42 protein-coding genes and 2 pseudogenes are annotated in these 42,888 nt (G+C 74.7%); 23 read left to right on the top strand and 21 right to left on the bottom strand.

The window, feature by feature from the left end:
- Positions 1 to 119: 119 nt before the first annotated feature.
- From ABZ495_RS30960 to ABZ495_RS30975, 4 genes are all read right to left on the bottom strand, one after another.
- A complete protein-coding gene (locus ABZ495_RS30960; protein WP_359839187.1) occupies positions 120 to 1,013 on the bottom strand; it encodes a hypothetical protein in 894 nt (297 codons plus the stop codon).
- A gap of 36 nt (positions 1,014 to 1,049) precedes the next feature.
- Positions 1,050 to 1,334, bottom strand: a complete 285-nt coding sequence (locus ABZ495_RS30965; RefSeq protein WP_359809900.1) for a DUF427 domain-containing protein — start codon at positions 1,332 to 1,334, stop codon at positions 1,050 to 1,052.
- 103 nt (positions 1,335 to 1,437) lie between these two features.
- Positions 1,438 to 1,674 carry a DUF6296 family protein gene (locus ABZ495_RS30970; protein WP_329485972.1) on the bottom strand — a complete coding sequence of 79 codons (237 nt, stop codon included), beginning with the start codon at positions 1,672 to 1,674 and terminating at the stop codon, positions 1,438 to 1,440.
- Positions 1,675 to 1,772: 98 nt separating this feature from the next.
- Positions 1,773 to 2,009 (bottom strand): DUF2277 domain-containing protein, encoded by a 237-nt coding sequence (locus tag ABZ495_RS30975; RefSeq protein WP_359839189.1) that lies wholly within the window; start codon positions 2,007 to 2,009, stop codon positions 1,773 to 1,775.
- A 242-nt stretch (positions 2,010 to 2,251) separates the two neighbouring features.
- Between ABZ495_RS30975 and ABZ495_RS30980 the strand changes: the two genes are divergently transcribed.
- Entirely contained in the window at positions 2,252 to 3,472 is a 1,221-nt protein-coding gene (locus ABZ495_RS30980) for an MFS transporter (RefSeq protein ID WP_359809898.1), read from the top strand.
- Between the two features lie 64 nt (positions 3,473 to 3,536).
- Here the strand turns inward: ABZ495_RS30980 and ABZ495_RS30985 are convergent, their stop codons facing one another.
- The 3 genes from ABZ495_RS30985 to ABZ495_RS30995 all read right to left on the bottom strand — a co-directional run bounded on the left by ABZ495_RS30985 (position 3,537) and on the right by ABZ495_RS30995 (position 6,317).
- Positions 3,537 to 4,079, bottom strand: a complete 543-nt coding sequence (locus ABZ495_RS30985; RefSeq protein ID WP_359809896.1) for a gamma carbonic anhydrase family protein — start codon at positions 4,077 to 4,079, stop codon at positions 3,537 to 3,539.
- A 98-nt stretch (positions 4,080 to 4,177) separates the two neighbouring features.
- Positions 4,178 to 5,512, bottom strand: coding sequence for a serine hydrolase domain-containing protein (locus ABZ495_RS30990; RefSeq protein WP_359839191.1), 1,335 nt, complete (start codon positions 5,510 to 5,512; stop codon positions 4,178 to 4,180).
- Positions 5,513 to 5,750: 238 nt separating this feature from the next.
- Positions 5,751 to 6,317 carry a DJ-1/PfpI family protein gene (locus ABZ495_RS30995; RefSeq protein WP_359839193.1) on the bottom strand — a complete coding sequence of 189 codons (567 nt, stop codon included), beginning with the start codon at positions 6,315 to 6,317 and terminating at the stop codon, positions 5,751 to 5,753.
- A gap of 257 nt (positions 6,318 to 6,574) precedes the next feature.
- Between ABZ495_RS30995 and ABZ495_RS31000 the strand changes: the two genes are divergently transcribed.
- The 3 genes from ABZ495_RS31000 to ABZ495_RS31010 all read left to right on the top strand — a co-directional run bounded on the left by ABZ495_RS31000 (position 6,575) and on the right by ABZ495_RS31010 (position 8,982).
- A complete protein-coding gene (locus tag ABZ495_RS31000) occupies positions 6,575 to 7,123 on the top strand; it encodes an alpha/beta fold hydrolase (RefSeq protein WP_359839195.1) in 549 nt (182 codons plus the stop codon).
- A gap of 125 nt (positions 7,124 to 7,248) precedes the next feature.
- The gene (locus tag ABZ495_RS31005) at positions 7,249 to 7,524 is read left to right on the top strand and encodes a hypothetical protein (RefSeq protein ID WP_352295360.1); all 276 of its coding nucleotides are present in this window, start codon (positions 7,249 to 7,251) and stop codon (positions 7,522 to 7,524) included.
- A gap of 186 nt (positions 7,525 to 7,710) precedes the next feature.
- The gene (locus ABZ495_RS31010) at positions 7,711 to 8,982 is read left to right on the top strand and encodes a glycerophosphodiester phosphodiesterase (protein WP_359809881.1); all 1,272 of its coding nucleotides are present in this window, start codon (positions 7,711 to 7,713) and stop codon (positions 8,980 to 8,982) included.
- 71 nt (positions 8,983 to 9,053) lie between these two features.
- Here the strand turns inward: ABZ495_RS31010 and ABZ495_RS31015 are convergent, their stop codons facing one another.
- Positions 9,054 to 11,438, bottom strand: coding sequence for a transglycosylase domain-containing protein (locus ABZ495_RS31015; RefSeq protein WP_359809879.1), 2,385 nt, complete (start codon positions 11,436 to 11,438; stop codon positions 9,054 to 9,056).
- A 216-nt stretch (positions 11,439 to 11,654) separates the two neighbouring features.
- Positions 11,655 to 12,650, bottom strand: coding sequence for a hypothetical protein (locus ABZ495_RS31020; protein WP_359839219.1), 996 nt, complete (start codon positions 12,648 to 12,650; stop codon positions 11,655 to 11,657).
- Positions 12,651 to 12,876: 226 nt separating this feature from the next.
- On the opposite strand from ABZ495_RS31020, the gene ABZ495_RS31025 reads away from it, so the two are divergent.
- Together ABZ495_RS31025 and ABZ495_RS31030 are read left to right on the top strand one after the other, a co-directional pair.
- Positions 12,877 to 13,884 (top strand): SPFH domain-containing protein, encoded by a 1,008-nt coding sequence (locus tag ABZ495_RS31025; protein ID WP_329485983.1) that lies wholly within the window; start codon positions 12,877 to 12,879, stop codon positions 13,882 to 13,884.
- Positions 13,881 to 14,897 (top strand): hypothetical protein, encoded by a 1,017-nt coding sequence (locus tag ABZ495_RS31030; RefSeq protein WP_359809877.1) that lies wholly within the window; start codon positions 13,881 to 13,883, stop codon positions 14,895 to 14,897. Before ABZ495_RS31025 ends, ABZ495_RS31030 begins: the two co-directional genes overlap by 4 nt.
- Before the next feature lie 33 nt (positions 14,898 to 14,930).
- Here ABZ495_RS31030 and map read toward each other — a convergent pair whose 3' ends face one another.
- Complete coding sequence (gene map / locus ABZ495_RS31035) at positions 14,931 to 15,698, bottom strand: type I methionyl aminopeptidase (protein WP_359809906.1); 768 nt, start codon at positions 15,696 to 15,698, stop codon at positions 14,931 to 14,933.
- Positions 15,699 to 15,776: 78 nt separating this feature from the next.
- Here map and ABZ495_RS31040 point away from each other — a divergent pair, with 78 nt between their 5' ends.
- A complete protein-coding gene (locus ABZ495_RS31040) occupies positions 15,777 to 16,046 on the top strand; it encodes a helix-turn-helix transcriptional regulator (RefSeq protein ID WP_352295350.1) in 270 nt (89 codons plus the stop codon).
- A gap of 93 nt (positions 16,047 to 16,139) precedes the next feature.
- Here the strand turns inward: ABZ495_RS31040 and ABZ495_RS31045 are convergent, their stop codons facing one another.
- Entirely contained in the window at positions 16,140 to 16,901 is a 762-nt protein-coding gene (locus tag ABZ495_RS31045; RefSeq protein ID WP_352295348.1) for a glucose 1-dehydrogenase, read from the bottom strand.
- Complete coding sequence (locus ABZ495_RS31050) at positions 16,898 to 18,223, bottom strand: MFS transporter (RefSeq protein WP_359809875.1); 1,326 nt, start codon at positions 18,221 to 18,223, stop codon at positions 16,898 to 16,900. Before ABZ495_RS31050 ends, ABZ495_RS31045 begins: the two co-directional genes overlap by 4 nt.
- Here ABZ495_RS31050 and ABZ495_RS31055 point away from each other — a divergent pair.
- Positions 18,222 to 18,413 carry a hypothetical protein gene (locus ABZ495_RS31055; RefSeq protein WP_359809873.1) on the top strand — a complete coding sequence of 64 codons (192 nt, stop codon included), beginning with the start codon at positions 18,222 to 18,224 and terminating at the stop codon, positions 18,411 to 18,413. The genes ABZ495_RS31050 and ABZ495_RS31055 overlap by 2 nt on opposite strands.
- 104 nt (positions 18,414 to 18,517) lie before the next feature.
- On the opposite strand, the gene ABZ495_RS31060 is transcribed toward ABZ495_RS31055, so the two are convergent.
- Positions 18,518 to 19,108 carry a helix-turn-helix domain-containing protein gene (locus ABZ495_RS31060; RefSeq protein ID WP_359809871.1) on the bottom strand — a complete coding sequence of 197 codons (591 nt, stop codon included), beginning with the start codon at positions 19,106 to 19,108 and terminating at the stop codon, positions 18,518 to 18,520.
- 242 nt (positions 19,109 to 19,350) lie between these two features.
- Between ABZ495_RS31060 and ABZ495_RS31065 the strand changes: the two genes are divergently transcribed.
- Positions 19,351 to 19,827 (top strand): DoxX family protein, encoded by a 477-nt coding sequence (locus tag ABZ495_RS31065; protein WP_359809869.1) that lies wholly within the window; start codon positions 19,351 to 19,353, stop codon positions 19,825 to 19,827.
- 66 nt (positions 19,828 to 19,893) lie between these two features.
- On the opposite strand, the gene ABZ495_RS31070 is transcribed toward ABZ495_RS31065, so the two are convergent.
- Together ABZ495_RS31070 and ABZ495_RS31075 are read right to left on the bottom strand one after the other, a co-directional pair.
- Positions 19,894 to 20,190 (bottom strand): MTH1187 family thiamine-binding protein, encoded by a 297-nt coding sequence (locus ABZ495_RS31070; protein ID WP_329485991.1) that lies wholly within the window; start codon positions 20,188 to 20,190, stop codon positions 19,894 to 19,896.
- Positions 20,191 to 20,358: 168 nt separating this feature from the next.
- A complete protein-coding gene (locus ABZ495_RS31075) occupies positions 20,359 to 21,981 on the bottom strand; it encodes a SulP family inorganic anion transporter (RefSeq protein WP_359839197.1) in 1,623 nt (540 codons plus the stop codon).
- Between the two features lie 1,062 nt (positions 21,982 to 23,043).
- Between ABZ495_RS31075 and gcl the strand changes: the two genes are divergently transcribed.
- The 3 genes from gcl to ABZ495_RS31090 all read left to right on the top strand — a co-directional run bounded on the left by gcl (position 23,044) and on the right by ABZ495_RS31090 (position 26,171).
- Positions 23,044 to 24,822, top strand: a complete 1,779-nt coding sequence (gcl, locus tag ABZ495_RS31080) for a glyoxylate carboligase (protein WP_329492016.1) — start codon at positions 23,044 to 23,046, stop codon at positions 24,820 to 24,822.
- A 221-nt stretch (positions 24,823 to 25,043) separates the two neighbouring features.
- Positions 25,044 to 25,613 carry a pyridoxamine 5'-phosphate oxidase family protein gene (locus tag ABZ495_RS31085; protein WP_359809865.1) on the top strand — a complete coding sequence of 190 codons (570 nt, stop codon included), beginning with the start codon at positions 25,044 to 25,046 and terminating at the stop codon, positions 25,611 to 25,613.
- Between the two features lie 69 nt (positions 25,614 to 25,682).
- Positions 25,683 to 26,171 carry a glutathione peroxidase gene (locus ABZ495_RS31090; RefSeq protein WP_359839199.1) on the top strand — a complete coding sequence of 163 codons (489 nt, stop codon included), beginning with the start codon at positions 25,683 to 25,685 and terminating at the stop codon, positions 26,169 to 26,171.
- Positions 26,172 to 26,237: 66 nt separating this feature from the next.
- On the opposite strand, the gene sigJ is transcribed toward ABZ495_RS31090, so the two are convergent.
- Positions 26,238 to 27,173 carry an RNA polymerase sigma factor SigJ gene (gene sigJ, locus ABZ495_RS31095; protein WP_359839200.1) on the bottom strand — a complete coding sequence of 312 codons (936 nt, stop codon included), beginning with the start codon at positions 27,171 to 27,173 and terminating at the stop codon, positions 26,238 to 26,240.
- A gap of 187 nt (positions 27,174 to 27,360) precedes the next feature.
- Between sigJ and ABZ495_RS31100 the strand changes: the two are divergent.
- Positions 27,361 to 27,717 (top strand): annotated as a pseudogene (locus tag ABZ495_RS31100) (hypothetical protein); the annotation flags it as partial.
- On the opposite strand, the gene ABZ495_RS31105 reads toward ABZ495_RS31100, so the two are convergent.
- The gene (locus ABZ495_RS31105) at positions 27,717 to 28,523 is read right to left on the bottom strand and encodes a DUF4386 domain-containing protein (protein ID WP_359809862.1); all 807 of its coding nucleotides are present in this window, start codon (positions 28,521 to 28,523) and stop codon (positions 27,717 to 27,719) included. The pseudogene ABZ495_RS31100 and the gene ABZ495_RS31105 sit on opposite strands and share 1 nt — an antisense overlap.
- Positions 28,524 to 28,604: 81 nt before the next feature.
- Between ABZ495_RS31105 and ABZ495_RS31110 the strand changes: the two genes are divergently transcribed.
- Positions 28,605 to 29,282, top strand: coding sequence for a TetR/AcrR family transcriptional regulator C-terminal domain-containing protein (locus ABZ495_RS31110; protein WP_359839202.1), 678 nt, complete (start codon positions 28,605 to 28,607; stop codon positions 29,280 to 29,282).
- A gap of 21 nt (positions 29,283 to 29,303) precedes the next feature.
- Here the strand turns inward: ABZ495_RS31110 and ABZ495_RS31115 are convergent, their stop codons facing one another.
- From ABZ495_RS31115 to ABZ495_RS31125, 3 genes are all read right to left on the bottom strand, one after another.
- Positions 29,304 to 30,218: a hypothetical protein gene (locus ABZ495_RS31115; protein WP_359839204.1), complete on the bottom strand. Its 915-nt coding sequence runs from the start codon at positions 30,216 to 30,218 to the stop codon at positions 29,304 to 29,306.
- A gap of 95 nt (positions 30,219 to 30,313) precedes the next feature.
- Positions 30,314 to 32,116: a protein kinase gene (locus tag ABZ495_RS31120; protein WP_359839206.1), complete on the bottom strand. Its 1,803-nt coding sequence runs from the start codon at positions 32,114 to 32,116 to the stop codon at positions 30,314 to 30,316.
- 330 nt (positions 32,117 to 32,446) lie between these two features.
- Positions 32,447 to 33,379: a LysR substrate-binding domain-containing protein gene (locus ABZ495_RS31125; protein ID WP_329486001.1), complete on the bottom strand. Its 933-nt coding sequence runs from the start codon at positions 33,377 to 33,379 to the stop codon at positions 32,447 to 32,449.
- Positions 33,380 to 33,486: 107 nt separating this feature from the next.
- Between ABZ495_RS31125 and ABZ495_RS31130 the strand changes: the two genes are divergently transcribed.
- The 5 genes from ABZ495_RS31130 (at position 33,487) to ABZ495_RS31150 (ending at position 37,495) form a co-directional block, all read left to right on the top strand.
- Positions 33,487 to 34,191, top strand: coding sequence for a succinate dehydrogenase cytochrome b subunit (locus ABZ495_RS31130; RefSeq protein ID WP_359839208.1), 705 nt, complete (start codon positions 33,487 to 33,489; stop codon positions 34,189 to 34,191).
- Complete coding sequence (locus ABZ495_RS31135; protein WP_359839210.1) at positions 34,188 to 36,134, top strand: fumarate reductase/succinate dehydrogenase flavoprotein subunit; 1,947 nt, start codon at positions 34,188 to 34,190, stop codon at positions 36,132 to 36,134. The genes ABZ495_RS31130 and ABZ495_RS31135 overlap by 4 nt, the downstream gene beginning before the upstream one ends.
- Positions 36,131 to 36,868 carry a succinate dehydrogenase/fumarate reductase iron-sulfur subunit gene (locus ABZ495_RS31140; protein ID WP_329486004.1) on the top strand — a complete coding sequence of 246 codons (738 nt, stop codon included), beginning with the start codon at positions 36,131 to 36,133 and terminating at the stop codon, positions 36,866 to 36,868. Before ABZ495_RS31135 ends, ABZ495_RS31140 begins: the two co-directional genes overlap by 4 nt.
- Positions 36,869 to 37,031: 163 nt before the next feature.
- Entirely contained in the window at positions 37,032 to 37,196 is a 165-nt protein-coding gene (locus tag ABZ495_RS31145; protein WP_359809849.1) for a hypothetical protein, read from the top strand.
- Positions 37,193 to 37,495: a hypothetical protein gene (locus tag ABZ495_RS31150; RefSeq protein ID WP_352295314.1), complete on the top strand. Its 303-nt coding sequence runs from the start codon at positions 37,193 to 37,195 to the stop codon at positions 37,493 to 37,495. Before ABZ495_RS31145 ends, ABZ495_RS31150 begins: the two co-directional genes overlap by 4 nt.
- Positions 37,496 to 37,623: 128 nt before the next feature.
- Here the strand turns inward: ABZ495_RS31150 and ABZ495_RS31155 are convergent, their stop codons facing one another.
- The gene (locus ABZ495_RS31155) at positions 37,624 to 38,550 is read right to left on the bottom strand and encodes a DUF2797 domain-containing protein (protein ID WP_359839212.1); all 927 of its coding nucleotides are present in this window, start codon (positions 38,548 to 38,550) and stop codon (positions 37,624 to 37,626) included.
- Positions 38,551 to 38,806: 256 nt separating this feature from the next.
- Here ABZ495_RS31155 and ABZ495_RS31160 point away from each other — a divergent pair, with 256 nt between their 5' ends.
- The 4 genes and pseudogenes from ABZ495_RS31160 to ABZ495_RS31175 form a co-directional block, all read left to right on the top strand.
- Positions 38,807 to 39,025 (top strand): hypothetical protein, encoded by a 219-nt coding sequence (locus tag ABZ495_RS31160; RefSeq protein ID WP_359839214.1) that lies wholly within the window; start codon positions 38,807 to 38,809, stop codon positions 39,023 to 39,025.
- A 65-nt stretch (positions 39,026 to 39,090) separates the two neighbouring features.
- Positions 39,091 to 39,777, top strand: coding sequence for a hypothetical protein (locus ABZ495_RS31165; RefSeq protein ID WP_359839216.1), 687 nt, complete (start codon positions 39,091 to 39,093; stop codon positions 39,775 to 39,777).
- Between the two features lie 593 nt (positions 39,778 to 40,370).
- Positions 40,371 to 42,596 carry a restriction endonuclease gene (locus tag ABZ495_RS31170; RefSeq protein WP_359839217.1) on the top strand — a complete coding sequence of 742 codons (2,226 nt, stop codon included), beginning with the start codon at positions 40,371 to 40,373 and terminating at the stop codon, positions 42,594 to 42,596.
- Positions 42,597 to 42,783: 187 nt separating this feature from the next.
- Positions 42,784 to 42,888, top strand: a pseudogene (locus tag ABZ495_RS31175) (ABC transporter ATP-binding protein); the annotation flags it as partial.

A 42,888-nucleotide genomic window follows, 5' to 3' on the forward strand; every position in this document is an offset into this window, starting at 1 on the left:
CCTCGACGCCGCGAAGTAGCGAGCAGCGGATAGTCGTCGACCGGGGGAGGAGCGGCGAACGGGGTGGCAGCCCTCAGCGCCGCCACCACCCCCGTGTGGCGTTCCCCGACGCGAGTCGCTCAGGGCCGCGGCTCGCCCCGCTCGCCCCTCAGCGGCGGGGCCGCGGCGGCCCAGTACGCGCGGTCCGTCGTGCTGCGCCGGTGCCTGAGGTCCTCCCGGACCTCCTTGGCGAGCTTGCGGGTGTCACGCCGGTTGACGGTGGCGCCGATGCCTGCCCCCACCAGCAGGGGGATCAGCGAGGGCAGGCGGCGCAGCGTACTGCGGGTGAGCCGTTTGCGGACCTGCTGACGGACCTCGGAGCCGAGCGCCATCGCGGCGAACCCGGCCGGCTTCACCAGCAGCGTCGCGTCGATGCCCCGGCGGTTGGCCCAGGCCGCCACGTAGGCGGAGGCCCGCTGGGTGGCCGTGCCCTGGGCCGCGAGGCCGTACACCTCGTGCAGTTCGGCGATCAGCTTGATCTCGACGGCCGCCACGGCGAGCGTCTCGGCGGCGATCTCCAGCGCCATCGCCGGTGGCACGGGCAGCATCGCCGCGGCCCCGACGCCCGCGCCGAGCGCGCCTGAGGCGCGGCTGGCGCCGCTGACCAGCAGGTCGGCCAGCCGCTCGGGGTCGGCCGCGTCCGGGTGCTGGGCGCGCAGGGTGGTCAGGCTCCGGACCGGGATGCGCGGCGCGGCCTGCATCAGCTGGTCGGCGAGGGCCCGGCCGCCGTAGGCGGCACCCTTCGCGGCGGCCAGGCCGCCGCTGCCGAGCCGCCGGGAGACGGACCCGAGCAGGGCCGTGGCCCGGCGCTTGTCGCGCTCCGCGCGGTACTCGGCGAGTTGCCCGGCGGGCCCGCCCTCGACGCCGGGGGCGGGCCGTTCCAGCTGTTCGACGAGGTCCGCCAGTTCCTCGGCGACCTGTTCGGGGGCGGGCTCCGGCTGCCGGGAGCGTCCCGGTCTCCTGAAGATTGCCATGCTCTGCGGTTACCCGGTGAACCGCGGAGGTACGCGCTATTCGGTGATCTCCACCCCGCGCCAGAAGGCCACCCGGCCGCGGACGTGCTCGGCGTCCGGCAGCGGGTCGCGGTAGTACCAGGCCGCGTCGGGATTGAGCTGGCCGCCGATGTCCAGCGTGTAGTACTCGGCGGTGCCCTTCCAGCCGCAGACGGTGGTGGTGTCGGACGGGCGCAGGTACTCCGCGCGCACGGATTCGGCCGGGAAGTAGTGGTTGCCCTCGACCACGGTGGTGTCGTCGCTCTCGGCGACGACCGTGCCCTGCCAACTCGCTGTAGTCATGAGCCGATTCTGCCCGAGGCCGCGAGCGGACAACCGGCCGGGCGTGACCCGGCCCGCCGCCGGCGCGGTCCGGTGGGCCGCGCCGGCGGCGGAGGGCTGCCCGCTACGGCAGTGGTTCGGCGTGCACCGGGAAGTGCGGGGACTGGTGCCCCCCGCTGGCGAGCATCCGGACCTCGCCCGAGTCGCTGATCTCGGCCCGGACGATGCCGGTGGCGTCCTCGTAGACGGGGTGGCCGCCGGGACCGGTCGTACTGGTGCGGGAGACCACGACGACGTCCTGCGGGGCCTGGGTGCCGGGCGTGCCCGGGAAGGTCAGTACGTAACGGTTCGCGGGGTTCATCGCCGATCTCCTCGGTCCACCTGGTCCCAGCTGTCCCTGGTGCCCATGCTGCCCCTACAGGTCTGCGCCGGGCCGGCCGGCGGCTTCCCGCCGTCGGATCAGGCGGCGGCCCCCGTGGTCCGGGCGGGAGCGCCGCGGACCTCCAACTCGTCGAGCAATCGGGCGGTGGCCTCGGCGACGGCTTCCACGGCGCGGTCGAAGGCCTCCTGGTTGTGCGCCGCCGGGGCGCGGAACCCCGACACCTTCCGCACGTACTGGAGGGCGGCCGCGTGGAAGTCCTCATCGGAGGCGTCCGGCGTCACGGGCGGTGTCAACGTCTTGATACTGCGGCACATGACCCCAGTCTCGCGCGCGGGGGCGCCGCTGGCGACCCCCATGTGTCACCGTCCGGCCATGGGCGGCACCTGGTGGGGTCATCCGATCGGATTAGGATTTCGCCCAGACGAATTGCCCGTCATCCCCGCGCCGCCCCGCTCCCCCACCGGGTCGCCCCGCCCGGTCACCTGTCTGCACCGGCCCGACGACCGTGCCGGACCCCCTGCCCGGCTCCCGCCCGGGCGTCACCCCGGAGTCCCCCTTGCCACTCGCGCTGGTCGCCCTGGCCGTCACCGCGTTCGCCATCGGCACCACCGAATTCGCCGCCATGGGGTTGCTGCCCCAGGTCGCCGAGAACCTCCACGTCTCCATCCCCCAGGCGGGGTGGCTGATCTCCGCCTACGCCATCGGCGTGGTGATCGGCGCACCGCTGCTCACCGCGCTCGCCGCCGGACGGCCTCGCAAGCCCGTGCTGGTCGCGCTGGCCGGCCTCTTCGCGACCGGCAACCTGCTCTGCGCGATCGCGCCGGACTTCTGGTCGCTGGCGGCGGCCCGGTTGATCACCGGGCTGCCGCACGGGGCGTTCTTCGGCGCCGGGGCGGTCGCGGCCGCCGAACTGGTCGCCCCGCACCGGCGGGCCCGGGCGGTCGCCGTGATGTTCTCGGGCCTGACCGTCGCCAACATCATCGGGGTCCCGGCCGCGACCCTGCTCGGCCAGCACCTCGGCTGGCGGGCCACCATGCTGGTGGTGGTCGCGATCGGCGCGCTCGGCACCGTCGCCATCGCGCGGCTGGTGCCCCAGCTGCCCACGCCCGCGCAGTCCGGCCTCCGGCACGAGCTGGGGGCGTTCCGCAGCGGACAGCTCTGGCTGGCCCTCGGCACGGTGGTGTTCGGCTGCGGGGGCTTCTTCGCCTGCTACAGCTACATCACCCCCCTGCTCACCGAGGTCTCCGGCTACGCCACCGGATCGGTGACGCTGGTGCTGGCGCTGTTCGGGGTGGGCATGACGATCGGCAACGTGCTGGGCGGCATCGCCGCCGACCGCGCGCTGCGGCCGACCGTCTGCGCCGCCTTCCTGCTGCTCGCCGCCACCCTGGCGCTCTTCGGGGTGACCGCCCGCACCGAGTGGTCGGCCGCCGTCACGGTGGTGCTGGTCGGGCTCTTCGGCTTCGCGATCGTCCCGGCCGTGCAGACCCTGGTGCTGCAGAAGGCCCGCAACGCCCCGACCCTCGCCTCGGCGACCGTGCAGGGCGCGTTCAACCTGGCCAACGCCCAGGGCGCGTACTTCGGCGGCCTGGCCCTGGACGCCGGGCTCGGCTGGACGTCGCCGACCCTGGTCGGCTCGGGCCTCGCCGCCTCGGGTGCGGTGATCGCGGTGATCGCCTGGGCCACCGACCGCCGTCGCCCCGGGACGGCCGCCCCGGTACCGGTCCCGGCCCTCGGTCACCCCCTGCCCACCGCCGAGGCAGGCGCCCGCACCTGACCGGCCGGGCGGGGGCGCGCCGGGCGGGGCGCCCCCGCCCGATGGCCTCGCCCCGTTCGACCGCCTACGCCGTCCGACGCTCCACCGGCTCGATCTTCCGGTGGGCGTCGGCCAGGAGGCGGTAGCCCTCGCCGTTGAAGGTGACGCCCGCCCGCTCCTCCTCGGTCAGCTCGCGCCGGATCCTGGCCGGCACCCCGGCGACCAGGGAGCCCGCCGGCACCTCCATGCCCTGCGGGACCACGGCCCCGGCCGCGACCAGCGAACCGGCCCCGATCCGGGCGCCGTTCAGCACCGTGGAGTTCATCCCGACCAGCACGTCGTCCTCGATCACGCAGCCGTGCAGGACGGCGTTGTGGCCGACCGAGATCCGCTCGCCGATCACCAGCGGGAAGCCCAGGTCCGCGTGCAGCGTGCAGTTGTCCTGGATGTTGCTGCCCGCGCCGACCGTGATCGCCTCGGCGTCGCCGCGGATCACCGCGCCGTACCAGACGCTCGCCCCGGCGCCGACCGTGACCGACCCGACCACGACCGCGTTGGGTGCGACGAAGGCGGTCGGGTCGATGTCGGGCACCCGGCCCCCGACTGCGGCGATCAGCGGCTCTGCCATGTCTCGTCCTCCTGGCGACAATCGACCGTCATGTGCCGGTCATGATGGCACCCCGGTCGTGGACCGCCCCCAGCACCCCGGTGATCGCGCCGGGGAGGTCACCGGACCACGCCGGTGGCCGCGAGGGTGCCGGTCGCCGTGGGCGGGGTGGCCGCGGTGGCCGGGTGGGTGTCGCAGAGGGCGGTGGCGACCAGGGCTTCGACGGTGGCGTTGGCCGCCGGGAGGTCGGAGAGGTCGTACGGGTTGACGGAGGCCGTGAACTGTCGCCGGCCGTCCGGGGCCCCGTACATCAGGGTGGTGTAGCCCGGGATTCCGCCGCTGTGGCCCCAGTACTCGCCGCAGGCCGTCGACGTCCGCTGGAGGCCGAGGCCGTACTCGGCGGGACCGCTCTGCGGGGTGGTCCGCTTCATCTCGGCGAGCTGGGCCGGGGCGAGCAGCCGCCCGCCGAGCAGGGCGGAGACGAACCGGGCGAGGTCGGTGGTGGTGGAGATCCCGGCCCCCGACGCACCGGCCATGCTCGGGTCGAGCAGGGTGACGTCCGCCGGTCCGGAGGCGAGCTTGTAGTAGCCCTGGGCGTGCGGGCCGGGGACGAAGGGCGAGTTGAGCGGCATCGAGGTACCGATCAGGCCGAGCGGGCGGATGATCCGGCGCTGGACCTCGTCGGCCCAGCCGCGGCCGGTGAGGCGCTCGATCAGCATCCCGATCACCACGTAGTTGGTGTTGGAGTAGTGCCAGCCCTGCCCGGGGGCGAAGTACGGGGGGTGCTGGGCGGCGAGGCCGACGAGCTCCCCCGGCGCGTACGGGCGCCAGCGGCCGACGTCGAGCCACTGCTGCAGGGCGGCGGGGTCCTCGTCGAAGGAGAAGGACGGGTCCTCGGTGTAGTTGAACAGGCCGCTGGTGTGGTTCAGCAGTTGGCGGACGGTGATCTGCCCGCCGTTCGGCACCACGCCGGGCAGGCGGCTCTCCACCGGGTCGTCCAGGCCGACCCGGTGCTCCGCCACGAGCTGCAGGACCACCGTCGCCACGAAGGTCTTGGTGACGCTGCCGATCCGGAACCGGCCGTCGGCGGTGGCCGGGGCGCCGGTGGCGAAGTCGGCCGTCCCGGCCGCGCCCTTCCAGACCGTGCGCCCGCGCTCGGCGACCAGCCCCAGTGCGGCGGAGGCGCCGCCCTGGGCCACCGGCCCGCGCACGGCCGCGTCCAGCGCCGCCCGGTCGACCCGGTCGGCGCCGCCGTCGGCCACCGGCCGGCCGGACCCGGGCGCGGCGCCCTGGGCACCCGCGACGGGGGCGAGGGCACCCACCAGACCGGCGCCGGCCAGCGCGACCGCCACCGCCCGTACGGCCAGCCCCCGCCGTCGCCGCCCCCGGTCCCGCCCGCCTTCCGGGCCCGTCCACTCCGCCCGGCCCGCCCGATCCCTCGTCGTTCCCGTCATGCCGCCGCCCTCCGGTGTCCGAACGGGCGGACTTTCCACAACGTCCGCCCCGGTCCTGTCGACTGACACTCTGACAGCGGGGGGCGACGTACACGTCCGACCCAGGTCCCGAGCCTCTCCACCGCTGGTCCGATCTTCCGTCGGCGTGTCGCTCCACCCACCGGCGGACCGGGACCCTGACGGACCCGGGGGCACCCCTCCGCCCCAGGGCGGAGGGGTGCCCCCGGGCCCGTCAGGGTCAGGCCAGCGGGGCCTTGACCCGGAGGACCTCGATGAAGGCGCGGATCCAGGCGGGGTGGTCGGGCCAGGCGCGGGCCGAGACGACCACGCCGTCGACGACCGACTCGCCGTCGACGTACTCGGCGCCCGCGGCGGCCACGTCGGGCTCCAGGGCCGGGTAGGCGGCGCTGCGGCGGCCGGAGAGCACGCCGGCGGCCGCCGTGATCAGCGGGCCGTGGCAGATCTGCGCCACCGGCTTGTCGGCGTCGAAGAAGTGCCGGACGATCCGCTGCACGTCGGCGTTGTTCCGCAGGTACTCGGGGGCACGGCCGCCGGGGATGACCAGGGCGACGTACTCGGCCGGGTCCACGTCCGCGACGGCGAGGTCGGCGGGCCAGGTGTAGCCGGGCTTCTCCGTGTAGGTGTCGTAGCCGTCGACGAAGTCGTGGACCACGAACTGGAGCCGCTTCTTCGTCGGCGCCGCGACGTCGACCTCGTAGCCCTCCTCCAGCAGCCGCTGGTAGGGGTAGAACACCTCCAGCGACTCCGCGGCATCACCGGTGACGAGCAGGACCTTCGATGTCATCGCCGACATCCCTCCATGTGATCGGTCGTCAGACACGGTGCTGGCCCGCGCCGGTGGCGGCCGGGGCGGGCCGGGAACAACCTCCCGCACCCGGCCGCGCCGACGCAACGGGGCACACCGCTCGCACACCCGGCGCGTGATGCGTGGCACGCGCCATGGGCGAGCCGTGTGCGCCGTCGCCAGGGCCTACGCGCCCCTTCCCGGGCGGCCCCTAGACTCCCTGGTGCCCAGGTCAGCCCCCGAAGGGAGTCCGCACGATGTCGGACCGCACCAGCTACCTCGTCCTGCCCGGCTACCAGGGTTCCGGGCCCGCCCACTGGCAGACCCGGTGGGAGGAGGCCGACCCGGCGGCCTTCCGGCGCGTCCAGCAGGAGGACTGGGACTTCCCGGAGCCGGACGCCTGGGTGGCCGCCCTCGATGCCGCGATCGCCACCGCGGCAGCCGACGGGCCGGTCGTCCTGGTGGCACACAGCCTCGGGTGCGTCGCGGTGGCCCGCTGGGCGGCCTCGGCCGCCGCCGGACGGACCGCCGCCGTCCGGGGTGCGTTGCTGGTCGCACCCGCCGACATCGACAACGCCGACGTCCCGGCGCTCGCGGGCTTCCGCCCGGTGACCCTGGAGCGCCTGCCCTTCCCCTCGCTGGTGGTCTCCAGCACCGACGACCCCTGGGTCACGCCGGAGCGTGCCCGCGCCTTCGCCGAGGCGTGGGGCGCCCGGTACGTGGAGCCCGGCGCCCACGGACATCTCAACGCCGACTCCGGGCTCGGTGACTGGCCGGACGGCCGGAAGCTGCTCGCCGAGCTCTGAACAAGGACTGAGGGGCGGGAGGCGGGGGGAGCCGGGCGCTCCCCCCACCGTTCTGGGATAGGACCGTGATCACCCTCCGGAGCAGAATCGGGGCACACCGACTCCTCTGGAAGGACACTCAGTTGATGAACCGCCTGTCCCGCCCGCTCGCAGTCGCCGCGCTCGCCGTCGCCGCCGTTCTGGCCGGCGGGGCCGGGGCCGCCCAGGCCGCCGGCGTCGACCTCTCGGCCCACGGTCCGCTGACGGTGGCCGACCAGCCCGACAGCCAGCTGTCCGCCGCCAACCGGTGTGACGTCGAGTACACCGTCGCGTACTACAGCTACCGCACCCAGGGCTACCCGGAACTCGAGTCGATGCTGCACGCGGAGAAGTCCTACGCCCTCTGCCAGGTCAACGGCTGACTCGGCCCCCGCTCCGTCCGAGGCGCACCCGGCCCGCACCGGGTGCGCCTCGGGTGCGTTCCTGACGGGTGCACGGCGGATCTTCGCCCGCAGTTCGCCCGAACGCCACCCGGCCGGGCGCCGCTGCTCCTAGTCTGCGGGCGACGACCATCAGCGTCCCGCCCCCAGTGCGAGCCAGGAGTTTCAATGACGAACCGTCCGCTCGACGGCAGCAGCTCGACAGATTCCTCCGCACCCGGCACGGCCTCCTCGCGCCGCCGGTTCCTGCGTGCGACCGGTGCCGCAGGCCTCGGTGCGGCCGCGTTCGCGGCGACCGCGGGCGAGGCGTTCGCGGCCCCGGCCGACGAGCAGCCGGACGCCGCCGAGGGGCGCGCGGACGCCGGGGCGGCGGCCGGCACCCGCTCCCCGGTCCGCACCGGTACCGGCCTGGACCGGCTGCCGCACCCGCTGGTCATCGGCCACCGCGGCGCGCCCGGCTACCGCCCCGAGGAGACCCTCGGCTCCTACGAGCTCGCCCTGGAGCTCGGTGCGGACGTCATCGAGCCGGACCTCGTCCCCACCAAGGACGGCCACCTGGTGATCCGGCACGAGAACAACATCGTGGAGACGACGGACGTCGCCGACCACCCCGAGTTCGCGGGCCGGAAGACCACCAAGACCATCGACGGCCTGCCGCAGACCGGCTGGTTCACCGAGGACTTCACGCTCGCCGAGCTGCGCACCCTGCGCGCCAAGGAGCGCCTCCCGCAGCAGCGCCAGCGCAACACCCTGTACGACGGCCGGTGGCCGGTGCTCACCTTCCGCGAGCTGGCGGACTTCGCCAGGAAGCGCGGACGCGAGCTCGGCCGCGAGGTCTGGCTCTACCCGGAGACCAAGCACCCGAGCTACTTCCGCTCGATCGGTCTGCCCCTGGAGGAGCGGCTCGCCGACGAGCTGCGCCGCGCGGGCCTGGCCGGCCGGCGCGGGCGGGCGATCCTGCAGTCCTTCGAGCCGAGCAGCCTTCAGCGGCTGGCCAAGCTGGTCGACAACCCGCGGATCCAGCTGCTGGGCGCCGCGGCCACCCAGCCGTACGACTTCGTGCTGTCCGGGGACCGGCGCACGGTGGCCGACCTGGTGACCCCGGCGGGGCTGCGCTGGATGGCCGGCTTCGCCCACGGCATCGGCCCGACCACCCAGCTGATCGCACCGGTGGACGAGAGCGGCAAGCTCCTGCCGCCGACCACGCTGGTCCGCGACGCGCACGCGGCCAACCTGCTGCTGCACCCGTACACCGTCCGCAACGAGAACGCCTTCCTCCCGCTGGACTACCGCCGCGGCACCGACCCGAACGCCTACGGCGACGCCATCGGGTGGGCGCGCCACCTCTACGAGCTGGGCGTGGACGGCTTCTTCACCGACCAGACCGACACCAGCGTGCTGGCCCGGCAGGACTTCTGGGCCGCGAACGGCGTCCACTGACCGACCGCCCCCGAACCCGGCGGTGCCCCGGACCGTAGGGCGGTCCGGGGCACCGCCGTCGGCCGGTCCGGTCAGCCGTCGTTCTGCGAGCCGTCCGGCCGGTCGGCGTCGCCCCGGCCGGTCTGCTCGGTGTGCTGCTCGGTCTGCTGGTCGGTGTGCTGCTCGGCGGGCTGGGTCGGCTGGGTCGAGCGCGGCCGCCCCGGGTCCGCCGTCCGCCCCGGGTCCGCCGTCCGGCCGCCGGGCGCGCCCGCACCGGTCGGGGCGGTGCCCGGCGAGGCCGTGCCGGAGCCGCTCGGGCTCCCGCTCGGGTTCGGATCACGCTTGGGCGGGTCCGGGATGTACACGGTGTCGAAGGTGTCCCGCGGCATGCCCTTCAGCGCCTGGTTCATCGCCAGCTGCCAGATCGGGCCCGGGCCGGTGGCTCCGAAGATCTCCTGGTAGTACTTGCCCCCGATCCGGATGTTCTTCATCGGCACGCCCTTGGCCGGGCCGCCGAGCCAGACCGAGGCCGCCAGGTTGGCGGTGTAGCCGCTGAACCAGGCCGACTTCTTCTCGTCGGTGGTACCGGTCTTGCCCGCGATCTGCCGGTCGCCGTCCAGCCCGAGCTCGCGCGCGGTGCCCTTCTCCGTCACCCCGAGCAGCACGGTGTTGATGACGTCGGCGGTGTCCTCGGACATCACCCGCTCGCACTTGGCGGGGACGACCGGGACGTCCTTGCCGTCCACCGTGGTGATCCGGTTGATCGCGAGCGGCGCGCAGTAGGTGCCCTCGGCGGCGAAGGTCGCGTAGACGTTGGCCATCACCAGCGGGCTCACCTCCTGGGTGCCGAGCCCCAGCGCGGGCAGTTCCTGGAGCGGATCGCCGCTGGCCTTGGTCGCCACGCCCAGCTTGTTGGCCATCTGCTTGACCGCGCAGAGGCCGATCTCCTGCTCCATCTGGACGAAGTAGGTGTTGACCGAGAGCGCCATCGCCTGCTTCAGGTCGTACGGGCCGGACTCCTTCTCGGACTCGTTGGGGATCGATCCGCCCTTCTTGCCCTTCTCCAGGTTCTTCCAGGTGCCGTCGCAGGTCTTCATCGTCGGCCAGTCCATCCGGTTCGGCGCCGGGTAGATCTGGGTGGCCGGCAGGCCGGCCTCCAGCGCCGCGGCGGCGACGATCGGCTTGAAGTTGGAGCCCGGCTGGAAGCCGTTGCCGCCGCCCATCCCCGCGTCCGCGTTGTAGTTGACGACGGTCTGGTTCTTGTCCGGGTCCAGGCCGTAGGGGCGGGTCTGGGCCATCGCCAGGATCTTGCCGCTGCCCGGTTCGACCATGGTGATCGCCGCCGAGACCGGGTCCGTCACGTAGACCTTCTTGGTGACGGCGTTCTGGGCGGCGGCCTGCTTGTCCGGGTCGAGGGTGGTGAAGATGTTCAGGCCGCCCTGGTCCCACAGCTTCTTGCGCTCGGCGGCGCTCTTGCCGAACACCGGGTCCTGCTTGACCACGTGCCGGACGTAGTCGCAGAAGAAGCCCATCCCGGCGTTGGCGGTGATGCAGCCGTTCTGCGGGTCCTTGTACTTCAGCCCCAGCGGGGTCGCCTTGGCGTCCCGGGCCTGCGCGGCGGTGAGGTGCTTGTTCTCCACCATCTTGTCGATGACGGTGTCGCGGCGCTTCTGGGCGGCGACGGGGTGCAGCTTGGGGTCGTACTGGGACGGGTTCTGCACCAGACCCGCGAGCATCGCGGCCTCGGGGACGGTGAGGTCCTTGGCGTCCTTGCTGAAGTACCGCTGCGAGGCCGCCTGGATGCCGTACGCCTGGTGGCCGTAGAAGGTGATGTTCAGGTAGTTGGTGAGGATCTGGTCCTTGGTCAGGTCCTCCTCCAGCTTGATGGCGTACTTGAGTTCCTGGATCTTGCGGCCGAGGGTCTTGCGCTGGGCCTCCAGGACGGCGGCCTGATCGTCGCCGGCCTTCTCGACGTTGACGTTCTTCACGTACTGCTGGGTCAGCGTCGAGGCGCCCTGGACGGTGGTGCCGCTCTCGGCGTTCTTGGTGGCGGCCCGGAGCACACCCTTGAGGTCGACCGCGCCGTGCTCGTAGAAGCGCGCGTCCTCGATGTCCACCTGGGCCTGCCGTATCAGCGGTGACATCTGGTCGGCGGGTATGACGGTGCGGTCGCGCTCGTACACCTTGGCGATCAGGCCACCCTTCGCGTCGAAGATCTGCGAAGCCTGGCTGAGCGGCGGGGTCTTGAAGTCGTCCGGGATGCTGTCGAAGTTGTCCGCGGTGTTCTTGGCGGTCAGCCCGAGCGCGCCGGCCGCCGGCAGGGCCACGCCCGCCAGCAGGACGCCGGCCAGCGTGCTGTAGCCGAGGAACTTCACCGCGTGACCCGCCATGGCGAGCGGACTCTCGCGGCGCCGGGTGCGCGGGACCCAGGTGTCGCCCGGGTCGGGGGAGGAGATACGGCGACTCTTCCGTGACATAGGCGGAACACTACGTCCACGAAAACCCTGCATGGGACGGGTGTTGGCCAAGCTTTGTCACAAATCGGCGACAGATTCACCCCGTCGGGGCCGGTCGGCCACCCGGCCCCGGCGGCGCCCCGAAACCCGAAGGACCGTTCGTCCACGGTGGTTCCGTCTCGCCGGCCGCACCCGGGGCCCGGACCCGGACCGGGACACACCCGCCGGCTCCGCCCGTCAGCCGCCGCGGCGCTTCTTCCGCAGGCCGAACACGGCCCCCACCACGGCGAGGAGGAACAGGACGCCGAGCGTCCGGTCCGACGGCCCCTCGGACGGGGAGGACGAGGAGGACGAGGACGACGACCCGTCGGCCCCGCCCGCGGCCGCCGACCCGGACGGCGGCGCGGCCGCACCGGAGGAGGGCGCGGCCGAGGGCAGCGGCTGGACGGTGTCCGGGAGTTGGTCGTCGTCGAGCGGCGAGCGCCAGACCGGACTGTCCTTGCCCTCGGTGCCGTAGAGCAGCGCCCGGCCGTCCGGCGTGAAGGTGACCGACTCGCCCTGGCGCTGGAAGGGCGTGGAGAGCGGGCCGAGCTTGACGGGCGCGCCGTCCTTCCAGCGGTAGAGGGTGGCGTCGAAGTAGCCGCGCAGGACGAGCCGGGTGCCGTCCGGGGAGAACGCCCCGTCGGTGATCCAGGGGACGTCGACCATCCTCCGGAAGGTGTTCACCCCGGCGGTGGAGAGCTTCTCGGGCCCCTGGTAGAGGCCGCCGCCGCCCTGCTTCTTGCTGGCGATGTAGGCCCGGCCGGTGACCGGATGGACCATCAGCGCCTCGGCGTCGCGCGGGCCGTCCTCGTAGCGCACCCGGTAGCGGACCGTCTCCACGGTCTGGTCGCGCAGTTCGGCGGGCTCGGCGAAGGCGTAGATCCAGACCTCGGGCCATTTGCCGCCGAGGTTGTCGCCGATGTCCCCGACGTAGATCCGGCCGTCCGGGCCGATCGAGATCGCCTCCACGTCACGCGGCTCGATGCCGCGCAGCGTGACGGTGGCGACGGTGCGCCCCTGCGAGTCCACCGCGTAGACGTAGGGGCCGTCGTCGCTGTCGTTGTGCGTCCAGTAGACGCCGGGGTGGCCGTGGCTGGCGGCGAGGCCGCTGGACTCGGTGATGCGCGGGTCGGAGATGGTGAACGCCTGCCCGGGCCGGTCGGCCGCGCGGGCGGGCGGTGCGGCGACCACGGCGGTCCCGAGGGCGGCGGCGGTCACCAGGGCGGTCGCGAGCAGCGCCGCCGCGGCGCGGGCCGCCCCCCGGCCCGGACCCCGCCGCGTTTTCGTTCGCGTCCTCAGCACCCGGCGATCCTCCCACGACAGTCGGGCCAGGCGCCTTCCCTTCTTTTCGTCATCTTGACGAGATCAACCGCCGCCGAATATCGTCGGAATGACGAAAAGGGGAAAGGAACCTCCCATGGCCGACATCACCAAGCGCTTCGGACTGCGCCACCTGCGCGCCGTCCCCACCGCCCACATCCGGCACCTGAACCGCGGCAAGGTCGTCCACGACGGCCCGGGCCTGGCGTTCTGGTTCCGGCCGCTCACCGCCGCCCTCTCCGAGGTACCGGTGGACGACCGCGAGCTGGCCATGCTGTTCCACGCCCGGACCTCCGACTTCCAGGACGTCACCGTCCAGGCCACCCTCACCTACCGGATCACCGAACCCGCCGTCGCCGCCGCCCGCGTCGACTTCGGCCTCGACCCCGACAGCGGCGCCTGGCGCGCCGCCCCGCTCGACCAGCTCGCCACCCTGCTCACCGAGACCGCCCAGCAGCACGCGCTCGGCCTGCTCGCCCGCACCCCGCTCGCGGCCGCGCTGGCCGACGGCGTCAGCGCCGTCCGCGACCGGATGGCCGAGGGGCTCGCCGCCGAACCGCGGATCACCGAGACCGGGCTCGCCGTGATCGCCGTCCGGGTGGTCGCGCTGCGCCCCGAGCCCGAGGTGGAGCGCGCGCTGCGCACCCCCGCCCGTGAACTCGTCCAGCAGGAGGCCGACCGGGCCACCTTCGAACGGCGCGCGGTCGCCGTCGAGCACGAGCGCGGCATCGCCGAGAACGAGCTGGCCAACCGAATCGAACTGGCCCGGCGGGAGAAGCAGTTGCTGACCCAGCAGGGCGCGAACCGGCGCCTCCAGGCCGAGGACGAGGCGGTCGCCGACCGGGTCCGCGCCGAGGCCGAGGCGGAGCGCCGGACCAGGCTCGCCACCGCCGAGGCGGACGCCGCCCGGGCGCTGGGCGAGGCCCGGGCCGCCGCCGAGGCCGCCTGGCTCACCGCCCACCAGCAGGCCGACCCGGCCGTGCTGCGGGCACTCGCCCTGATGCGGCTGGCCGAGCACCTGCCCCGGATCGAGAACATGACCGTCACACCGGACCTGCTCACCGGGCTGCTCAGCCGGCTCTCCCAGAGCGCGGGCGACCAGTGACCCTCGCCCCCCGGGCCGTCCTGGTGCACCGCCGCACCGAGTACGAGGAGCTCCTGGCCCACCACGGCACACCCGGCCAGGCCTCGTTCTTCCTGGCCGCCCGCGGCCGGTCGATGGCCGAGGCCGAGGAGCGCCACCGCCGGCAGGCCGACGCGCTCGCACGGGCGGCGGCCGCGGTGCCGCTGGAGTGGCGGCGCAGCCGGGTCGAGCGGGCGGACCTGCCGCGCTTCCTGTTCGAGCCCGAGGACGTGGTGGTCGTGGTCGGCCAGGACGGGCTGGTCGCCAACGTCGCCAAGTACCTGGACGGCCAGCCGGTGATCGGCGTGGACGCCGACCCCGGCCGCAACCCCGGCGTCCTGGTCCGCCACCGCGCCGACGCGCTGCCCGCCCTGCTGCCGGCCGCCGTCGCCCGCTCGGGCGCCCGGCACCTGGAGGAGCGCACCATGGTCGAGGCGGTCGCGGACGACACCCAGCGGCTGCTGGCCCTCAACGAGGTGTACGTCGGACAGCCCGGGCACCAGACGGCGCGGTACCGGCTGGCGGTCGAGGGCGAGCCGGGCGGGGGTGGGCCGGGCGAGGGCCAGCCGGGCGGAGGCGGGGGCCGGGATACGACCGGCCGGAGTTCGAGCCGGTCCGTCCCGTCGAGCACGGCCGACCGCCCGCGGTCCGCCCCGCCCGAGCCGCAGGCCTCCTCGGGCGTGCTGGTCGGCACCGGTACGGGCGCCACCGGCTGGTGCCGCTCCGCCTGGCTGGAGCGCGGCGGCCCGCTGACCCTGCCGGAGGCCGCCGCGCCCGCGCTGGCCTGGTTCGTCCGGGAGGCCTGGCCCTCCCCCGCCACCGGCACCAGCCGGGTGCACGGGGTGCTCGACGGCGGCCGGCAGCTGGTGCTGACCGTCGAGTCGGACCGGCTGGTCGCCTTCGGCGACGGCATCGAGACGGACGCGCTGGAGCTGACCTGGGGGCAGAGCATCCGGCTCGGTGTGGCCGCGACCCGCCTACGGCTGCTCGGCTGAGCGGGGCGTGGCGACGACGGCCCCGGGAGGGTGCTACGGCAGGGTCAGGATGCGCGGTCCCTCCTCGGTGATCGCCACGGTGTGCTCGAAGTGCGCGGCCCGGCTGCCGTCGGTGGTCCGCAGGGTCCAGCCGTCCTCGTCGGTCAGGTAGTCGGACCGGCCGCCGCCGGTCAGCATCGGTTCGATGGCGAGCACCAGCCCCGGCTTGAGCGGGTAACCCCGGCCCTGGCGGCCCTCGTTGGGCACCGACGGCTCCTCGTGCATCCGGCGCCCGATGCCGTGCCCGCCGAACCCCTCCGGCACCCCCCGGCGGGCCCGCCGCGCGACCGCGGCGATCGCGTGCCCGATGTCACCGGTCCGGTTGCCGACCACGGCAGCGGCGATCCCGGCTTCGAGCGCCCGCCGGGTGGCGTCGATCAGCGCGGCGTCCTCCGTGCGGGGCGTCCCGACGACGAAGCTGACGGCGGCGTCGCCCGCCCAGCCGTCCAGCACCGCCCCACAGTCGATGCTGACCAGGTCACCGTCGCGCAGCCGGTAGCCGTCCGGGATGCCGTGCACCACGGCGTCGTTGACGGAGGCGCAGATCACCGCCGGGAACGGCACCGGCGCGAAGGACGGCCGGTACCCGAGGAACGGCGACACCGCGCCCGCCCCGCTCAGCACCCCGCGGGCCACCTCGTCCAGCTCCAGCAGGCTCACCCCCACCGCGGCCGCCCGCTCGACGGCGGCCAGCGCCTCGCCGACCACCCGCCCGGCCTCCCGCATCGCCGCCAGCGCCGTGTCGTTCTTGAGTTCCACCATGGCCGTGCCCTCCCGCATCTCTACCCAATTCTTATACCGGTATATCTATCACGGTCCAGTCGGGTCTAGGATCGGCGCATGGTGAGGACTCCGCTGACCCCCTGGGAACGCGAACGCGGCGAGCGCTTCGGCGCCCTGCTGCGCGCGGCCCGCGGCACGCGCAGCATGGTCGAGATCGCGGCGGTGGCGGGGATCTCCTCGGAGACCCTCCGCAAGATCGAGACCGGCCGTGCCCCCACGCCGGCCTTCTTCACGGTCGTGGCACTGGCCTACGCGCTCGACCTCTCCCTCGACGACCTGGCCGCCGCCTGCGCCCTCCCGCACGACGGCGAAGCCCTGTCCGCCTAGGACGGCACACCGGGCGGGGCCGGACGGACGTGAACGGCCGACCGGTAACCGGTCGGCCGTTCACGGGGGGCGAGCAACAGGGCGGGGCGGGTGTCAGGCGGTGATGCCACCGTCGAGGACGAGGTCGGCGCCGACGGTGTAGGCGGACTCGGGCGAGGCGAGGTGGAGGACGGCGGCGGCGATCTCCTCGACGGCGCCCGCCCGGCCGACCGGGACGTCCGACTTCATCCGGTCCGCCTTGTCGGCGGCGCTCTCGCCCGGGCGGCTGGACATCGGGGTCTCCACCGGCCCGGGGCTGACCGAGTTGATCCGCACGCCCTCGGCTATGTGGTCGCGGGCCGCGCTGCGGGTCAGGGCGCTGACGGCGGCCTTGGTGACCGCGTAGGCGCCGAGGCCCGGGAGCCGCATGTGGACGCCGAGGTTGGAGGCGATGTTGACGATGGCCCCGCCGCCCTGGGTCCGCATGTGGGCGATCTCGTGCTTCATGGCGAGCCAGGTGCCGGTCAGGTTGGTGTCGACGACCCGCTGCCAGTCCTCCTCGGCGAGGTCCGCGATCGGTGCCACCGCACCCAGGATGCCGGCGTTGTTGACGGCGATGTCCAGGGCGCCGAGCCGGGCGACGGTCTCCCGGACGAGCCGGGCGGCGTCGGCGGCGTCCGCGACGTCGCCGACGAGGGCGACGGCCTTGCCGCCCTCCTCCTCGATCAGCCGGACGGTCTCGGCCAGCGGGCCCTCGGTGCGGCCGGCGACCGCGACGCGGGCCCCCTCCCGGGCGAACGCGAGGGCGATGCCCCGGCCGATGCCGGTGCCGCCGCCGGTGACCAGGACGGACTTGTCGGCGAAGCGCGTGGTCATGCTGAGTACTCCTCGGTGTGGGTGAACGGGGGTCGTGCGGGTCGGGAGCGGGCCAGCAGGGTGACCGCCGCGGCGGTCAGCGCGAGGCCCGCGGCGGCCGCCGCGAAGGCGGCGGCGTAGCCGCCGACGGCGGTGGGACGGGTGGCGGCGAGCGCCATCAGGGCGGCGACGCCGGCGGTGGGGCCCAGCTCCATCGCGGTGTTCAGGACGCCCGCGGCGAGACCGGCGCGCCCGGGCCGGACGCCCCCGGTGGCGAGGACGGCCGAGCCGGCGAAGGCGGGGCCGGCCCCGGCGGGCAGCAGGAGCAGACCGGGCAGCAGTCCGGTGGCGAAGGGAGTGGCGGGGCCGACGCCGGCCAGCAGCGCCAGGCCTCCGGCGGCCACCGCCAGGCCCCCGGCGGTGACGGCGGCCGGTCCGTGGCGGGCGATCAGCGGCCCGGCCAGCCGGCCGGCGGCCAGCAGGACCGCCGCGTACGGGAGGAAGGCCGCCGAGGTGGCCAGCACGCCCCAGCCGCGGACCTGTTGGAGGTAGAGCGGGAGGATCAGGAAGACCAGCGCGGTGCCCGCGGCGGTCGCCATGACGGCGACCAGGGCGGCGGCCCGGCGGCGGTCGGCGAGGAAGCCGGGCGGCAGCAGCGGGTCGGCGGTGCGCCGTTCGGCGGCGGCGAAGGCGAGCAGCAGGGCGGCGCCGAGCACCAGCGGAAGGAGCACCACGGGTTCGCCCCAAGTGTGCTCCCCGGACCCGACCAGGCCGTAACTGACCGCGGAGACACCGGCGGTGGCGAGCGCCGCACCCCGCAGGTCGAGCGCCGGGGGTGCGCCGGGGGCCGGCTCGGCAGCAGGGAGCAGGCGACCGGAGAGGACGAGCCCGGCCACCGCCACCAGGACCGGCACGGCGAACATCCAGCGCCAGGAGACCCAGGCGGCGACCACCCCGGAGAGCAGGCTGCCACCGGTGGCACCGAGCGCCGAGAGGCCGCCCCAGGTGGCCATCGCCCGGCCGTAGTCGGCGGACCGGGGGAAGAGCGACCGCACCACCGCGACCGCCGCCGGAGCGGCGAGTGCGGCGCCGACGCCCTGGGCGAAGCGCGTCACCAGCAGGACGGCGAAGGTGGGGGCGAGCGCGCCGGCCACCGAGGCGACGGCCAGCAGGACGAGGCTGAACCGCAGCATCCGGCGGCCGCCGTGCCGGTCGGCGAGCCTGCCGCCGAGCAGCAGCAGGGAGCTGAAGGAGAGTCCGTACGCGGCGCTGAGCAGCAGGATGCCGGACGGGCCGAGGCCGAACTCCCGGCCCACCAGGGGCAGCGGGACGGAGAGGATCATGATCGTGAAGATCAGCGTCGCCTGCACGGCACCGAGCAGGGCGAACCCCGACCGCGGTGACGCCGGCGACGGGGCCGACGGAGCCGGCCGCGAAGGCGCCCGCGCGGTGGTGCGGGCGGGCGCGGGCCGAGAAACCGGCGAGTCCACCCGTGCGGGTGTCGAAACCCCCTGTGCCATCGAATCCCCCTAGTTGATAATGACCGTTCGGTCCAGAATTTGGACAGCACAGTGCGCCGGTCGCGAGGCCGTCGGAAGCCCCCGGGCCGGGCCGTGGCGCCGGCCCGGGCGGCGCGCTCAGTCCAGCAGGCCGAGCGCCTGCTCGGCGGCGGCCCGCAGACGGGCCTCGCCGTCACCGGCCTTGCCGATCACCCGCATGCCCTGCATCAGTACCAGCAGCATCCGCGCCAGCGCCACGGGGTCGCGCCCCTCGGGCAGTTCCCGCTGCGCCCCGGCCCGGACCAGCGCGGCCGTGAGCACCGTCTCCAGGTGGTCGAGGCTGGCGGACACCCGCCGGGCCGCGTCCGGGTCGTGCGGAGCGAGCTCGACGGCGGTGTTGGTGACGAAACAGCCGCGCCTGGGGCCGCCCGCGCCGTCCTCGCCGGCCTCCCGCGCGAAGCGCCGGACCAGGCCGCGGACGGCCGGCAGCACCGGACCGGGCTGCGAGAGCTCGGCCAGCAGCACCGGATTGTGCTGCTCGCCGTAGCGCTCCAGCGCCCGCAGGTAGAGCTCGTGCTTACTGCCGAAGGTGGCGTAGATGCTGGCACGGGCGATCCCGAGCTCCTCGACCAGCTCCGCCATCGAGGTGGCCTCGTAGCCGCGCCGCCAGAACAGCTCCAGAGCCGCCTGGAGCGCCGCGTCGGGGTCGAATTCCTTGGTCCGTGCCATGCCTGAACCCTAGTCATATTCAGACCGATCGGTCAAGAAAGAGGAGGGCGACCGCCACGGCGAGTACCGGATACCGGGCACACCGAGCCCAAGGGCGGGCCGACAGCGGACGGTTGACATGCGAACCACGGACGGTGAACAAATTCGAACACGGTGGACTTGACAGAGTGTTGTCAGGCGATTCCAGATAAGGGTACCCTTACCGCCGCCCGTCCCCCACCCCCTCCCCCCAGGAGACGTCCATGCCGGCTACTCCCCAGCAAGCGGTCGACACCGTCCGCCCCCTCGTCCTGACGGTCTTTCGCATCGTCGTCGGGCTGCTCTTCGCCTGCCACGGCGCCGCCTCGCTGTTCGGCGTCTTCGGCGGCGCCAAGGGCGGCGGCTCCGTCCCGGTCGGCCAGTGGCCCGGCTGGTGGGCCGCACTGATCCAGCTCGTCGGCGGTGTCCTGGTCCTGGCCGGACTCGGCACCCGGACCGCCGCCCTGCTCTGCTCCGGCTCGATGGCCTACGCGTACTTCACCGTCCACCAGGAGCACGCCCTGCTGCCGCTGCAGAACGGCGGCGAGGCCTCGGTGCTGTTCTGCTGGGCGTTCCTCGCGATAGCCGCGCTCGGCTCCGGACCGTTCGCGGTGGACCGGCTGCTCCCCCGGTGGACGGCCGATCGGGCCTACGGCTCCGCGCCGGCGGAGCAGAGCACCCAGCCCACCGCGGCACGCTGACCGAAGCCCGGCCCGCCGGCCCGCTCGGGTCGGCGGGCCGGGCCTCACCGCAGGGCCGGCCGGGGCTCACCCCTCGGCGAGGTGGCGTTCCACCGAGGCCACCTTGGCGGTGAGCCCGTCCGTGACCCCGGCCCGGTCATCGATCTTGATGACGGTGCTGACCCGTCCGCTGTAGGCCTTCACGGCCTCGATCGCCGCCCGGATCACCGGCATCACCTCGTCCCACTCCCCCTCGACGCTGGTGAACATCGCGTCCGTGCGGTTCGGCAGCCCGCTCGCGCGGACCACCCGGACGGCGGCGGCGACCGCCTCCCCCACCTCCTCGCCGACCCCCAGCGGGGTGACCGAAAACGCTGCGATCACGGCTCTGCTCCTCCTCCGGCTCGGCGCTGTCCCGGTGCCCGGTCCGTCGGGCGCCCCGGCGCCGCGACCAGGCTAGCCGCCCGGCCCGGCCGGACCGGCCGACGACCCGGCACCCTGCCGAGCCGGTCTGCCCGGCGGGTCGGACGTCCCGTCAGGCCGGACGCCCCGTCAGGCCACCGTCGGCAGCGGCGGTTCCACCGCCAGCGGCGCGGAGCTACGGGCCCGGTGCTGCTCGGCCCAGGTGGTGAGCGCCACCGTGCAGGCGTGGTCCAGGTGGCGCAGCCCCGACCAGTCCAGCTCGACCGGGCGGTCCGCCGGCAGCCGCTCCAGGGCGTCCAGCAGCCGGGGCAGCCGCAGGAAGGTCGCGTTGCCGCTCAGGCGGACCCGCAGCGGTGCCCGGGTGAGCGCCGGGCCGGCGGCCCCGCCGGCGGCGGCAACGGGCTCCGGGGCCTCCGGGGGCGGCAGTTCCTCCACCGCGATCTGCAGGTGCGAGGTCTGCCAGGCCGACTTGACCACGGCCAGGCCGATCCCGATCAGCACGCCCTCGAACAGGTCGGTGGTGATGATCGAGACCGCCGTCACCGCGAGCACCACCGCCTCGCCGCGGTGTTCGCGGCAGAGCCCGACGATCCGCCGGACCGGGACGAGCTTGGCGCCCGCGTGCACCAGCACGGCGGCCAGCGCGGTGAGCGGGACCAGGCCGAGCACCCCCGGCAGCAGCGCGGTGAACAGCAGCAGCCAGAGCCCGTGCAGGACGCGGGAGGCCTTGGTGCGGGCGCCGGCCTGGACGTTCGTCGCGCTGCGGACGATCACCGCCGTCATCGGGAGCGCCCCGAGCAGGCCGCAGAGCGTGTTGCCGACGCCCTGCGCGGTCAGCTCACGGTCGTAGTCGGTCCGCGGGCCGTGGTGCATCCGGTCCACCGCGGCGGCGCTGAACAGCGTCTCGGCCGAGGCGATCAGGGTGAAGGCGAGGACGGTACCGACGCCCGCCGTGCTCGCCAGCCCGCCCAGCGCGTCGCGCTCCGGCAGCCGGACCACGTCCAGCAGGCCGGAGACCCGGATCCGGGCGACCGGCAGGTCGGCGGAGGCCGTGACGGCGGCCGCGAGGCCGACGGCGGCGAGCGGTGCGGGCACCGTCCGGGCCACCCGGGCGGGCAGGTACTTCCAGAAGGCCAGCACCAGCAGGGTGGCGACGCCGAGGGCGACCGCGGCCGGCGTCGCCGCACCGGTGACGGCGTCGCGCAGCAGCGCCGGCAGGCCGGCGATCTTCTCGGGCCCGGTCGAGGGCGCCCTGCGGTCGGCGAGCGCGTAGAGCTGGCCGAACAGCAGGGTCAGGCCGATGCCCGCCAGCATGCCGTGGACCACGGACGCGGACATCGCACGGAACCAGCGGCCCAGCCGCAGGGCGCCCATGGCCAGTTGGAGCAGGCCGGTGGCGAGCACCAGGAGGCCCAGCGCGCCGGCGCCGTACTCCTGGACGGCCTCGTAGACCAGGACGGTGAGCCCGGCGGCCGGGCCGCTGACCTGGAGGCTGCTGCCCGGCAGCGCACCGACCACCAGGCCGCCGACGATCCCGGTGACCAGGCCGAGCTCGGCGGGCACCCCGGAGGCGACGGCCACGCCGACGCAGAGCGGCAGGGCGACCAGGAAGACCACCAGGGAGGCCGGCAGGTCGAAGCGCCAGGGCACGGCGCGCACGGCACGGACGGGACCGCGCCGGGCCCGGCCCGGCGGGGCGCCCTCGCCGGAACGGCCCGGCGGACTCCCGGACCGACCGGACGGGGCGCTCATCGGGTCACCGCCGCAGCGGTGCCGGGGCGGACGGGGGGACAGCAGGCGGGTCGGAGCACGGGTACGTCCCTTCCGCGCACCCGCCGACGGGCGGACGCGCTGCTAGGTGCGTCCGGACGGGCGGACGCCGGGGCGGGCGGGCCGGGCGGGCCGGGCGGGCGGTCGGACGCCGGAGCGGGCGGACCTGGCGGGCGAACGGCGAGGACGGACCTGGCGGACCTGGCGGAATTGGCGGACCTGGCGGGCGAACGGGTCGCGCGCCGGTGGACGCACACCGCGTCGGCGCACCGGGCGCGACCTCGGCGGGGCACCCGGCGGCCTCCACGGCGCGTACGGCGCGGGCGGCGTCGGTACGGGCGGCCGTCCGGGCGGGCCGGGCGGCCGTGGCGGGCGGCGGCGATGGGTGTCGGGGCGGAGCGGGTGCGGTCGGGGGGCGGCGCCTCGGTCGGCTGCGCGCGGACCGGGCGGGCCCGGTCCGGGAACGGGACCCGCCGGCCGGAGCTCCCCCCGCTCCCCGGTCGATCCCAAATCCCCCTGCCGCGGCCCGAGTTGAACATGGCAACCATGACGGGTCCGGCGTGCCACCGACGGTACCCAGAGCCCCGCGCGGGGCCGACCTCGCCCACCGAATCTTCACACGAGCCGCACACCGGCGCCGCTTTCCGTGCCGACTCGGGGCTCCGGTCGGGTACGCGCGTTCGGCCCGTGGACTGGCACACGAACGAGACCGGTGCCGGAAGCGCGCGCTTTGCGCGAAGGGACGACCGCCGGGCCCGCCCAGGCCCGGTGGACTGGAGGAACGGGCGATGGTCCGGTCGCGCCCGCCGTGACAGCCTGGCCGGACGGCCGGCCCACCCCCTCCCCGCGCCCGCCACCTGCGGTTTCCCACCATCCCCGCGGCGCGACCCACTTCCACATTCTGTTGAAAGCCCCCTTGACGCCCCGACGGGCCCCGCCTTACTTTGTTTCCGCATACAGAAACCGTTCTTCCGTATGGTGGAATTCTGGAGATGAGCCCTCCGACCCACTGCGGGCCGATGCAGGAGATACCCGATGCCACGTATGACAGCCGCCCGCGCGGCAGTGGAGATCCTCAAGCTCGAAGGCGTGGAGGTCGCGTTCGGCGTGCCGGGCGCAGCGATCAACCCGTTCTACCGGGCCCTCAAGGAGGGCGGCGGCATCCGGCACACGCTGGCCCGGCACGTCGAGGGCGCCTCCCACATGGCGGAGGGCTACACGCGCGCCAAGGCCGGCAACATCGGAGTCTGCATCGGCACCTCCGGCCCGGCCGGCACCGACATGATCACCGGCCTCTACTCGGCGATCGCCGACTCGATCCCGATCCTGTGCATCACCGGCCAGGCGCCGGTCTCCAAGCTGCACAAGGAGGACTTCCAGGCCGTCGACATCTCCTCGATCGCCAAGCCGGTCACCAAGAAGGCCACCACCGTGCTGGAGGCCGCCCAGGTCCCGGGCGTCTTCCAGGAGGCCTTCCACCTGATGCGCTCCGGCCGTCCGGGCCCGGTCCTCATCGACCTGCCGATCGACGTCCAGCTGACCGAGATCGAGTTCGACCCCGAGACCTACCAGCCGCTGCCGGTCTACCAGCCGCGGGCCAGCCGCGCCCAGGCCGAGAAGGCGATCCGCTTCCTGCTGGAGTCCGAGCGCCCGCTGATCGTCGCCGGCGGCGGCATCATCAACGCCGACGCCTGCGACCTGCTGGTCGAGTTCGCCGAGCTGACCGGCGTCCCGGTCATCTCCACCCTGATGGGCTGGGGCACCATCCCCGACGACCACCCGCTGAGCGCCGGCATGGTCGGCGTCCAGACCTCGCACCGCTACGGGAACGCGACCTTCCTGGAATCGGACTTCGTCCTCGGCATCGGCAACCGCTGGGCCAACCGCCACACCGGGTACAACCTGGAGGCGTACACCAAGGGCCGCACGTTCGTCCACGTCGACATCGAGCCCACCCAGATCGGCAAGATCTTCGCCCCGGACTACGGCATCGCCTCCGACGCCAAGGCCGCGCTGGAGCTCTTCGTCGAGGTCGCCAAGGAGCTCAAGGCCGAGGGCCGGCTGCCCGACTTCACCGCGTGGGCCGGGTCCGCCCAGGAGCGCAAGGCCACCCTCCAGCGCCGCACCCACTTCGACAACATCCCGATGAAGCCGCAGCGCGTCTACGAGGAGATGAACAAGGCCTTCGGCCCGGAGACCCGCTACGTCACCACGATCGGCCTCTCGCAGATCGCCGGCGCGCAGATGCTGCACGTCTACCGGCCGCGGCACTGGATCAACTGCGGCCAGGCCGGCCCGCTCGGCTGGACCATCCCGGCCGCGATCGGCGCCGCCACCGCCGACCCGGGCACCCCGATCGTCGCGCTCTCGGGCGACTACGACTTCCAGTTCATGATCGAGGAGCTGGCGGTCGCCGCCCAGCACAAGGTCCCCTACATCCACGTCCTGGTGAACAACGCCTACCTGGGCCTGATCCGCCAGGCGCAGATCGGACTGGACATCAACTTCCAGGTCAACCTGGAGTTCGAGAACATCAACACCCCGGAGCTCGGCGTCTACGGCGTCGACCACGTCAAGGTCGCCGAGGGCCTCGGGGTCAAGGCCATCCGCGTCACCGACCCCGACCAGCTGGGCGCCGCCTTCGAGGAGGCCAAGAAGCTCGCCGCCGAGCACAGCGTCCCGGTCGTGGTCGAGGCCATCCTGGAGCGCATCACCAACATCTCGATGAGCCGGACCGTCGACATGAGCGACGTGACCGAGTTCGAGGAGCTCGCCACCCTGCCCGAGCACGCCCCCACGGCCATCAAGCCGCTGGCGCTCTGAGCCGTGCGAGCCCGGCGCCCCCACCGGCGCCGGGCCTGCGCCCCCCGGGCGCGCGGGCCGGCATCCCCGGGCCGCGCCGGGCGCACCACGGCGCCCGCCCGGCGGCGAGCTGCCCCGTCCGGCGCGGCCGCGTTCGGCACACCGGTCGTCCGGGTACGTACCGGTGTACCGCCCGTACGCGACCGCAGCGCGCGGGCTTCCGTAGCCCGGGAGGCCACTCCGTGCCCTTCACCATGAGCTTGTCCGAGCGCGAGGCCTTCCTGGCGGGCCCGCACGTCGGCGTCCTGGCCGTCGGCGACGACGGCGCCCAACCGGCCGGGCGCCTGCTGGCCGTCCCGATCTGGTACTCCTACCGGCCGGGCGGCGTCCTCACCATCCTGACCGGCCGGGACTCCGCCAAGGCCCGCCGGATCCGCGCCAGCGGGCGGTTCGCGCTCTGTGCCCAGCAGGAGGAGCCGCCCTGCCGCTACGTGAGCGTGGAGGGCCCGGTGGTCGCGATCGAGGACGGGATCGACCCGGCCGAGCGCGCCGCGATGGCCCACCGCTACATGCCGCCCGCCACCGCCCGCGCCTACCTCGCGGCCACCACCGAGCAGCTGACCGCCGACATCGCCATCCGGATGCGCCCCGAGCGCTGGCTCAGCGCCGACTTCGCCGCCGTCGCCGCCCGCTTCGACGCGCGGACCGAGGCCCGGACCGACGGCCGGCCCGAGGAGGCCCGCTCCGACGCCCGGCCCGGCCGGACGGGAGCGGAACAGGGGGCGGAACACCCGGAGCCCGGTCATGGTTGACCGGGGCGGGGCGGCTACCGTTCCGTGACGAGTGCTGCACCGATATCCGACCATCCGAAGGGGACTTCCGTGAGCCTGTACGACATCCCGCTGCGCACCCTGTCCGGCGAGACCGCCTCGCTGGCCGACTACAAGGGCAAGGCACTGCTGATCGTCAACGTCGCCTCCAAGTGCGGCCTGACGCCCCAGTACGCCGGCCTGGAGCGGCTCCAGGCGCGCTACGCCGAGCGCGGCTTCACCGTGCTGGGCTTCCCGTCGAACCAGTTCGCCGGGCAGGAGCCGGGCAGCGCCGAGGAGATCCAGACCTTCTGCTCCACCACCTACGGCGTCTCCTTCCCGCTGTTCGAGAAGACGGACGTCAACGGCGCCGACCAGCACCCGCTGTACGCGGCGCTGACCCGGACCCCCGACGCCGAGGGCCAGGCCGGTGACGTGTCCTGGAACTTCGAGAAGTTCCTGGTCTCGCCGGACGGCACCGTGGCCGCCCGGATCCGGCCCCGCACCGAGCCGGAGTCGGCCGAGGTGATCACCGCGATCGAGGCCGTCCTGCCGGCCTGATCCGCACCACCGCCGGAGGAGCCCCGGGGCAGCCGCCCCGGGGCTCCTCCGCGCCCGCCCCCGGCATCACCCGCCCCAGCGCCCGAGCTTCTCCGGGTTGCGCACCGCCCAGATCTGCGCGATCCGCTCGCCGGCGAGGCCGAACGCGGCCACCGTCACGGTGACTCCGCCCCGCCGGGCCGCCAGGCCGGGGCGGCCGTTGACCGAGCGCTCCAGCAGCTCCATGCCCGGCGCCAGGTCGCCGATCCCGACGATGTAGCGGGCGATCCGCTCGGCGCCCGTGACCGGGCGCAGCGCGGCGCCGGCCAGCCCGCCGCCGTCGGCGGTCATCGTGGCGTCGGGGTCGAGCAGGCCGACCAGGGCGGCGATGTCCTTGGCCACCCAGGCCTGCTTGAACTCCCTGATGATGCGGGCTTCTTCTTCCCGCACGCGCGGTGCGACCGGCGGCCGGGCCGCGCGGATCCGGCGGCGGCCCGAGGAGGCCAGCTGCCGGCAGGCCGCCGGCGTCCGCCCGACGATCGCGGCCACGTCGGCGAAGGGGTACTGGAAGACGTCGTGCAGGACGAAGGCGACCCGTTCGGCCGGGGTCATCGATTCGAGCACGACGAGGAACGCCATGTCGACGGACTCGTCCAGGGTGACCAGGTCCGCCGGGTCGCCGCCGGCGCCCGGCCGGCCGTGCAGCCACTGCGTGCCGTCCGGCAGCGGCTCCGGGATCCACTCGCCCACGTAACGCTCGCGCCGCGCCCGCGCCGAGCCGAGCACGTCGAGACAGATCCGACTGGCCACCGTCGTCAGCCACGCCCCGGGGGACTCGACGGCCTCCCGCTGCTGCCGGGACATCGCGTACCAGCGGGTGCAGGCCTCCTGGACGGCGTCCTCGGCCTCGGCCAGCGAGCCGAGCAGCCGGTAGGCGATGTCGATCAGCTGCCGGCGCTCGCCCACGAGCACGCTCAGGCCCGGGTCGGGCCGGTCCGGTCCGGGCTCGGTTCGACTGGTCATGGTCGTGACGACTCCCTCGTTCGGGCCTGACCGCACCATGATCCACAGGTCGTCCCGGTGGGCCCGGGCCGGGGTGGCGCCTGACGTTTCCGGTGGCTGTGTCGTCGGACCGATGAGCGGCCGGTTCGCCGGCCCTCGGACACGGTCGAGAAGAAGCAGAGTCGAGCAACAGAAGGAAGGGGCCCTCATGCCCACCCGTACGACGGCACCGCAGCACAGTCCCAGGCTCTCCGCGTTCCTGCGGGTCGCGATCGCCCTGCAGACCGCGGCCATCTTCTTCCAGGCGGTCACCGCCGGGCTGTTGCTGTCCACGTCCTACGGAGAACCGCTGCACAGCGGCGGGGCCCGCGGGATGTACGCCACGACGATGCTGTACGTCCTCGCCTCGGTCCTGAGGTGGCGGCCGGGCGGCGGTTCGCCCCGGCCCGTCCTCCACTCGACCGGATTCCTCGTCCTCGCGTCGGCGCAGGTGGTCCTGGGCGTCCAGCACGTGGCGAGCCTGCACGTCCCGCTGGGTGTCCTGATGTTCGGGCTGAGCCTGCTTCAGCTGGGCCGGGCGACGGCGGGCCACCTTCGGCCGGCGGCGCCGGTTTCGGGTCCGGCTTCGGCGTCGAGCGCCACTGCGGCGGTTTCGCCGGCTCCGACGGACGCTCCGCGGAAGCCGCGGAGCACGAGCCAGCCGGCGAGGGAGAGCTCCCACGCGAAGACCGGGACGGCCGCGGCCGTGCCGGGCCCGGAGAGCTGAGCGTAGCGGCCGAACAGCACGGCCACCGCGGAGGCGCAGATCAGCGGCCCGCCCACCAGGCCCAGCACGGTGATCACCCGCGGCACGGCCCCGGTCCGGTGCAGGAGCACGGCCAGCATCAGGGTGTTGACGCCGAGGATCAGATTGGGCCCGAGCAGGAAGGTCCAGTCGTGGACGGCGATGAGCGCCTTGGCCGCCACGGCGAAGGAGGAGGCACCGGCGTCGGAGGCCGCGGCGAAGGAGGAGGCACCGGCGTCGGAGGCCGCCGGTGCCTCCCGACGCAGCGTCACCACCGCGAGCACGCTGACCAGCCCGAGGACGATGACGACCGCCTCCAGCAGCCGGACGCACACATAGCCGAGCGCGAGCCCTTCGTGCCGGCGCCGGAGGACCGGAAAGAGCGTCACCCCGGTGCCCACCACCGCCAGGGCCAGGACCACCTCGCACAGCGCCCCGAGCAGGACCCTGTTGTCGGCACCCGCGCCCAGCACGTAGTCCGTGCCGTCCAGCAGCGGTCGGTACAGCGTCAGCCCGGCCACGGCGGCGACCTCGGTCACCAGGAACAGCACGCCCGCCGCGATGCCCTTGCGTCTGTCTGTGTCCATTGCGGAACTCCCCACCCAGTAGCAGAGGTGTACGGCGTACACCTGTCGATGACGATAGGCGTACGCCGTACACTCGTCAAGATGAAGCAGTCAGCGGACGGAACGCGGCGGGCGCCGCTCAGCCGGGAACGGGTCCTGCGAGCGGCGGTGGCGTTCGCCGACGGCGCCGGGACGGATGCGATCAGCATGCGCAAGCTCGCCCAGGAGCTGGGCGTGGTGCCGATGGCGCTCTACAAGCACGTGGCCAACAAGGACGAACTCCTCGACGGCATGGTGGACCTCGTCGTCGGCGAGATCGGCCCGCCCGGCGAGGGCGGCTGGCAGCCCACGATGCGCGCACGCGTCCTCGCCGCACGCCGGGTCCTCCTGCGGCACCCCTGGGCCGCGGGCGTGATCCAGTCCCGCACCAGCCCCACCCCGGCGGTCCTCGGCTACCTCGACTCGATGGCCGGCCTGTTCCGGGCCGGCGGTTTCTCCGTCGGCCTCACGCACCACGCGATGCACGCCATGGGCAGCCGGCTGCTGGGCTTCAGCCAGGAACTGTTCGACGACACCGCCGCCACCCCCGACCCGGCGGTGCTGCGGCAACTGGCACGCGCCTACCCCCACATCGCGGAAATCGCCGGCGCCGCCGGACACGACGAGGCCTCGACGGTCGGCGGCTGCGACGACCAGGCCGAGTTCGAGTTCGCGCTGGACCTGCTGCTGGACGGGCTCGAACGGCTACGGGCCGCAGAGCAGTTGACCCAGGAGCCGTGACGGCTCAGAAGCGGTGACGACTCAGGGGCAGTGGTAGGGGAACGAGACGGAGACACTCCGAGGGCCCGGAGAGAGCAGCTCCAGGGTGGCGGTGGACGGGAGCGAGCCCTGGCCCTCGAAGCTCCAGCGCAGCACCAGCTCGGTGCGGTGCGTGCCGGAGCCGACCTCCTGCGCCAGCTCGCCCGAGGTGGTGCCGTCGCTGCGCAGCCAGCGGTAGCGGAGGGTGCCCGCGGCGCCGTTGGTCTCCACCACGGCGGTGATCACCGCGGTGCCGCCGCAGCCGGGGCCCGCGGGGTCGGTGCTCGCACCGACCCCGGTGACCGCCAGGGCCGGCATGGTGAAGCGCCAGAACAGGAAGGCCAGGAGGGCCAGCAGCAGCACCGGGACCAGCACGCGCCACACCCGGCGCCGGCGGGGCGGCCGCTCCGCCTCCGGGAGGGCGGCACCGTGCCAGACGGCGGCGGCCTGCGGCGGGACACCGGGGCCGAACCGCCGCAACTCCCCCGGTGCGAGCGGCTGTTCCGCCGGCTCGCCGGACACCGGGACACCATGCGACGGGGTGCCGTGCGGCGGGGTGCCGGTCTCGCCGGGCTCCGGTGCGCCGGGGAGCGTGGCGGTCTCCCCCCGCGTGGGTGTGCCGACCAGCATGGCGGTCTCCCCCGGCGCCGGTGCGCCACCCCAGACCCGGGGGTCCAGGAAGGTCGCGCTCGCGGCCCCGGTCTCGTCGAGCCGGACGGTGGCCTCGGGGTCGGGCCCGGCCGCGACCGTACGGTCGGCTGCGGTTGCGTCGAGCCGGACGGTGGCCTCGGGGTCGGGCCCGAGGCGGACCGCCCGGTCGGCGCTCCGCGCGCCCGCGGCGAGCGGAACGGTCCGGTCCGCGGCCGCGCCCGGTGCCGGGGCGGAGTCCGGGGTGGAGTCGGGGCGGGGCGTGGACATGGCTGCTCCAGGGGAACGCGACGGGAAGGGTGGTGCGGGGCCGGCGGCAGGGGTTCGGCCGCAGGGGCGCGGCGGTAGCGGTCAGCGGTGGCGGATCAGCGCGGCGGGTCGCACAGGTAGGCGGCCACCTCGGCCGAGGTCTTGCCCGGCTTCGCCGCCGCCGGGGTGGTGGAGACCCGGACGCCCCAGGTCGGGAAGGTGTCCGCCGAACCGAAGTCGTGCGGACGGGTGACGGTGGCTCGGCCGTCGCGGAGCACTACGGTGTCCGTCGCGACGGTGATCGACCGGCCGCCCGAGCTGTGGTACCAGCTCAGCGTCAGGGTGCCGGTTCCCGCGCCCTGGGCGACCACCGTGACCGTGGCGGTCAGGCTCCACCGGCCGCTGCAGGTCAGCGAGTCCAGGTTCACCGTGGTCACCGCGAGGGTCGCCGGGGCGACGGTGGCCGTCGGGCTCGGGGTGGGCGGCGCCGACGGCGGGGCGGTGGTGGCGGGCGGGGCCGACGGCGGCGCGGCGGTGGGAGTCGCGCCGCCGGGCGGTATCGACGGCGCACCGGGGGTGGGCGCGCCCGTCGCGGGCGGGGTCGCCTTGCCGGTCGGCGGCTTGCCGGTCGGCGTGGCCGCGGGCGAGGTGCTCGGAACGCCCGTGGTCGCCGACGGCGAGGGCGACGCGGCCGGGGTGGCCGCCGGATCGGACGGACCGGCGTCCGGGGTGCCGGTGGCACCGCCCGCGTCGGGCGACGGACCGGCCGCCGGGCCGGGCGCGCCGAGCGTGGTGGTGGCCTCCGGGGAGGCGCCGCCGACCACCGTACGGGCACCGCCGTCGGCCGCCCCGGCGATCGCCATACCGGCCAGCGTGGCCAGGGTCAGCGCGCCGGCCGCGACCCCGACGAGCGCCTTGCCGCGGCTGCCGAGCCGGGCCCCGCGCCGGACCGGGGAGAGCCGGGCCGGGGTCTGCCGCACCAGGGTGGCCGAGCCGCCGGCGGCGGGCAGGGCGGTGTGGGCCAGCGAGGTGCCGCCCGCCGCGCCGCCGGTGCCGGGCAGCAGCAGCCCGAGCAGCGCCACCAGCGCCGTGAGGTCCAGCCGTCCCTTCTCCTCCCACTGCGGCCCGTACCCGGCCGCCGCGACGGCCTCCAGCTCCTCGACCAGCTCGGCCGCGCTCCCCGGGCGGGCCCGCGGGTCCTTGGCCAGGCCCGCCAGGATCAGCGGCCGGACCGGGTCGGGCGCCAGCTCGGCCGGGATCGGGGCCTCGGTGTGCTGGACGGCGAGTTCGGCGAACGTCACCCCGTCGTACGGGCGGCTGCCGGTGAGGCACTCGAAGAAGGTCACGGTGGCGGCGTAGACGTCACCGGCCGGGGAGGCGGGCCGCCCCGCCCACTGCTCGGGCGGCATGTAGGCGGGGGTGCCGGAGACGTCGCGGTCGTCGCCGCTCGGCACGGCGATGCCGAAGTCGACCAGCTTGGAGGTGCCGGCGACGTCGACCAGCACGTTGCCCGGCTTGTAGTCGCGGTGCACCACACCGGCCTCGTGGGCGGCCGCCAGTCCCAGCAGCGAACCCTTCAGCACGACCAGGGCCGCCTGCGGGGTGGTGGCGCCCTCCGCGCGGAGCAGGTCGCGCAGCGCGATCCCGTCCACCAGCTCCATCACGATGGCGGCGCCCCGCTCGCCCTCCACGTACTCGTAGAGGCGGGTGACGTGCGGGGAGTCGACGGCCGCGAGGACCAGCGCCTCCTCCCGCAGGGCGGGGGTGCCGAGGGAGTCGTGCAGGTACTTGATCGCGACGGGGGTGCCGGTCACCCGGTGGTGGGCGAGCACGACCCGGCCGCTCGCGCCGGCGCCGAGCTCCCGGTCGTGCAGGTAGTCGGGGAGCTCCCAGGGGCGCGCGTCCTCGATCCCCGGCACCCGGTCCCGCGGACCCTCCGGCCCCCGGCCCTGGGAACCCGCCGGAGACCCGCCCCGCGGATCCCCCGGGGTCGGCTCCTGCGGACCCGCCGCCCCACCGGTGGGAGCGTCGCCGCTCCCGGTCGGTCTGCCGCCCTGCTGCTTCCCGCTGTCCATCGTGCGCTCTCTCCCCGTGACTGCCCGGCCGCTCCTGCGGCGTCGCACCCTACGACACCGCGGCTACCGCCTGGGACGCGGCCCGAGAACAGCGGGTTCCGGCGCCCCGGAGCCGCCGGGTCACGATTCGGGTGCTTCGCACACCGTGCCAACCACCGAGCCCGTCCGGCCCGGTCACGGCTCCAGCAGCAGCCGGGTGCCCGGCGGCAGCTCGCCCGCCCGGGCCGCGTCGCGCAGGTGCCGCAGCAGGGTCTCGCGCAGCGCGGCCGCCGCCCGGGTCAGCGGCACCTCGTGCCCGTGCGCGACGGCGATCGTCCGCCCCAGCCCCGGCCCGGCGAACGGGGTGACCGCCAGGCCCGAACGGGCCGCCACCATGCCCGGCACCACGGCCGGCCCGAGCCCGGCCCGGACGAAGCCCAGCACCGCGTCCATCTCCCCGCCCTCCACCGCGAACTCCGGCTCGAAGCCGGCCTCCCGGCAGGCCGCCAGGGTCGCTTCCCGCACGTCGTAGCCCTCCCGGAACATCACCAGCGGCCGGCCGCGCAGCTCGGCCACCCGCACCCGCCGGCGCCGGGCGGCGGTGGCGGCCCGGGCCACCAGCACCAGCTCCTCGTGCAGCAGCTCGGTGACGGCGAGGGCCGGCGCCGCCTCCCCGCTCGGCGGGGTGATGATCAGCGCGACGTCCAGCTCCCCCGCCGCCAGCGTCCGGACCAGGTCGCGCGAGCCGCCCTCGCGGACCACCAGCGCCACTCCCGGGTAGCGGTCCCGGAAGACCCGCAGGACGTCCGGGACCAGGCTGGTGCACAGGCTCGGCGGCGCCCCCAGCCGGACCCGGCCGCGGCGCAGCTGCACCGTCTCCTGGACGGCCAGCCGGGCGCTCTCGGTGTCCGCGAGGATGCGCCGGGCCAGCGGCAGCAGGGCGTCCCCGGCGTCGGTGAGGGCGATGTTGCCGCGAGTGCGGTGGAACAGTTCGGCGCCCAACTCCCGCTCCAGGGCGCGGATCTGCTGGGAGAGGGACGGCTGTGCCACATGCGCCGCCTCGGCCGCCCGGGTGAAGTGGCGGGTCTCGGCGACGGCGAGGAAATAGCGGAGTTGCTGCAGCTGCACCCGGCCAGGATAGGCCGCTCCCCAGCGCGGACCATAGTCTGCGACTATCACGGTGAGCCGCAGCATGTCTTGGACGTACCGTCGGGCCCGTCCCTACCGTGGTCGCCATGACAACCGCGACTCGGACGGCCCGGCATCCGTCCACCCTGGTGACCCTGTGGCGGTCGACCGTCGGCAAGAAGGCGGTCATGGCCGTCAGCGGACTGGTCATGCTGCTGTACCTGGTCGCGCACATGCTGGGCAACCTGAAGGTCTTCTTCGGCCCGGACGACCTGAACGGCTACGCGCACTGGCTGCGCACCCTCGGCCAACCCGTCCTGCACTACGAGTGGTTCCTGTGGATCGCCCGGTTCGGCCTGCTGGCGGCCGTCGGGCTGCACGGCGTGGCCGCGTACCAGCTGAGCCGGCGCGACCTCAGGGCGCGCCCCAGCAAGTACGTGCACCAGCGGCGGCGGGCCAGTTACGCGACCCGGACGATGCGCTGGGGCGGGGTGATCCTGGCCCTGTTCATCGTCTGGCACATCCTGGACCTGACCACGCTCACCGTGAACCCGGCCGCCGAGCACGGGCACCCGTACCAGAACATCGTGGCCTCCTTCTCGAACTGGTACAGCTGCGTGATCTACATCGTCGCGATGCTGGCCGTCGGCCTGCACATCCGGCACGGCTTCTGGAGCGCCGCGCAGACCCTCGGCGCCAACAACGCCCGCCGTGACCGCGCGTTGAAGCTGACCGCCAACGGTCTGGCGCTGGTGCTGACCGTCGGCTTCCTGTCCGTCCCCGTGGCCGTGATGACCGGAGTGGTGAGTTGATCCCCTACAGCGAGTACAGCGTCGGCGATCCGGTCGCCGACACCCGGGCCCCCGGCGGGCCGATCGAACAGCGCTGGGACCAGCGGCGGTTCGAGGCCAAGCTGGTCAACCCGGCGAACCGGCGCAAGCACACCGTGATCGTGGTCGGCACCGGCCTGGCCGGCGGTGCGGCCGGCGCCACACTGGCCGAACAGGGCTACCACGTCGTCCAGTTCTGCTTCCAGGACTCCCCGCGCCGGGCCCACTCGATCGCCGCCCAGGGCGGCATCAACGCCGCCAAGAACTACCGCAACGACGGCGACTCCGTGCGCCGGCTGTTCTACGACACCGTCAAGGGCGGCGACTTCCGCGCCCGCGAGTCCAACGTCCACCGGCTGGCCCAGGTCTCGGTGGAGATCATCGACCAGTGCGTGGCCCAGGGCGTCCCGTTCGCCCGCGAGTACGGCGGCCTGCTGGACACCCGCTCCTTCGGCGGCGTGCAGGTCTCCCGCACCTTCTACGCCCGCGGCCAGACCGGCCAGCAGCTGCTGCTCGGCGCGTACCAGGCGCTGTCGCGCCAGATCGCGGCCGGCAACGTGGAGATGCACGCCCGCACCGAGATGCTCGACCTGCTGGTGATCGACGGGCGGGCCCGCGGCATCGTCGCCCGCGACCTGGTGACCGGTGAGATCAGCACCCACACCGCCGACGCCGTGGTGCTCGCCACCGGCGGCTACGGCAACGTCTTCTACCTCTCCACCAACGCCAAGAACTCCAACGCGACGGCGATCTGGCGCGCCCACCGGCGCGGTGCCTGGTTCGCCAACCCGTGCTTCACCCAGATCCACCCGACCTGCATCCCGCGCTCCGGCGAGCACCAGTCCAAGCTCACCCTGATGAGCGAGTCGCTGCGCAACGACGGCCGGATCTGGGTGCCGAAGGCCAAGGGCGACACCCGGGCGCCGGGCGAGATCCCCGAGGACGAGCGGGACTACTACCTGGAGCGGATCTACCCCTCCTTCGGCAACCTGGTGCCGCGCGACATCGCCTCCCGGGCCGCCAAGAACGTCTGTGACGAGGGGCGCGGCGTCGGCCCCGGCGGCCAGGGCGTCTACCTGGACTTCGCTGACGCCATCCGACGGCTGGGCCGCGACGCGGTGGCCTCCAAGTACGGCAACCTGTTCGAGATGTACGAGCGGATCACCGCCGAGGACCCGTACCGGGTGCCGATGCGGATCTACCCGGCGATCCACTACACGATGGGCGGACTCTGGGTCGACTACGACCTGCAGACCACCGTCCCGGGCCTGTTCGCGGTCGGCGAGGCCAACTTCTCCGACCACGGCGCCAACCGGCTCGGTGCCAGCGCCCTGATGCAGGGCCTCGCCGACGGCTACTTCGTCCTCCCGCCGACCCTCAACGACTACCTGGCCCGCAACCCGCTGCCCGCCGTCCCGGCCGACCACGCCGAGATCGCCTCGGTGGAGGCCGAGGTGACCGACCGGCTGAACCTGATCCTGGCGGTCGGCGGCGACCGGACGCCGGACTCCTTCCACCGCGAACTCGGCGAACTCCTCTGGGACGAGTGCGGGATGGCCCGCGACGAGGCCGGACTGCGCCGCGCCCTGACCCGGATCCCGCAGCTGCGCGAGGAGTTCTGGCGCCGGATCCGGGTGCCCGGCACCGGGCAGGAGCTCAACCAGTCGCTGGAGAAGGCCAACCGGCTGGTCGACTACTTCGAACTGGCCGAGCTCATGTGCCTGGACGCGCTGCACCGCGCCGAGTCCTGCGGCGGCCACTTCCGGACCGAGAGCCAGACCGAGGACGGCGAGGCGGCCCGCCGCGACGACGCCTTCTCCTACGCCGCCGCCTGGGAGTTCACCGACACCGGCAGCGCCCCCGTCCTGCACCGCGAGCACCTCGACTTCGAGCACGTCCACCCCACCCAGCGGAGCTACGCGTGAACCTCACCCTTCGGATCTGGCGCCAGGCGGGCCCGGACACCCCCGGCTCGATGACCACCTACCAGGTCACCGGGATCAGCCCGGACATGTCCTTCCTGGAGATGCTCGACACCCTCAACGAGGAACTGATCACCCGCGGCGACACACCGGTGGCCTTCGACCACGACTGCCGCGAGGGCATCTGCGGCGCCTGCGGCATGGTCATCAACGGCCAGGCCCACGGCCCCGAGCGGACCACCACCTGCCAGCTGCACATGCGGCACTTCGCCGACGGCGACACGATCGACGTCGAGCCCTGGCGGGCCGCCGCCTTCCCGGTCGTCAAGGACCTGGTGGTGGACCGCTCCGCGTTCGACCGGATCATCGGCTCCGGCGGCTACATCACCGCCCCCACCGGCAGCGCGCCCGACGCCCACGCCACCCCGGTGCCCAAGGAGGCCGCCGACACCGCCTTCGAGCACGCGGAGTGCATCGGCTGCGGCGCCTGCGTCGCCGCCTGCCCCAACGGCTCGGCGATGCTCTTCACCTCCGCCAAGGTCGTCCACCTCAACGTGCTGCCGCAGGGCGCGCCCGAACGCCGCTCCCGGGTGCGCGACATGGTCGCCACGATGGACGCCGAGGGCTTCGGCGGCTGCACCAACACCGGCGAGTGCGCCACCGCCTGCCCCAAGGGCATCCCGCTGCCCAGCATCGCCGCGATGAACCGGGAGTTCCTGCGCAGCGCGGCGGGCTGAGCACCCCGCCGGCCGCCCCGCCGCCGCTCCCCGCCGGGTGCCGCCGGGACGGCCGGGGCGCGCGGGGCGGGCGCACGCGCCCCGTGCGGGTGGTGGTTCGTCAGGACCGCTGCTGTACTCCGGGAATTCGCGCTACGGTGGTCCCCGCGCCAAGGAGGGTCATATGCCCGAGGTTCAGTCCTGCGCCGGGTGCGGCGGGTCCGGGGGCACCGAGAAGACCGAGGCCACGGTGGAACTGGACGAGGAAGGGGGCATGGTGCCGAAGCTCAACACCTTCTGGTCGCCGTGCAGTCGATGCCACGGATCCGGGACGGTGATCGTCGGATGAGGCTGGTCTTCGAGTGCGTCGAATGCGGCGGCCACTACCTGCCGCCGGAGACCATGGCGTACCCCGACGGGCCCGCCTCGGCGCTCTGGTGCGCACACTGCCAGGCCGCGAAGCGGGCGGCGGGCCTGCGTGAGGACCCGCTGCTGGCGCGGATGGCGCTGGCCGGCGCCCGGGCCGCACTGGCCCACCGCGCCGCCGAGGACACCGGGGCGACGCGCGCCGACATCCGGCCGTCCAGGCCGCCGCTGTCGCGCCGGGCCCGGTCCGGGCCGGGCGGGGTGCGCGGCAAGCTGGCCTGAACCCGGCCCCTCCTCGGCCGCGATCGGAACAGGCCGCGGGTCAGCACAGGCCACGGGTCAGCACAGGCCACGGGTCAGCACAGGCCACGGGTCAGCACAGGCGGCGGTCGGAACAGGCCGCGGTCGGATCAGAACAGCGCCTCCTGGGTGTCCGGCTCCTCGGGGCGCGTCCGGGGGCTCACCACCAGGCCCGACACCGGGCGGCCCGCCGCCGGGGCGAGCGTCCACCCGGTGAGTCTGCGGGTGTCGAGCAGCAGCGGTTCGGCGCCGCCGGGCTGGTCCAGCAGCAGATGGCGCCCGATCGGCGGGCGGAGCGTACCGGCCACCACCGCGCCGGGGGCGAGGGCGTCGATGTGCCCGTAGGACACCGGCGCGCCGTCGGCCAGCCCGAAGATCCCGACCTGGTCCACGACCGGGTGGTCGGGCAGCAGCTCCACCGCGTGCCCGTCCAGCAGCCGGTGGGCCGCGGCGCGGGCTCCGGTCAGCAGCGCGCGGCGGTACTCCGCGTCGCCGTGCCGCCACCAGTGCGCCGTCTTCACCCGGCCCGTGAAGCGTTCCCGGGCCATCCCCGAGGCGGCGACGGTCAGCTCGGCCCGGCGGACGGCGGGCAGCGCGCCGCGGGCGGCGAACGTCCAGGCGAGCGCACCCTGTTCGAGCAGCCGGGCGGTGCCGCGCGACTCCCCGGTCAGGCCCACCTTCAGCAGCCCCTCGCCGAACCAGGCGAGGTAGAGGCGGTAGGCGCGCCCGTCGTCGAGGATCTGGTCCCGGGCGAGCGCCAGTCCGCGGTCGACGCTCTGGCAGGCGGCGCACTGGACGGCGCCGCCGTCCGGGTCGATGACGGCGTGGTGCGGGCACGGCGTGCGCTCGGTGGCCCCCACCAGCAGGGCGCCAGTGCAGCGGCGCGGCCCGCCGATCAGCCAGCCGATCTCCGCCCCGGGCACCACCACCCGCTCGTGCACCCGGTGCCCGTGGACCGCGCGGAGCACCGGCTGCCCGTCGCGCCAGTGCAGGCCGGTGGAGACCCACCCGCCGCCCGCCTGCTGCGGCACCTTCACGCTCACCCTCCCGTCACCGGCTCACCCGTCCGTCCATCCGTCCGAACCAGCGAGGCTACCCGCTCCCTCCGACAGTCCGCCCGTGCGCGCCGACGACGGCCCCCTCGGGGCGGCCGCCCCGGCGCCCGGCGCGGTGATCACCCGTACGCGTGGCATCCGGCCGGGCCCCGCCGTCGTTGCTCCGGGCATGAGCCATACGAACCCGCCCCGTGCCCTGCACGTCGTGTCCACTCCCCCCGGAGGCACCCCGCGGGCCGTGGAACTGACGCAGTCGTGGGACAGCAGCGCGGCGGAGCGGGCCGCCGACGCGCTGGACGCGCTGCGCACCGTCGAGGTCCCCGTCGGCGCCGTGCGGGCCGCTCTGCTGATCCTGGCCGACCTCGTGCGGCGGCCCGGCGAGAGCGAGGAGATGCGGGCCGCCGCCCGGGACGTGTGCGCCGTCCTGGTCGGGCTCACCGACGCCCTCACGGCCTGACGGGGCTCCCCGCGGCTACCCGGGCACGGGCGAGCGGGACCGCGCCACGGGGTACGGTCGGCGCCATGATCGACAGCGCCCACGGGCCGAATCCCGCCCCCGACCCGGCCCCCGGCCCGGTCACCGCCGACGACCTCGCGCTCGTCCTCCGGCTCGCCGCCGCCACCCTGCGCGGCGCGCCGGAGGACGCCGACTGGTCCCGGCCCGCCGGAACGCTCAGCTGGGACTGCTGGGCCACCGTCGAGCACCTGGCCGACGACCTGCTGGCCTACGCGGCCCAGCTCGGCCCCCAGGACCCGCCGCGCGACCGCTACGTGCCGTTCCGGTCGGTCCGGCTGTCCCCGGGCGCGCCGAACAGCTTCGTCTACGCGCAGCCCGAGAGCGGCCCGGACGGGCTGGTCCAGGTCCTGGAGGCGAGCGGCGCGCTGATGGTCGCGATGGCGCGCACCGCCCCGCCGGACACCCGCGCCTACCACCCGTGGGGCCTCGCCGACCCGGCCGGGTTCACCGCGATGAGCCTGGTGGAGACGCTGGTCCACCTGCACGACGTCGCCGAGGGGCTCGGCCTCGCCTGGGAGCCTCCGGCGGACGTCTGCCGGCGCACCCTCGCCCGGCTCTTCCCCGACGTGCCGGCCGACGGCGCCGCTGGACCGTGGCCGACCCTGCTCTGGGCCACCGGGCGCGCCGACCTCCCCGGCCGCCCCCGGCGCACCGACTGGCGCTGGGACGCGGCGGTCCGCCCGGGCGGGTAGCCCCCACCACGTCACTCCCCGCCGGGGGTCGGCGCCGCGCACGGCGCCGGCACCTGACCGGGGGTGCCGGCGCCCACCTCGTGGTCGAGGCCCACGGGCCGGCCACCGTCGACCGATCGGTCCGCCCCGGCCCGCCGCACAGGGGGATCATGCCGCTCCGGATCGTCTCCGAGCAGCCCGCCGAGCCGCGGAGCGCCGACGAGGCGTACCCGGGGTCGCCGACGACGTGGAAGCGGGGTCACCGGCGGCCATCCGCCGGGGCTTCGTCGGCAGCCGCACCGGCCCGGAGGCGATGCTGTGCCCGGTCGGACCACGGGCTGCGCCCGGCGGCCGGGCGGGAGTTCGGCTTCGGCGAGTACCGGACGCCCACCGGCACTTCCTCGCCCGCGACGCCGTCGCAAGGGCCGTCGTCCGGGTGGCCGGACGACGCCGGGCCCGGCCGGACGCCGTCGCAGGTCATGGGCGCTTGGCCGGTTCACCCGTCCACGTTCTATTGTGGCGGGCGCGGCGACGACGCGGCCGGGAGGCGGCGCGCGGGCGCGGCCGGGAGGCGGCGCGCGGGCGCGGCCGGGCGTGAAGCGAAGGGGTGGACGGTGGCGGGGCGGCGGAACGACGGGGTACTGGCGGTCTGGGCGGAGACGCAGCGACAGGAACAGCGCCGGGAGGAAGCCCGGTGGCGCGCCCAGACGGCCGAGCAGCGGCGGCGCGAACGCGAGGAACGCGAGATCCAGCGGGCGGCCGCCCGGGGCGAGCGCGAGGCGGTGCGGGCGTACCAGCAGTCGCGGGAGGCGGAGGCGGCCCGGCGGACGGCGGAACTCGACGACCGGGTCGAGGAGTTGAAGGGACTGCTGGCGGCGGGCGTGGGGCGGCCGGCGTTCAGCCCGCAGGCCCTGCTGGCACCCGCCGCGCTGCCGCCCTTCGAACCGGGCCGGCTCGGCGAGCCGGTGCCGATGCCCGATCAGGCGGACTACCAGGTGCCGCCGCCGACCCCCGCCCAGGCCCGCAACCCGGGGGTCCGCCAGCAGTACGAGCAGTACGTGGCGCAGGCCCGGACCCGGTTCGAGCAGGACTGGTACGCGGCGCAGGCGGCCGAGGCGGACCGGCAGCGCCGGCTCGCCGAGTACCACCGGCAGTACCTCGACTGGGCGGCCCAGCACCGCCGCCAGGACGAGGACCGGGCTTCCCGGACGCAGGAGTTGCTGCGCCGGCTGCGCGACGGCGAACCGGACGCGGTGCAGGAGTACTTCACCGCCGTGCTGTACGCCTCGGCGGGCTGGCCGGAGGGGTTCCCGCACCGGCTGGTCGCGGCCTGGGAGGCGTCGACCCGCCAACTGGTCGTCAACTGGGAGCTGCCCGGCCCGGACGTCGTCCCGGCCGCCGGCCGGGTGCGGTACGTGAAGTCGGACGACCGGGAGGCCGAGGTGGCCCGGCCGGCCACCGAGCGCAAGGCGCTCTACCGCGAGGTGCTGGCGCAGAGCGCGCTGCGGGTGGTGGCCGAGCTGTTCCGGGCGGACGCGGACGGCACGTTGGCGTCGGTGGTGCTGAACGGCTTCGTGCGCGGCATCGACCCGGCGACCGGCCGGGAGGCCGAGCGCTTCCTGTCGACGGTGACCGTGGACCGGTCCGAGTTCGCGGGTCTGGCGCTGGACCGGGTGGCCGCCGTGGAGTGCTTCCAGGGGCTCGGCGGCGTGCTGTCCGCCCGGCCGGAGCGGCTGGACGAGGTCCGGCCGGACCGGCTGCCGGAGACGGTCGGCGGCAACGTCGCCGGTCAGGGCGGCGAGGACGAGCCGGACCTCTTCGAGATGGACCCGATCGAGTTCGAGGAGCTGATCGCCGAGCTGTTCCGGCTGCGCGGCTTCCGGGTGATGACCACGGCACGCAGCGGGGACGCCGGGGTGGACGTGGTCGCCGAGGACCTCGACCCGGTGACCGGCGGACGGATCGTCATCCAGGCCAAGCGCTACCGCTCGACGGTCTCCCCCACCGCCGTCCGGGACCTCGACTCCACCGTGCGCCACCACGGTGCGATCAAGGGAATCCTGGTGACCACGGCCGGTTTCGGCCCCGGCTCCTACGAGTACATCCGCAACAAGCCGCTGACGCTGGTGAGCGGGCCGGAGCTGGTCGAGCTGCTGGCCGAGCAGGGCCTGCGCGGCCGGCTCGGCGGCGGCGCGAACGGCGAGGGCAACGGCGGCAACGGCAGCGGCGGTGGCGCGAACGGCGGCGGCGCGAACGGCGGCCGGCCCGGGGCCGGTCGGGCAGCCGGCTCACCCGCCCCGGCCGACGGCGCCGAGCCGGACGAGCGTCCGACCCTCCTGCGGCTCTCCTGGCAGAGCCGCACGGCCGGCGGGGACGCCGTGGAGCTCGACGTCTCCGCCTTCCTCTGCGCCGACGGACGGGTGCTCGACGACGAGCACTTCGTCTTCTTCAACAACCCGCAGGACCCGGACGGCGCGGTCCGCCTGCATCCCACCCGCTCGGTCCCCGGCGAGCCCGCCCGGGAGGCCGAACTCAGCCTGCACCTGGGCCGGGTGGCGGCGGGGGTGGACGAAGTGGTGGTCGCGGTCTCCACCGAGGAGGAGGAGTCGCCCGCGCTGCCGCTCGGCTACGTGCACGGGCTGGCCCTGACCGCCTCGTTCGGTCCCGGCGCCGAGGGCCCGGCGCACTGGGCGGCCGTCACCGGCGGGGTGCCGGACAGCGCCCTGGTGGTCGGCTCGTTCCACCGCAAGGGCGGCGACTGGCAGTTCGCCCCGGCCGGGACAGCGGTGGCGGGCGGCCTGGCCGGGCTCGCCCGGCGCTGGGGCGTCGCGGTCGAGTGATCCGCCGGACGGCGGGGCGCCCGGGCGCCTCAGGGACCGAGGTCATACCTGAGGAGGAGCGGGCTCCCCGCCGGACCGTCGGGACGGCGGGGGGCGGCCGTACCCGCGGGCGACACTTCGGACCGGAACGGGTGGGGAGGATTGAACGGAACCCGATCATCCCGTTCCGTCCCCGCAGGAGTTCCCCGTGACGATGTCCGCAACCGCCGTCCGTACCGGCCGGGCGGCCGCCCGCGCCACCGGCCTCAACAAGGTCTACGGGGACGGGGAGACCCGCGTCGTCGCGCTCGAC

The sequence above is a fragment of the Kitasatospora sp. NPDC005748 genome (assembly GCF_040630735.1).
Classification (GTDB): Bacteria; Actinomycetota; Actinomycetes; order Streptomycetales; family Streptomycetaceae; genus Kitasatospora.

What these genes read in the sequence shown, in the direction of transcription:
- ABZ495_RS30960 (WP_359839187.1), bottom strand. Translation starts at nt 1,013, where the DNA reads ATGGCAATCTTCAGGAGACCGGGACGCTCCCGGCAGCCGGAGCCCGCC.
- ABZ495_RS30965 (WP_359809900.1), bottom strand. Translation starts at nt 1,334, where the DNA reads ATGACTACAGCGAGTTGGCAGGGCACGGTCGTCGCCGAGAGCGACGAC.
- ABZ495_RS30970 (WP_329485972.1), bottom strand. Translation starts at nt 1,674, where the DNA reads ATGAACCCCGCGAACCGTTACGTACTGACCTTCCCGGGCACGCCCGGC.
- ABZ495_RS30975 (WP_359839189.1), bottom strand. Translation starts at nt 2,009, where the DNA reads ATGTGCCGCAGTATCAAGACGTTGACACCGCCCGTGACGCCGGACGCC.
- ABZ495_RS30985 (WP_359809896.1), bottom strand. Translation starts at nt 4,079, where the DNA reads ATGGCAGAGCCGCTGATCGCCGCAGTCGGGGGCCGGGTGCCCGACATC.
- ABZ495_RS30990 (WP_359839191.1), bottom strand. Translation starts at nt 5,512, where the DNA reads ATGACGGGAACGACGAGGGATCGGGCGGGCCGGGCGGAGTGGACGGGC.
- ABZ495_RS30995 (WP_359839193.1), bottom strand. Translation starts at nt 6,317, where the DNA reads ATGACATCGAAGGTCCTGCTCGTCACCGGTGATGCCGCGGAGTCGCTG.
- ABZ495_RS31000 (WP_359839195.1), top strand. Translation starts at nt 6,575, where the DNA reads ATGTCGGACCGCACCAGCTACCTCGTCCTGCCCGGCTACCAGGGTTCC.
- ABZ495_RS31005 (WP_352295360.1), top strand. Translation starts at nt 7,249, where the DNA reads ATGAACCGCCTGTCCCGCCCGCTCGCAGTCGCCGCGCTCGCCGTCGCC.
- ABZ495_RS31010 (WP_359809881.1), top strand. Translation starts at nt 7,711, where the DNA reads ATGACGAACCGTCCGCTCGACGGCAGCAGCTCGACAGATTCCTCCGCA.
- ABZ495_RS31015 (WP_359809879.1), bottom strand. Translation starts at nt 11,438, where the DNA reads ATGTCACGGAAGAGTCGCCGTATCTCCTCCCCCGACCCGGGCGACACC.
- ABZ495_RS31025 (WP_329485983.1), top strand. Translation starts at nt 12,877, where the DNA reads ATGGCCGACATCACCAAGCGCTTCGGACTGCGCCACCTGCGCGCCGTC.
- map (WP_359809906.1), bottom strand. Translation starts at nt 15,698, where the DNA reads ATGGTGGAACTCAAGAACGACACGGCGCTGGCGGCGATGCGGGAGGCC.
- ABZ495_RS31040 (WP_352295350.1), top strand. Translation starts at nt 15,777, where the DNA reads ATGGTGAGGACTCCGCTGACCCCCTGGGAACGCGAACGCGGCGAGCGC.
- ABZ495_RS31045 (WP_352295348.1), bottom strand. Translation starts at nt 16,901, where the DNA reads ATGACCACGCGCTTCGCCGACAAGTCCGTCCTGGTCACCGGCGGCGGC.
- ABZ495_RS31055 (WP_359809873.1), top strand. Translation starts at nt 18,222, where the DNA reads ATGATCGTGAAGATCAGCGTCGCCTGCACGGCACCGAGCAGGGCGAAC.
- ABZ495_RS31050 (WP_359809875.1), bottom strand. Translation starts at nt 18,223, where the DNA reads ATGATCCTCTCCGTCCCGCTGCCCCTGGTGGGCCGGGAGTTCGGCCTC.
- ABZ495_RS31060 (WP_359809871.1), bottom strand. Translation starts at nt 19,108, where the DNA reads ATGGCACGGACCAAGGAATTCGACCCCGACGCGGCGCTCCAGGCGGCT.
- ABZ495_RS31065 (WP_359809869.1), top strand. Translation starts at nt 19,351, where the DNA reads ATGCCGGCTACTCCCCAGCAAGCGGTCGACACCGTCCGCCCCCTCGTC.
- ABZ495_RS31075 (WP_359839197.1), bottom strand. Translation starts at nt 21,981, where the DNA reads ATGAGCGCCCCGTCCGGTCGGTCCGGGAGTCCGCCGGGCCGTTCCGGC.
- gcl (WP_329492016.1), top strand. Translation starts at nt 23,044, where the DNA reads ATGACAGCCGCCCGCGCGGCAGTGGAGATCCTCAAGCTCGAAGGCGTG.
- sigJ (WP_359839200.1), bottom strand. Translation starts at nt 27,173, where the DNA reads ATGACCAGTCGAACCGAGCCCGGACCGGACCGGCCCGACCCGGGCCTG.
- ABZ495_RS31105 (WP_359809862.1), bottom strand. Translation starts at nt 28,523, where the DNA reads ATGGACACAGACAGACGCAAGGGCATCGCGGCGGGCGTGCTGTTCCTG.
- ABZ495_RS31110 (WP_359839202.1), top strand. Translation starts at nt 28,605, where the DNA reads ATGAAGCAGTCAGCGGACGGAACGCGGCGGGCGCCGCTCAGCCGGGAA.
- ABZ495_RS31115 (WP_359839204.1), bottom strand. Translation starts at nt 30,218, where the DNA reads ATGTCCACGCCCCGCCCCGACTCCACCCCGGACTCCGCCCCGGCACCG.
- ABZ495_RS31130 (WP_359839208.1), top strand. Translation starts at nt 33,487, where the DNA reads ATGACAACCGCGACTCGGACGGCCCGGCATCCGTCCACCCTGGTGACC.
- ABZ495_RS31145 (WP_359809849.1), top strand. Translation starts at nt 37,032, where the DNA reads ATGCCCGAGGTTCAGTCCTGCGCCGGGTGCGGCGGGTCCGGGGGCACC.
- ABZ495_RS31150 (WP_352295314.1), top strand. Translation starts at nt 37,193, where the DNA reads ATGAGGCTGGTCTTCGAGTGCGTCGAATGCGGCGGCCACTACCTGCCG.
- ABZ495_RS31165 (WP_359839216.1), top strand. Translation starts at nt 39,091, where the DNA reads ATGATCGACAGCGCCCACGGGCCGAATCCCGCCCCCGACCCGGCCCCC.